Source organism: Hymenobacter sp. YIM 151500-1, from assembly GCF_025979885.1.
Taxonomy (GTDB): Bacteria; Bacteroidota; Bacteroidia; order Cytophagales; family Hymenobacteraceae; genus Hymenobacter.
The window spans coordinates 1,679,307-1,736,977 of record NZ_CP110139.1; the positions used below are offsets into that span (position 1 = coordinate 1,679,307).

Here is a 57,671-nt window from a genome sequence, read left to right on the forward strand (position 1 = left end):
CCGCGGCGGCAATCAGCTTGGTGTAGGCGCCGTTTACAAAATCTTTCAGGCGGGGCTCGGCATCGTAGAGCACCTTGCTGATGCCCTGCTCGCCCAGCTGGGCCAGGCTGGCCTCGGTGGCTTCGCCCACGGCTACGGCCGTGGCCGTGGTGCCCAGCATCTGAGCTACCTGGCTGCCGTAAGTGGCCACTTCCAGCGAGGACTTTTTCACCTCGCCACCATCACATTCAACTACAACTAGTACAGACATTTTATTAGACATGAGACTGTTAGACATGAGAAGTGAGACAGACGACTTACGCTTGGAAGACATGAAGCAGAACCGGCGTCTGTCTCACTTCTCATGTCCCCAAGTCTCATGTCTCCTTAGATTACTTTCGCTTCTTGGCGGAGCAGGCGGATTAGCTCGCCGGCGCTTTCGGCGGGAATGAGCTTGACGCCTTCTTTTTTGGGGGGCAGGGCGTACTCGGCCACGGCAGTGCGGGGCGCGTCGCCGACGGGCTCCACCACTTTCAGGGGCTTGGTGCGGGCCGTCATGATGCCGCGCATGTTGGGGATGCGAGGCTCGCACATGGGCTGCTGGCAGGAAGCCACGAAGGGCGTCTGCACCTCCACGATTTCCTTGCCGCCTTCGATTTCGCGCTCCAGCGTGGCCGTGTTGCCGTTCATGTCGAGCTTCATGGCCGGGGCCACCGTCGGGATGCCGAGCAGCTCACCCACCATGCCGTGCACCTGGAAGCCGTTGTAGTCGATGCTTTCCTTGCCCATCAGAATCACGTCGTAGCCACCTTCTTTGGCGATATGGGCAATCTGCTGGGCCACGAAGAAGGCGTCGCGCGGATGAGCGTTGACGCGGATGGCATCGTCGGCGCCGATGGCCAGGGCCTTGCGGATGTTGGGCTCGGTGTCGGCCTCGCCCACGTTCAGCACGGTGACGGTGCCGCTGCCGGCGGCTTCCTTCAGCTCGATAGCGCGGGTGAGGGCGTATTCATCCCACGGATTAATCACGAACTGCACGCCGGCCTTGTTGAACTCTTTGTTGTCGGGCGTGAAGGTGATTTTGGTGGTCGTGTCGGGCACGTTGCTGATGCAAACGAGAAACTTCATCTACGGCTGCTTATATGGAGGAGAAAATAGGGGAAAGTCCCAAATTTGGGGCGAAGATACTCAAAATCCTGCCCGATGGAAACCGCACCAAGCCGCTTGCAGCAACTGCTGGCCTTCTACGAAGAAGACCCCACGGACCCGTTCACGATTTACGCGCTGGCCACCGAGTACCGGGCCTCGGAGCCGCTACGGGCCATGGACTACTACCAGAAGCTGCTCGCCGAGCACCCCGATTACGTGGGCACTTACTACCACGCCGGCAAGCTGCTCCAGCAGCTAGGAAATCCCGAAGAAGCCGAAAAGGTTTACCGCACCGGCCTCAGCGTAGCCCGCCGCGCCGGCCAGCTCCACGCCGCCAGCGAAATTCAGCAGGCCTTAAACCAGCTGCTGGGCTTGGATTACGAGGATGACTAGGCGTAATGCTTAACTTCTGCGCGGCATTATGAGCAAAGCGGGTATTCTCTGTTTCTAGGCTAATTCAGCGTCAGAAACTCACGGAATAGCTGCGTACCTCGCCCCGGCTAAGCAGCAGCGAGTCGGTGCTGACGCTGAAGGGCACGTAGGAGGAGTTGCGAAACCGCCGCACCTTGATGCGCAACAGCTGCTCAGCGGGCACTTCCACGGTTTTGGGGCTGTAGCCACTTCCCACTGCCGGGCTCGCAAAGCCGCTACCGGTTCCGCCGTAGCCGTTGCGGCCTGGTCCTGGCTTGAACGTTATATCAATGTCGAGTCTGTCATTTCCCTGCATGGCAGCGGGATTGGTGAGAGTGCAGGTCAATGTGGCGGGCCGGGGCAGCCAGTACGTCGGCGCTGTAACGGTTGTGTCGCGCTGCTGGGGGGCGTTTATATGGGCAACACCTACTCCGTAATAGTACTGATTGTGGATATCAACGTCCAGGTACCCAGTTTGCAACTCCTCGTCGCTCAGGTTGTAACGTAGGACGTAGTTGCCATTGGCATCAGTAGTAGCACTAGCTTTGGCCCGCACATCCATGCGGCCAAAGAAGCCATACCCTTTAAACCAGACTAGCTTCAGGGGTAAGCCCTGCAATGGCTCTTGCCCATTGCCCGTCAGGAAGCGGCCTTGCACGGTGGTGCAGCCCGCCCGGCACCGGTTCAGTTCTTCCTTTTGGCAGCTACTCAGGGTGACACTACCTGCTATTCCAACACTGAAAATAATAGCAATTCTGAGGCACTTCATGTGTACAGTAGGCGGTTTTGAATAGAAAGAGTTTAAAAAGCAGTTCGAGACCGAGTAACATCTGAGGCAGGTCCTTTCCTAACTGTAGTAGGTCTACTCAAAAATAGCATTCGTGCTAGACGTTGACCAGTTTTATCCTCCCTGTTTACAGACAAAATTGCCGTTAATCTGACTTCTCAAACCATGTATATTCGATAACCAAAAACCGTATTTGCAGCTTGTCAGGCCACTTCTATTCATATCAATTCTCCGTAACGTTCGGCTATAACCTTCCTCTAAACGCTGTATATGAAGAGTAACGCATTATATGTGTTTAATCTATCTGACTTTTAAAACAGTGTTTGAGAAGAAGCCAGCACCAGCGCACGGCTCAGTGCCACCAAGTCGGCGCAGCGGTTACCTTTGGTTTATCCATTGATTTCTTTTCTTCTTTCCATGACCAAAGCTTTCCTGCTGAGCCTGGGGCTGCTGGGCGCCGCGCCGGCCCTGGCCCAAACGCCGGCCACCTCTGCCCGCCCCGACTCGGCAGCGGCCCTACCCTACCGCGAAACGGCCCGCAAAATCAACGCCTTGGTGCACACCCGGCTGGATGTGCGCTTCGACTACACCAAGCGCCAGCTGCTGGGCAAGGCCTGGCTCACGCTCCAGCCTGTAGCCTATGCCACCGACTCGCTGCGCCTCGACGCCAAGGGCATGGACATCAAGTCGGTGACGCTGGTGGACGGCAGCAACACGCAGACGCTCAAGTATCAGTACAACCAGGAGCAGCTCAACATTCGCCTGGGCCGGCTGGTGGCACCCAGCACGCCTTACACGGTATACATCGAGTACGTGGCCAAGCCCGACGAGCTGAAAGCCAAGGGCAGCGCGGCCATTACCGATGCCAAGGGCCTGTACTTCATCAATCCCGACTCGACGGAGAAAGGCAAGCCCCGCCAGATTTGGACCCAGGGCGAGACGGAAGCCTCGTCGGCGTGGTTCCCAACCATTGATAAGCCCAACCAGAAAACCACTTCGGAAATCAGCATGACCGTGCCGGCCCGCTACGTAACGCTGAGCAACGGCCGCCTCGACACCCAGCAAAACAACCCGGACGGCACCCGCACCGACACCTGGAAGATGGAGCAGCCCCACGCGCCCTACCTGTTTATGATGGCCGTGGGCGACTTCCGCATTACCAAAGATACCTGGCGGGGCAAAGAAGTAAGCTACTACCTGGAGCCGAAGTACGCGCCTTTTGCCAAGCAGATTTTCGGCCACACGCCCGAAATGCTGGAGTTTTTCTCGAAGCGCCTGGGCGTGGAGTTTCCCTGGAACAAGTACGCCCAGGTGGTGGTGCGCGACTACGTGAGCGGGGCCATGGAAAACACCACGGCCACCATCCACGGCGAGTTTGTGCAAAAAGATGCCCGGGAGCTGCTCGACGCCGAGTACGACAACGGCGAGTCAGTTATTGCCCACGAGCTGTTTCACCAGTGGTTCGGCGACCTGGTGACGGCCGAAAGCTGGAGCAACCTGACGGTGAACGAGTCGTTTGCCGACTTCTCGGAGGCGCTGTGGGCCGAGCACAAGTACGGCCAGGAAACCGGCGACGCCCACGCCTACCAGAACATGCGCAACTACCTGCGCAGCCCCAAGGACGCGCAGAAGCAGCTGGTGCGCTTCCACTACGCCGACAAGGAGGACATGTTTGACCTGGTAAGCTACCAGAAAGGCGGCCAGATTCTGACCATGCTCCGCAACTACCTCACCGATGACGTATTCTTCGCGGGCCTAACCAAATATCTGACCGACAACAAGTTCGGCACCGGCGAGGCCCACCAGCTACGCCTGGCCCTGGAGGCCGTGTCGGGTCAGGATTTGAACTGGTTTTTCAACCAGTGGTACTTCGGCGCGGGCCACCCCGTCGTGACCATCGACTACAGCTACGACGCGGCCCGCAAGGAGCAAACCGTGACCATCAGGCAAACCCAGCCGGGCCCGGCGTTTCAGCTGCCGCTGGCCGTGGATGTGTACGTGAACGGCAAGCCCCAGCGCCACCAGGCTATGCTGCGCCAAGCCACCGAAACCTTGCGTTTCCCGGCCGCCAGCCGGCCCCAGCTCGTCAACGTGGACGCCGACAAGGTGGCGCTGTGGCAGAAAACTGACAATAAGCCCTTCGAGGAGTTTGTGTACCAGTATCAGCACGCCCCGCGCTACATAGACCGGCGCGAGGCCCTGGCCGCTGCCGCCCAGCGCCCCGCCACCGACGCCAAAGCCCGCCAGCTCCTGCTTGCGGGCCTTTCGGACAAAAACTCCACCCTGCGCCAAGTGGCTCTAGCTGGGCTCAAGCTCGACGACAAAGCCGTCCAGAAGGCCGCCGCGCCGGTGCTGCGTCGCCAGCTGGCCCAGGAGAAAAACCCCAGCAACCAGGCCGCTTTGCTCGGGGCGTTGGCCCAGCTGAAGGATAAGAAGGACGAGAAAACGTTTAGCCGCCTGCTGCAAAGCAGCCAGTCGTACACGGTGCAGGGCGCGGCCTTGCAGGGCCTGGCGGCGGTGCAGCCCCAGCAGGCCGTAGCCCAGGCCCAGCGTCTTCAGCCCGAGGCTCGAGGCCAACTCACCAGCGCCGTAGCCAGCGTGTACGCCGAGCACGGCGACGCCAGCACCTGGGCCTACGTGCGCGACCAGTACGACGCGGCCGGCCCCCAGGGCAAGTTCCAGATGCTGGAGAGTATGCTGGGCTTCATGGTGCGCCTCAACGACCCCACCGTGCTGCGCGAAGGCGTGGAGCGGATGCAGCAGATAGCCGTGAAATACAAGCAGTACGGGGTGGCCGAACCCATCCTGGGTATGCTTGATAAACTGCGCCAGTCCAAACCCGCCGACCAGCAACCCGTGGTGGAGCAGGCCATGAAGACCATTATGGACACAAAGTAGAATCGCAGATTGGGCAGATTAAATTGATTTCGCGGATTCTGTTTGCGCGTTCCGCCTGATTTACTGTCTGATTTGAATGTCCTGTATTTCTGAAAAAGGGCCCGGCGCTGTCGGGTTTTTTGTTTGTAAACGCCCTGTGCTTTTCATGATTTTCACGTAAAAAGTGGGTTCTAGCAGCCTTGGATACGCATGGCTGCAGAAAACCACACTTGCAGGAAATAGCCAAGCCCCGGCGGGGCGACACTTATCGTTTGCAGATGATGGTGTCGCTCCGCTGGGGCTTTGTACACGAAATGAGCACTGGTCTCTACCGACATGCTGCCCCGCTGGGGCTACCAGTCTCATGTCTCACTTCTAACCTCTCACTTCTATACCTAAGGCTGTACCTGATCCGGCGCAATGCGTGTGGGCGTTTGCTGGCCGCTGATGATGCCGGCGGCGCTGCGGCCAATGGCCGTGATGACGGCCGTCATGTTGGGTAGGTCCAGGCTGTCTACCTCGTCGTCGACGGAGTGGTAGAGCTTGTCGGTCGGAATCTGGTCGGTGCTGATGGTGTGGGCCGGCACGCCCAGGCGGGCCAGCGTGGCGTTGTCGGAGCGGTAAAACAGGTTTTGCTCGGGGTACGGGTCGGGCTCGAAGCTGAACAGAGTGCCTTTGAGGGTGGCTTGTAGCAGCGGGCCGAAGTTTGACTTGTCGAAACCCGTAATAAAGGCCGTGTTGGGCCCGAACTTAGCCTGCTTGCCAATCATCTCGATGTTGAACATGGCCACCACCTGCTTCGGGTCGAGGTGCTGGGCAAAATAGCGGGAGCCGAAGCCCCCGATTTCTTCGGCTACGAAGGCCACGAACACCAGCGTGCGGGCGTTGTTGTTTCTCTTTTTGAAGTACTCGGCCAGGGCCACCACGCCGGTTGTGCCGCTGGCATCGTCGTCGGCGCCGTTGGCAATGGAGTCGCCCTGCACGGGCGGCAGCACCCCAATATGGTCGTAGTGAGCCGAGAAGATTACCTGCTCGGCGGCGCGGGCCGGGTTGCGGCCGGGCAACACCCCCACCACGTTGCGCAGCTCCACGGTGCGCGGAGCGGTGTTGGCGGCCACCTGAAACTTGATTTTACCGCTGGCAGTGGTGGTTTCGGGCACCTTCGACAAGGCCACGACGGTCGAATAGGGGTTACCTTCCTTGTCGTAGCGCAGGCTGCCCCGGCGCACCCGCACCACCAGGCGCCGGAAGTCGGCTTGGTGAGCGGGGTCGAGCAGCACCACCAGGTTTTCGCGGGGCAGCAGAATGTCGCGCAGGTGCTGCTGGGGCTTGTCCTGTGGCCCAATCACCAGCACGCGGGGCGCTCCTTCGTCTTCTTCCGACCAGTTCAGGTGGGCGGCGTGCGAAATCAGCACAAGCTTTTCTTTGGGCACCGGCACGTTGTTGAGCGACATAAACAACGCCACCGTCCGCGACTCGTAAGCCGGAAACGTCTGCGCAAACCCTTTGAGGCCCGGCAGCGGCTGCAACCCGATGCGCTCAAACTCAGAAACCAGTATATCGGCTGCTTTCTGCCCACCCGGCGTGCCCGAGGCCCGGCCCTGTAGCTTGTCGGAAGCCAGGGCCCGCACCACCCGCTCCACCGTTGCGCCCGAAACACCCGCGTCCGGTACCCGCAAGTGCTTGCTCTGCCCCGCTGCCGAGTAGGCAGAATAGGCTAAAAGAAATATGAAAATGATTTTTTTCATGCCCGAAAGTACACGTTTTGCCGGTTTTGTACGGGAAGCAGTGAGTGAGCCGTCTGCTACTGCGCCTAGGCGTCTTCTGCTGTGGCAGCCGGTGGCGTTACAAGGCGAAGCAAACAGCTCCTGGTCCCGATTCAGCCTGCAACCACCGCAGATAACGGCCTAACGAACAACGCCCGCCGGAGCTTTCCGGCGGGCGTTGGGGCATTTGCTTCAGGGTTTGTCTCGGCGTGCCAGCCAGCTTTCTGTACCCAGCTTGTTTTCAGGAGGCTTGCTCTGCGGGCTGTTTAGCAGGCGTTTACTTCGGGTCGGCGGCGGCCAGCACGGCGGCCCACTCGGCTTCGGTTTTGGCGGCGGAAGCGTTGGGGGCACTTTTCAGGGCCGGGGCCAGCTCGGGGGCGGCAGCTTGCAGGGCTTTCAGGCTGAGCTTCACGGGCACAGCGCTGCCATCGGGGCGGCGCAGGTAGTAGGTGGGGCGGTCCAGCACCTCGTCGAAGCGACGGTCGGCGCTGTAAGCACCCTGGTAATCAGCTTTTTGCACGGCTTTGGCGTAGCGCTTCAGCAGCGTGTACTTGCCTTCGTGCAGCACCTCCACGTAGTCGGGGCGCTGGGTGGGCACGGGGGCCTCCTCGAAGCGCCGGAACAGGCGGCGCCGGCCGCCGGGCTCCTCCAGCTCAAAGCGCACCACCGTTCGGTCGTCCAGTACCAGCGAGTCGGCGGGGCGGTTGACGGGGCGCATGAGCAGGCGGCGGTTTAGCACGTCGTACTTCAGCGGCACAGGAGCCAGGGGCACCTTGCTGGTGAGCGTGATGCGGGCCGGCAGCCAGCGCGGGTCGGCGTAGGGCGAGCCAATGGTGCCGTAGGCTTCGCCGCGGGGCACCACGGCCGGCGAGCCGGCCACCAGAGAGTTCAGGTTGGCTTGCGCCGCCGTGCCCGACTGCTCAATGCTGGGCTGCTGGGCCAGGGCGGCCAGGGGCAGCAGGCCGGCCAGCAGTAGCAAGCCAGTGCGAGGTAATAGTAAACGAGTCATACAATAAACTACTAGACGAACAGTGTATGGTAAACGCCGCCAATCTAGCAGTTTATCGGCACTCAGTAGGCTTTCTGCCAGAAAGCAACGGTGAGGCTACTTGCCGCGGGCGGAGTCGGCGAAGTCTTCGAGGTTATTTCGGCCGATAGCCTGGCCGCCGCTACTTCCCATTACGCGCAGAACTGTTAAAAACGGCAAACTCCGTTGGCGGCTCTGTCAACGGAGTAGTCTGCTCTTTGAATATTTTCGGCTAGCCCAGCGTCAGCACCAAATCGTCGGCGTTGACTAGGGTGCCTTCGGGCAGGTTCACGACCTGGATGGTGGCGTCGTCGGGGGCGGTGATGGTGGTTTCCATCTTCATGGCTTCGATGATGAACAGCGGGGCGTTTTTGCGCACCGCCTCGCCGTCTTTCACTAGCACCCGGCTCAGCAGGCCTTGCAGCGGGGCGCCCAGCTGGCGGGGGTTGGCGCGGTCGGCTTTGGGGTGTTGCACCCGCTTCACTTCCACGCTGGTGTCGCGCACTTCCAGGTTGCGGGTCTGGCCGTTGAGGGAGAAGAAGATGGTGCGGTTGCCGTCCTCATTCACCGGCCCGATGCTTTGTAGGCCCACGATGATGCTTTTGCCGCGGGCAATGTCGATAATGGTTTCCTCGCCCAGCTGCAACCCATAGTAGAACACCGGCGTCGGGATGATGCTCACCTCGCCGTACTGCTGCTGGTGCTGCCAGTACTGCTCAAACACCTTGGGGTAGAGCAGCCAGGAAAGCAAATCGGTGAACTTGCCGCGCTGCCCGAACTTCTGCTCAAACCGCTGCATCTCCGCGTCGAAGTCCACCGGGGCCAGGTGCTCGTTGGGCCGCTCAGTGTAGGCGGACTCGTCCTTCAAGATGGCCTTTTGCACATCCTGGGGCCAGCCGCCTTCGGGCTGGCCAATGTCGCCGCGAAACAGCTCCCGCACCGACTCCGGGAAGTTCAGCGCCGGGCCTTTGTCGAGCACATCCTGGGTGGTGAGGTTGTTGGAGACGAGAAACAAGGCCATGTCGCCGACCACCTTGGACGAGGGCGTGACCTTCACGATGTCCCCGAACAGCTGGTTGACGTCGGCGAAGGTCCGTTTCACCGTCTCAAACTTGTCCAGCAAGCCCAGCGAGGCGGCCTGGGGCCGTAGGTTGGAGTACTGCCCACCCGGAATTTCATGCTGAAACACCTCCGAAGTACCCGCCTTCAGCCCCGACTCAAACGGGTAATAGTACTCGCGCACGGTTTCCCAGTAGTTCGAGAATTCATTGAGCGAGAGTTGGTTGAACTCCCGCTGCCGGGGCTGCCCGCGCAGCATTTCTACCACGGAGTTGAAGTTGGGCTGGGACGTGAGGCCCGACAACGAGCCCAGGGCCACGTCGATGACATCCACACCGGCTTCCACGGCCTTGAGGTAGGTGGCGGCTTGCAGGCTGCTGGTGTCGTGGGTGTGCAAGTGAATGGGCAGGCGCACGGTGTCGCGCAGGGCCGTAATCAGCTCGGTGGCGGCGTAGGGCTTGAGCAGGCCGGCCATGTCCTTGATGCAGAGGATGTGGGCCCCGGCGTCCTCAATCTGCCGGGCCAGGCGCAGGTAGTAGTCGAGGTTGTATTTCTGGTTGCGCCGCGGGTCGAGCAGGTCGCCGGTGTAGCAGATGCAGGCCTCGGCCAGCCGGTCGGTGCGGTTACGCACGAAGCCAATGCAGGCTTCCATGCCCTTCATCCAGTTCAGGGAGTCGAAAATGCGGAACACGTCGATGCCGGTTTCGGCGGCCTGCTCCACAAACCGCTCGGTGAGGTTGTCGGGGTAGGCCTTGTAGCCCACGCCATTGGCCCCGCGAATCAGCATTTGCAGCAGGATGTTGGGTACGGCGGCCCGCAGCTTAGCCAGCCGCTCCCAGGGGTCCTCGTGCAGAAAGCGCAGGGCCACGTCGAAGGTGGCGCCGCCCCAGCACTCCAGCGAAAACGTTTGGGGGTGCATCCGGGCGTACCGCTCGGCTACTTTCAGCATGTCGAAGGTGCGCATGCGGGTAGCTAGCAGGCTCTGGTGGGCGTCGCGCAGGGTGGTGTCGGTGTAGTGAATCTGCGGGTCCTGGCGGAGCCACCGGGCAAACTCCTCGGGGCCCAGCTCGGTGAGGCGCTGCTTGGTGCCGGGCGGGAATGCTGAGGCCGGGGGCAGTACCTGGCCTTCGGGGGCGGCCGGCGGAGCCTGAAAGCTCCGGGCGGCATCCCAGCCGCGGGGCGCGTCCACTTCGGGCAGGCGGGGCTTGCGCAAGTCACGCTTGGGGTCCACGAGGCCGCGCACGTCGGGGTTGCCGTTCACGATAACGTCGCCGAGGAAGCTGAGCACCTTGGTGGCGCGGTCCTGGCGGGTTTTGAACTGGAACAGCTCCGCGTGGTCCTTGATGAAGTCCACGGTAGCCTCGCCGGCCATAAATACCGGGTGGGCAATGATGTTCTGCAAGAACTGGATGTTGGTGCTCACCCCGCGCACCCGAAACTCGTCCAGGGTGCGGGCCATCTTCTGAGCGGCTCCGGCCAGCGTAGGCGCGTGCGTCGACACTTTCACCAGCAGGGAGTCGAAGAAGGGCGACACCTTGACGCCGGTGTACACCGAGCCCTGGTCCAATCGAATACCGAAGCCGCCCGCCGAGCGGTAGGCCGTGATGGTGCCGTAGTCGGGCTTGAAGTCCTGCTCGGGGTCTTCGGTGGTGATGCGGCACTGGATGGCGTACCCGATTTTCTGGGGCTTCTGCCCCTCGCCCAGCCCGATTTCAGGGTCCTGGAGGCGGCGGCCGTCGGCAATGTGGAGCTGGGTTTTGATCAGGTCCACGCCCGTAATCATCTCCGTCACGGTGTGCTCTACCTGAATGCGCGGGTTCACCTCGATAAAGTAGATGCGGTCCTGCTCGGGGTTGACCAGAAATTCGACGGTGCCCACGTTGTTGTACTGCACGGCCCGGCCCAGGCGCAGGGCGTACTCGTACAGCAGGTGGCGCATGTGGTCGGGCAGGTTCAGGGAGGGCGCCACTTCCACCACCTTCTGGTAGCGCCGCTGCACCGAGCAGTCGCGCTCGTAGAGGTGGGTGATGGTGCCGTGGTTGTCGGCCACCAGCTGCACCTCGATGTGCTTGGGCTGCTCTACGAACTTCTCCAGAAACACCGTGTCGTCGCCGAAGGCTTTCAGGGCCTCGTTGCGGGCCTCGAAAAAGCCTTTTTCCAGCTGCTCATCGTCCCGGATGACGCGCATCCCGCGCCCCCCGCCCCCGCTGGCTGCCTTCAGCATCACGGGGTAGCCGATGCGGTGGGCTTCGTCGCGGGCCACCTCGAAGCTAGTCAGGTCCTGCTGGGAGCTTTCGATGATGGGCACCTGGCACTGCACGGCCACACGCTTGGCGGCCACCTTGTCGCCGAGGGCCTCCATTACCTCGGGCCGGGGCCCTACGAAGGTGATGCCTTCTTCCTGGCAGCGCCGGGCCAGGGTGGCGTTTTCGCTCAGGAAGCCATAGCCGGGATGGATGGCGTCCGCGCCGTTTTCCTTGGCCACCCGCAGAATGCCTTCGATGTCGAGGTAGGGCCGCAGGGGCTCATCGTCGCGCCCGATCTGGTAGGCCTCGTCGGCCTTGTAGCGGTGCAGCGAGTAACGGTCCTCGTAGGTGTAGACGGCCACCGTGGGAATGCCCAGCTCGGTGGCGGCGCGCAACACCCGAATGGCAATTTCGCCCCGGTTGGCGACCAGTAGTTTGCGGATAGTATTCACGGAAGGCAGAAAGTTTGGTTGGATTTTGGAAGGCGCTGCAAACTACGGAAAGGCTGACTACACATCAGCGAATTTTTGCTAAATCTTATTTTTTCGCTAGCTAAAAGTGCATGAGCACATGCAACTTTTGAGAAGCAGGTAGTATCTGTAGCGAAGTCATGCAAGGCCGAGGCAGGCGCATAGGCTTCAGGCGCATTTCACTTGATGAAGAAACTACTTTCTTGCTGCATATTTCTACTGTATTGAAGCTATTTCCTGGGCATCAGTCTTTCTTGCTTTGCTTCTTGCTACTCAGCGCGGTAAGCAGCTTAGCGCAGTCACCTAGCCGCCTGCCGGGCCAAAATCCTCCTACATACTACGTCGGCACGGGTATAGGCAATGGTTTGGGAGTTGAAGCCGGACGGCTGTGGCCCCGGCTGGCCCTGCTGGGCCGGGTGCGGTACAAGTGGTGGGTACCGGCTTCCATCCGGCAGCACACCGCCCTGCTCGACCAATTCAATACTCGCTCCCGGCAGACGGAATATGCCCTGCTGGCCGGCTACCCGGTGCTGGTGCGCGGGGGCGGGGTGGTTATGGCCGCCGCGGGCGTTGCCTACGTAGCCGGCCGGCAGCTCGGGGAGCACCGCTACACCGAAAAAGGCTTCTTCACCGATTCGCACGTGTTCAGCTACACCCAGTATCGGGCGGTAGGTGTGCCGGTGCAGCTGAGCTGGATAGGCGCCACGCCTAACATCGGCAGCCGCTCCTCGGTGCGGGCCGGGGTAAGCCTCCAGGCCAATTTCAACCCGGTACAGCCGGATTTTACGGTTTTGGTCAATCTGGTTTGGTGCCGCCACCGAGTGCCGCCCGCTGCTTCGCTTTAACTTCTCGTACTGATATTCTCGTACTGATGCGCTATTTCGTCGCCGGCCTCCTGACTCTGCTCACTGCCTGCACCCTCGAGTCCGAAGTGGTAGAGCCCCAGCTGCCGACTTCCCCCATTGCTGGTCGCAGTACCCTGGCGTATCGGCAGGGAGGCCGGCCCGTCATTACGTTTGCTGGCTACAAGGGCCTGTTTAACAATGGCGAGCCTTCCGTTAACGCCCGCGTCGCGCCCGACAGTCTGCTGGTGCTGTACGCCGAAGAAGATACCAGCCCCAGTGGGTTGCCCGTGCTGCGGCGGCGGCTGGAGCTACACGTGCAGCGCTTTGGCCCACCCGGCCAGTACGGCGCTGCCCTGCTCTCCGACAGCTACTACCAGGAAGCCCGCCTGGTAGATGGGTCCTGGCAGGGCGGGCCCTTGCTTCGGCCGCAGCCGAACGCGCCCCAGCAGCTCACCCTGGGCTTCACCGATAAAGGCTGGATAACCGGCCGCTTCCAGCTGACATTCTTCGACCCGGCCATAGGCCGCACCGTGCAGCTGACGGACGGGTGGCTGGAGGTGGTGCCGCAATAAGCCACTCGCGTTATACCAGCTCTAGTTTTCCTGGTTGATCAGGTTAACAACGAGCTTGACCATCGTGTCCTTATCCTCAGGCTTGCTCTCAGCTATAAGTAAGGTCAAGGCCACCAGGGCATTATCCGCCAGCCGGCGCGTGCCATCGGGCTTGTAGAGGCAGTGGTTCTTGTCCATAAACCACACGAACAGAAAGGCCGCAATCCGCTTGTTGCCATCCGAAAACGAGTGGTTTTTCACCACGAAATAGAGCAGGTTAGCCGCTTTTTCCTCTACACTAGGGTATAGATCCTCGCCGCCGAAGCTCTGGTAGATGGTGCGCACCGAGCTTTGGAAAGAATCGTCTTTTTCGCGCCCAAACAGCACGCTGCCGCCAAACTGCTCCCGCAGGCTGTCCACGGCCTGCATTGCAGCTTCGTAGGTTAGCTCAAAGGGCGTGTCGGGTGAGGTGGCCGAGATGCGCAGGCGCTGGTGGTCGTACTGGTCGAGCACGTCGAGGGCGCGGGCATAGTCGCTGAGCACGCGCAGCAAAGCCGTGGTTTGGGCGGGCGTCAGCTCCTGGTGGTCGGCAATTTCGCCCTGGAGCTGGAGCAGGCGCTTGAGGTCGGCCAGCTGGCGGGCATCTTCGCGCAGGCGCTTTTCATTCAGCGCATAGCCCTGCACCAGATACTGCCGCAGCACCTGCGTGGCCCACTGCCGAAACTGGGTGCCTTTTTTCGAGTTGACGCGGTAGCCAACAGAGATGATGACGTCAAGGTTGTAGTAGTCGGCCGGGCGGCCATCCTCCGCCTTGCGCCGTTCCTGCCGCTTTTCACCGCCAAAATCCTCCTCCTGAAGCTGGAAAAGACTTCTGTGCATTTTTTGCACAGAAGTCTTTTCGTCCAGTTCCCCAGTTTGAAAAATCGTGCGCAAGTGCTTGGTTATCACACTTCGCTCCCGTCCAAACAGTTCCGCCATCTGCGCTTGGGTCAGCCAGATAGTTTCGTTTTGCAGGTGTACGTCGAGGCGGGTTTCGCCGTCGGCGGATTGGTAGATGAAGATGTCCGGGGTAGGCTCCATACGGTAGATAGCGGGGGTAAATTTGACAATTCGGCAAGATGCGCGTTTTGCCCGTGAAGCACAACAGCAACGCTACTATTGCCTTGTTGGGAAAGCTTGCCGCAAACCTTCCCGGCACGGCTCAGTTGTGTAGAAACCTTTTTATCTGACCTTCCTGCATGGAATTCCAAGGCAAAAATATCTTACTCGTGGGGGCCTCGTCGGGCATCGGACTGGCCACGGCCCGGCTGCTGCATAAGCTCAACGCTACCCTGTACACGGCTTCGCGCCGCCACTCGCCGGAGCTGGCCGAGCTGCCCACCCAGTTTATTGAGCTGGACGTGACCCGTCCCCTGGGCACGACCCTGGACGGCCTGCCCGAGGTGCTGCACGGCGTGGTGTACTGCCCCGGCTCCATCAAGCTGCGGCCCTTCGAGCGGATTCCGGTAGAGGATTTCCGGGCCGACCTGGAGCTGAACGTGCTGGGCGCCGTGCAGGTGCTGCAAGCCAGCCTGAAGCGGCTGAAAAAGGCCGGGGGCGCCTCGGTGGTGCTGTTCAGCACGGTGGCCGCCGACACGGGCATGAGCTTCCACGCTAGCATTGCCACGGCCAAAGCTGCCGTAGAAGGCCTCACCCGCTCTCTGGCCGCCGAGTATGCCGCCAGCGCCATCCGCGTCAACTGCGTGGCGCCCTCGCTCACCAACACGCCCCTGGCCGCGCCCCTGCTCAGCACCCCCGAGAAGATGGAAGCCGGCGCCAAGCGCCACCCCTTGCAGCGCATCGGACAGCCCGAGGACCTGGCCTACATGGCTACCTTCCTGCTCTCCGACCACAGCTCCTTCATCACCGGCCAAGTGCTGCCCGTAGACGGCGGGATGGGAAGGCTAAAATGAGACCTTAGACTGTGAGAGGTGAGAAGTGAGACTTCCGTTTTAGCGGATCTGATATCAGTACGATAGTCTCACTTCTCATGTCTCACTCTCTCACTTCTACCCACATGAAACTCACCCTCTTCTGGCACCGGCGCGATTTGCGCCAGCACGACAACGCCGGCCTGGCGGCGGCCCTGCAAAGCGGCTACCCGGTGGTGCCGCTGTTTATCTACGACCGGGAAATTCTGGACCTGCTGCCCAGCCGCCGCGACGCCCGCGTAACCTTTATTTATGACGAAGTGGAGCGCCTGGCCCGGCAGACGGAGCAGGCCGGCGGCACGTTCCTGGCTTTCTATGGCCGGCCCCTGGAGGTCTTTGAGGAGCTGCTGACCCAGCACGAAGTGGCCGCCATCTACACCAACGAGGACTACGAGCCCTACGCCTCGGAGCGCGACACGGCCGTGGCAGCTCTGGCCCAGCGTCATGGCGCCGCGTTTCAGGCCCTCAAAGACCAGGTTATCTTCGCCAAAAACGAACTGCTGGGCAAAAACGGCAAGCCGCAGCGCATCTTCGGAGCCTACCGCAAAGCCTGGACGGAGGCCCTGCGCGACGAGCACCTGGCCCCCTACCCTTCCCGCGACCTGTACACGGCTGAGCGCCTGGCCCGCCTGCCCGGCGCCGCGCCGCGGCCCACGCTGGCCGGCATGGGCTTCGAGGAGTTTCGGCAGGAAGTGCCGGCCAGTGAGCTGCCGCCCGAGAGCCTGGTGCGCAACTACCACAAAACCCGCAACACCCCTGGCCGCGTGGATAGCAGCACCCGCCGCTCAGTGCACCTGCGCTTCGGGACGCTGAGCGTGCGGGAGCTGATGCGGCAGGCCCGTGAGCTGAACCCTAAGCTGCTGGCCGAGCTGATCTGGCGCGACTACTTCATGATGCTGCTCTGGCACTACCCCTTCACGGCCACCGAAAGCTTTGAGCCGCGCCTGCGCCACGTGCCCTACCGCAACAACGAGGAGGAGTTTCGGGCCTGGTGCGAGGGCCGCACGGGCTACCCGCTGGTGGATGCCGGCATGCGGGAGCTACACCAAACCGGCTACCTGCCCAACCGGGCCCGGATTGCCGCCGCGGGCTTCTTGGTCAAGCACCTGCTCACCGACTGGCGCCTGGGCGACCGGTACTTCGCCGACAAGCTGCTGGACTACGACATGAGCCAGAACGTGGGCAACTGGCAGTGGATGGCCGGCACCGGCGTGGTGGCCGCGCCGTGGTTCCGCGTGTACAGCCCCCAAAGCCAGCTGGAGCAGTACGACCCCGACCTGGCCTACGTGAAGCGCTGGGTGCCCGAGTACGGCACTAGCGCATACCCGGCGCCCATCGTGGACCACAAGTTTGCGCGGGACCGGGCCATTGAAACCCTGCGGGCGGCGTACCGAGCGGCGCAGTAGATTTTTCGCGCAGTGTTTCGCAGTGTGCTGACGCCAGAACGACACTGCGCTTTTCCACTGCGAAACACTGCGCGAAACCCACCTGTTCTACTGTTATGGAAACCCAACCCGACCCGAAGGCGCGCATTAAGCAGGCCTACCTCGACTACGTACTGCGCAAGGGCACGCCGCCGGCCACTGTCTTCAAGCTTACCCAAAAGCTCGACCTGCCGGAGCAGGAGTTTTACCGCTACTACGCCAGCTTCGAGGTGCTGGAGCGGGACCTGTGGGCTGATTTTGGCCGCCAGGCCTACGACACGGCTTCTAAAGAGCCCGTGTGGGCCGGGTACGGTGCCCGTGAAAAGCTGCTGGGCTTCTACTACACCCTGCTGGAAGTACTGAAGCGCAACCGCAGCTTCGCCCTGAACTCCTTGCGCCGCTCCCTGCACCGCATGCCCGGCCTCACGCCCCGCGTGCTCGACGGGCTGCGCCAGGAATTCGAGGAGTTTGTAACGGAAATTCTGCGGGCCGGCCGCCAAAGCGGGGAGGTAGCTACCCGGCCCCTGCTCCAGAACAGCTACCCGCGCTTTTTCTGGCAGCAGCTGCTGTTTGTGCTCGGCTTCTTTGCCCGCGACGAATCCGTGAACTTTGAGCGTACCGATGCTGCCGTGGAAAAAGCCGTGACCCTCAGCTTCGACCTGGTGGGCCGCAACACGCTGGATTCGGCCACTGACTTTGTGCGCTTCCTGGTGCAGAGCCGCCGCATGTAGCACACGCTTTAGCTTGTGCCGTCTTGACCTTCGCCCTGGGTGGGAGGTTGCTCTGAAAAGTTGCTGATAGATGTATAAAGACGCGCCCCTCGGCGTTTCCTCATCCGCACCGCCTGCACGAGGCTTGTTCACAGCCGGTTGTTCAACGACGAGACGCAACTGTGCGTCTCCACAGTCTTTCCATGTCCGATTCCCCTTCTAGTACCCCGCTCGACTCTTTGCCAACCACCAAAGTGGCGCGGGCGGCTCGTTTCGCCAAAACGGGCCTGAGCGTGGGCGCCAACTACGTGAAGCACTACGCCAAGCGGGCCGTGGGCGCCGACAGCCCCACCGCCGACCTGCACGCTCAAAACGCCGCCGAGTTGTACGGGGCGCTGAGCGAGATGAAAGGCTCGGTGCTGAAAGTGGCCCAGATGCTGGCCATGGAAAAGAACATCCTGCCCGCGGCCTACGCCGAGCAGTTTGCCCAGGCCCAGTACCAGACTCCGCCGCTGTCGGGCCCGCTGGTAAGTAAGGCGTTTCGGGATGCCTTCGGAAAGTCGCCGTTTGAGGTGTTCGATGAGTTTGACCCCGCGGCCCGGCAGGCGGCCAGCATCGGACAGGTGCATTTCGCCCGCAAGGACGGTCGGGCTCTGGCCGTGAAAGTGCAGTACCCCGGCGTGGCCGCCAGCATCCGTTCCGACATCCGGCTGGTGAAGCCCGTGGCCCTGCGCGTGCTGGGCCTCGACGAGGCCACCGTGCGCCCCTACCTGGCAGAGGTAGAAACTCGCCTGCTCGAAGAAACCGACTACGCCTTGGAGCTGCGCCGCGGCCAGCAGCTAGCCACGGCCTGCGCCCATCTGCCCCACCTGGAGTTCCCACAGTATTACCCTGCACTTTCGGCAAACCGCATCCTGACCATGGACTGGCTGCCGGGCCAGCACCTGCGCGAGTTCCTGGCCACCAGCCCCAGCCAGCCGGTGCGCAACCAGCTCGGCCAGACACTGTGGGACTTCTACCAGTTTCAGCTGCACACCCTGCGCCAGGTGCACGCCGACCCCCACCCCGGCAATTTCCTGCTGCGCGCCGAGCACGGCGGCACGGTGGGCGTGCTGGATTTTGGCTGCGTGAAGGAAATACCCGCCGATGTGCACCGCCTCTTCACGGCCCTACTCGCCCCGGAAACTCTCCGGGACGAAGCCCGCCTCACGGCCCTGCTCACCGAAGCCGGCGTGCTGCGCCCCGACGATGCACCCGCCCGCCGCGCCTTTTACCTGAGCACCATGCAGGCCTCGCTGGAGCTGGTGGGCCGCCCCTTCCGCCAGCCGGTGTTCAACTTCGGTGACCCTGCTTTTCTGCAAGCCCTCTACGCCCTCGGCGACGACCTGATGCAGCAGCCCGAGCTGCGCCAGCAGCGGGAGCCGCGCGGCTCCGAGCACTTCATCTACCTCAACCGTACCTACGTGGGCCTGTTCGCGCTGCTGACTGAGCTGGGCGCCGAGGTGCGCACGGCTGCGGCCTAGAGGCAAGTACTAGCCAAACTTTCGGCCATTGGCCGCGTTACACCTGCCACCGGCAACGCTGGCAGCTACACACGTAGGTCGGCTTAGCCCTGCTTTCTTCCCTTCTTAACACGCTATGAAAAAACTCCTGACCCTGTGTGCCGCTCTGCTGAGCAGCATCACTTTAGCCACCGCGCAAACCACCCTGAGCTGCTGCACCAAGCCAGCAGCGGGCCACACTGCTACCGAGGCGTTTGCCATGCTGGCCTCCAGCGAAGACTTCAGCGGCGGCCACGATGCGCCCCTGCCCTTTACCTACCAGGGCCCCGGCCAGCTGGTCGAGTTCAACACCACCGACGGGCAAACCGGCAAAGCCTTTGAAATTAAGAGCAACATCCGCTCCGACAAGTACCTGCTGGTCATTCATGAATGGTGGGGCCTGAACGACTACATCAGGCAGGAAGCCGCCCGCCTGGCCAAAGCGCTGCCCGGCGTCAACGTGCTGGCCCTGGACCTCTACGACGGCCAGGTAGCCACTACTCCTGACGAAGCTGGCAAGCTCATGCAGGCGGTGAAAACCGAACGGGCCCAGGCCATCATCAAAGGCGCCCAGCTCTACGCCGGCCCCGATGCCCAGTTTGCCAGCATCGGGTGGTGCTTCGGGGGCGGCTGGAGCCTACAAGCAGCCCTGCTGGCCGGCCCCAAAGCCAAGGCCTGCGTGATGTATTACGGGATGCCTGAGAAGGACGTGGCCAAACTCAAAACCCTGAACACCGACGTGCTGTTCATCTTCGCCCAACAGGATAAGTGGATCAACCAGCAGGTAGTCGACCAGTTCAAAAAGGACATGGCCGCCGCCAAAAAAGACCTCACCGTCAAAACCTACGACGCCGACCACGCCTTCGCCAACCCGTCCAACCCCAAGTACAACAAGCCTTTCGCCGAAGACGCCCACGCCGCGTCGGTAGCCTATATCAAGAAGAATCTAAAGCTGAAGTAGGCAGCACGAATTGGCGCTGTGTTTTTGATTACGCTGATTCTGACGCCATAAAAAAGCGGCTCGTAATGTACGGGCCGCTTTTTTTACCGGTCAGGGTGTGCTTTCTTCTAGCTGATTTCTTAGCTTATGCAGGGGCGCTGCCGTACCTGGCCGCGGCCCGCGGCCAGAAACCATGGCCGTGAATCTGTGAAATCAACTTACTAAGCACAAGCTGTGATGCAACCTGCCGCCACCTCTCCAGTTCAGCACCTGCTCGATGAGTACGGTGAAAGCCACCAGAACCCGACCAACAAGCTGGTACACTGGGTGTGCGTGCCGCTGATTATGTTTTCGCTGCTGGGCCTGCTGTGGTCGGTGCCGATGCCGGCCACCCTGCGCAGCATCAGTCCCTGGCTGAATCTGGCCACGGCGGTAATGGTGCTGGCCGTGGTGTACTACCTGCGCCTATCGGTGCGGCTTTCGGTGGGAATGGTGCTGGTGTGGCTGCTGATGGCGGCGGCCCTGCGCGTAGTGGAGGCCGGCGCCGCCCTGCCGCTGTGGGCCGTGTGCCTGCTGGTGTTCGTGCTGGCCTGGGTGGGGCAGTTCTGGGGCCACAAAGTTGAAGGCAAAAAGCCTTCTTTTCTGAAAGACCTCCAGTTTCTGCTCATCGGCCCGCTCTGGCTTCTGCACTTCATCTACCGCCGCCTGGGGTGGAAATATTAAAAGCCCGCCACCACAGAAGAAGGCCTGGGTTCTAATGGCGTATGCCCTAGAACCCAGGCCTCTTTTGGTTGGCGAGCCGACCTGCCTCGGTCAGCGCAGCCCGCCAATTCAAACAAGCCAGTGGCGCAGAAACCGCCTCGCAGGCCGCCGCGGCACCGGGGTGCGCCCGTGAAAGCGGCAGTTGGTATCCCACCCCCACCTACTGCCTCACGGCCGCCACCCCGCTCACGAAGCTGGTTTCCACGCCCTGGTTTGTTGTGCTGGTGTTACTCCACTGGCTTCAGCTGCCAATCAGCAGCCAGCAGGGCCGACAATTCGGCTATGCTCTCGGTGAGCTGGTCCCAGGAGGGCAGCACGAAATACTGCTCCTGAAACCGCAGCTCCGTAAACTCCTGGTGCAGCACGGTAGCCAGGTCGAACGAGTGGCGGGTGGTTTCGTCGTGGACGCAGTGGTGCACCTCGCCCGCCGACGACAGCAGGCCGGCACCGTAGATGCGGGGCTGGTCGTCTTCGAGCACCAGTCCAAACTCCACCGTAAACCAGTACAGGGCCCGCAGGCGCTGCAAGGCCACGGCATCGTGCTGGTGGCGGCGCGCCACGTGCCCCAAAAACTGCAGGAAGTTGGCGTAGGCGGCATCGGTGAGCAGGGGCACGTGCCCGAACACGTCGTGGAACAGGTCGGGCTCGTCGATGAAGTCGAACTGCTGCATACTGCGCAGCCACACGGTAGCCGGAAACTTCCGCTCGGCCAGCAGGGCAAAAAACGTTGCATCATTCACCATGCCGGCCACGGGAACCACCGTCCAGCCCGTGCTCTGGCCCAGCCGCTCACTTACCTCCTCAAAGCTGGGAATGGCATTGCGGTGAAAGCCCATACGCTGCAGGCCGCGCGTGAAGGCCGTGCAGGCGCGCTTATGCAGCAGGGCCGTTTGGCGGTCAAACAATACTTTCCAGACCAGCTGGTCCTGGGCCGTGTACCGGTCGTAGTGTTGCTGTACCATAGTAGTAGGGCAGAAAAAAAGCCCGGCTCCTTGCGGAGTCGGGCTTCTGTGTGGTTTCTCGAAGATGAAGATGCATGTTGCGCTTCTAGCTTCCGTACCGGCAAAGCAGCCCGACCCCGTCCCACACAGGACGATTAATGGTTAGGGCGAAGCATTTGGCGGTCAGGTTCAACATACTGAAGGCAAATATAGAAGAATCAGGGAATAAGTTGTACGCCTCTGCGGTAAGTTTTTTTTCTCACCTGCTACGGAACGTGCTGTGTACAGCACAACCGGCCTATGGCACAAGCTAAAGCTTGTGCTACACTTCCAGTTCCTGCCGCAGCTCGTACACCCGCCGCAGGTTGCGAATCAGCCGCGCCGATTCCTGGAAGTTCAGGGTCTGCTGGCCGTCGGAAGCGGCTTCTTCGGGCTTCTCGTGGGCCTCGTAGATGATGCCGTCGGCCCCGGCCACGACGGCGGCCAGGGCCATGCTGGGCACGTAGTCGCGGATGCCGATGCCGTGCGAGGGGTCCACGATGACGGGCAGGTGGGTTTTCTCCTTCAGGATGGGCACGGCGTTCAGGTCCAGGGTGTTGCGCGAGGCGGTTTCAAACGTGCGGATGCCCCGCTCGCAGAGAATCAGCTTCTCATTGCCACCCGAAAACACGTACTCCGCCGACGACAGCAGCTCCTCAATCGTGCCCGAGATGCCGCGCTTAATAAGCACGGGCTTGTCTACGCCGCCCAGAGCATCGAGCAGGTTGAAGTTCTGGGTGTTGCGGGCGCCTACCTGAAACACGTCCACGTAGTCGTGCATCTCCTCTACCTGCGACACCTGCATGACCTCGGTCACGATTTTGATGCCGCGCTGCCGGGCCATCTGATGGAACAGCTTCAGCCCCTCCATGCCCAGCCCCCGAAACGAGTACGGCGACGACCGGGGCTTGAACACGCCCCCGCGCATGATGCGCACGTCGTTGTCCAGCAGGTGCTGCATGACGCTTTCCATCTGCTGCTCGCTCTCGATGCTGCACGGGCCGGCGGCCAGCGTGAGTGAGCCTTCCCCGATGCGCACCCCATCGCCGAGGTCGAGCACGGTGGGCCGCACCCGCCACTTGCGGCTGACGAGCTGGTAGTCGTCCGACACCTGATGGATGTCCAGAATGCCGGGCAGCTGGCCGATGGTGCGCAAATCTACGTCGGCCTTGCCGATGGCCACGAGGTAGTGGGCACGCTGGGTTTTAACTTCGGTGGTCTTGTATTTCAGGGCCTTAATGCGGGCTTCGATGTCCTGCTTGGCGTTTTTCTGAATGCCGGGGTCGAGGTGGATGATCATGTGCTGGCGTAGGTTCCCACAGAGGGCGCAGAGGTTGACGCAGAAGTCGCAGAACGTTCAGCACCCTCTGCGCAACCCTCTGCGTCCTCTGCGGGAAATTTTATTGAACGATAGAAGAAACAAAGCGCGCTGCGGCGGCCGGCGCGTCATCGGCGCCATCCAAGGCCCGAATCAAGGCGGAGCCGATGATGGCGCCCTCGGCGTGCTGGCAGGCCCGCTGGAAAGAGGCTTTGTCGGAGATGCCGAAGCCGATGAGGCGGGGGTTGCGCAGGTTCATGGCCTCGATGCGCTGGAAGTAGGCCTCTTGCACGCCCTCGGCTTGGGTATTAGCCCCGCCCGTGGTGCCGGGTCCCGACACGAGATAGAGAAACGAATCGGTCAGCTCGTCGATGCGGCGAATACGCTCCGGGGCAGTTTGGGGCGTGATGAGAAACACCGGCTTCAAGCCGTGGCGCTGAAAGACCTCCTGGTACTCGGCCACGTAGTCATCCAGTGGCAAATCGGGCAGAATGACGCCATCCACACCGGCGGCGGCAGCCTGGCAGCAGAAGTTTTCCATGCCGAACTGCAGCACCGGGTTGAGGTAGCCCATGAGCAGGATGGGCGTGTCGGGCACGAGCTGGCGCACGTCCTGGAGCTGCCCGAACAGCACCCGCAGGTTCATGCCGTTGCGCAGGGCCGCGGTGCTGCTCTGCTGAATCACGGGGCCGTCGGCCAGCGGGTCCGAAAACGGCATTCCGATTTCGATGAGGTCGGCGCCGGCTTGGGTCAAGGCCTGGATGAGCGGTACCGTGTCGTGCAGGCGCGGGTAGCCGGCCGTGAAGTAGATGTTGAGCAGACCGTTGGGCTTGCGCAGGAAGGCTTCTTGAATTCGGTTCATTTCTGATTTCTCGCAGTGTTTCGCAGAGGATGGCGCAGTGTTTCGCAGTGTTCAGACGTCAGCACACTGCGAAACACTGCGCTAACCCTGCGAAACACTGCGAGAAATGTTACTGAAGCTTTTCGGCGTACTTGAGGTAGGTTTCCAGGTCTTTGTCTCCGCGGCCGGAGAGGTTCACCACCACTACATCGTCGGGGCCGGCGCCGAGCTGGTCCAGGGCGGCCAGGGCGTGGGCGGTTTCCAGGGCCGGAATAATGCCCTCCAACCGGCTGCACTCGGCCACGGCGCGCAGGGCCTGTTCATCCTCAATGCTGATAAACCGCGCCCGGCCGGAGTCGGCCAAAAACGCGTGCAGGGGCCCGATGCCGGGGTAGTCGAGGCCGGCTGAAATGGAGTAGGGCTCGGTAATCTGCCCGTCTTCGTCCTGCATGAGCAAGGTGCGGGAGCCGTGGATGATGCCCGGCTTGCCCAGCACCGACGTCGCCGCCGAGTGCCCCGACGAAACGCCGTGCCCGGCCGCCTCCACAGCTACCAGCTGCACGCTGGGCTCTTCCAGGAAATGATAGAAGGCCCCGGCCGCGTTGGAGCCCCCGCCCACGCAGGCCACCACGTACTGCGGCAGCTCGGAGCCGGTTTTCTCCAGCAGCTGCCGGCGCATTTCCTCGCTAATCACGGCTTGCAGGCGGGCTACCAGATCGGGGTACGGGTGCGGGCCCACCACCGAGCCGATAATGTAGTGCGTATCAACGGGGTTGCTGATCCAGTCCCGGATGGCTTCGTTGGTGGCGTCTTTGAGGGTGCGGCTGCCGCTGGTAGCGGCGCGCACCTCGGCCCCGAGCAGGCGCATGCGGTACACGTTAGGCTTCTGGCGGTCCATGTCCACCTCGCCCATGTACACAATGCACTGCATGCCCATGAGGGCGCACACGGTGGCCGTGGCTACGCCGTGCTGTCCGGCGCCGGTTTCAGCAATGATGCGCGTCTTGCCCAGGCGGCGGGCCAGTAGAATCTGCCCCACCGTGTTGTTGACCTTGTGGGCGCCGGTGTGGCACAGGTCCTCGCGCTTCAGGAAGATGCGGGTGTTGTACTTCTCCGACAGGCGCTTAGCCTCGAATAGCGGCGTGGGCCGCCCTACGTAGTCGCGCAGGAGCTGCTGGTATTCCTGCTGGAAGTCGGGGCTATGCAGAATGGTGAGGTAGTTTTGGCGCAGCTCCTCCACGTTGGGATAGAGCATTTCGGGGATGAACGCGCCGCCGAAAGGGCCGTAGTAGCCGCGCTCCGTGGGTTGTTGGTAAGTCATAGTTGGTTTCTCGCAGAGGTTCGCAGTGGTGGCGCTGAGGTTCGCAGTAGCCGACCTCCGCGCACCTCTGCGGAAGCCTCTGCGAACCTCAGCGAGAAAGGCATCAGGTTCTCAATTCAGTAAAAAACTGCCGCAGCCGCTCCGTGTCTTTCACGCCGGGCGCGGTTTCAAAGCGGCTGTTCAGGTCCAGGGCAAACAAACCCGGCAGCCGCAGGTTCCGCAGCGCCGCGGCGTGGGTCAGGTCGAGGCCGCCGGCCAGGAAGTAGGGCACCGGTAGGTTATAGCCGGCCAGCAGGCCCCAGTCGAAGGCCGTGCCGTTGCCGCCCGGCTGCCTGCCCTGGGTGTCGAAGAGAAAATAATCGACGTTACCCAGGTAGGGCGTCAGCCGGGCCAGGTCGAACGTCTCCCCCACCGAAAACGCCTTAACCACCGCCACCCCCACTGCCCGAAGCGCCGCGCAGGTGGCGGGCGATTCGGCGCCGTGCAGCTGCACCAGGTTCAGCCCAAACTCCGCCACCCGTGCCAGTACCTCGTCCACCGGCGCATCCACAAACACGCCTACTTTCCGAATGGCGGGGGGCACCTGCGCCAGCGCCGCCGGGCTCAGCGTGCGGCCCATATAGCGGCCGGATTTCGGGTAGAAGATAAACCCCAGAAAATCGGGCCGCAGCGCCACAACGGCCGCCAGGTTGTCGGCCCGCGCCATACCGCAGACTTTGAGCAGGGGTTGAGGTGGCATTGGGTTAAGGTTTAGCTCTAGTCGCCTCACCCCCTAGCCCCCTCTCCGAAAAAGAAGAGGGGAATTAGAGTTAGAAGCTGCTAGAGCTAGTAGAACTAGATTTTAACTTTTTAGGCTAGTCCCCCCTCTCCACTTTCGGAGAGGGGGCTAGGGGGTGAGGCGACTAGAGCTAGCGAGTCTTGGCTACAGCAACGTCACGGCCTCGGTAGCGCGGAGCTGCTGCACCAGAGCGGCGCAGGCTTTTTCGGGGCGGGAGTGGCGCATGAAGGTTTCGCCGATGAGGAAGCCCCGGTAGCCCACGGCGCGCAGCTGCTCGATGTCGGCGGCGGTGCTCAGGCCGCTTTCCGTCACTTTCACAAACTCGCCAGGGATGCGCTGGGCCAGCTCGCCCGACGTGTCGAGGCTAACGGTGAAGTCGTGCAGGTTGCGGTTGTTGACGCCCACCAGGCTCGCGGCGTCGGGGTGCAGGGTGCGGTCTAGCTCCTCGGCGTTATGGATTTCGAGCAACACCTCCAGGCCCAGGCTCCGGGCCAGGCGGCCCAGGCCCAGCACCTCCTCGGCCGTCAGCACCGCCGCAATCAGCAGCACGGCATCGGCCCCGATGCTCTTGGCTTCGATAATCTGGTACTCATCCACCACAAAATCCTTGCGCAGAATAGGGCAGAAGTTGAAGCGCCTGGCCACGGTCAGGTCCTCGTTGCGGCCCCCGAAAAACTCCGCGTCCGTCAGCACCGACAGGGCCGAGGCCCCGGCCTGCATGTAGCCCAGGGTGGTGCGCTCCACCGGGGCGTGCTGGTTGATGATGCCCTTGCTGGGTGAGCGGCGCTTGAACTCGGCAATGATGCCGCTGAGGTCGTCGCGCAGCAGGTAGCGGCGCAGGCTGAGCGGCTGGGCCGGCATGTAGAGGCTTTGCTCCAGCAGCTTCACCGGCACCAGCTCACGCCGCGTGGCCACTTCCTGGCGCTTATGTTGAATGATTTTATCGAGAATGGTCATTTTTTTATTGAGCTGTAAGCCACAAGCTGCAAGCCTGGGTTCAGCTACTTAGTTGAAAGGTTTGGAGGATTAGACAAGGAATGTTGCGCAGGGCAGCAGGTGTCGGCAGAGTTGTAAACCAAAAGCTTGCAGCTTGAAGCTTACAGCTTACAGCTCAAAGAAACCAGCTCCCGCAGCGCCTGCCGGGCCCGGCCCGAGTCCAGGGACTCCCGGGCGGCGGCCAGGCTGTCGGTGAAGCTGAACTCGGGCTCCAGGCAGCCGATGGCCAGGGCGGCGTTGGCCGTCACCACGTCGCGCTGGGCGCGAGTGCCGCGGCCCTCCAGCACGTCCACAAACAGCCGCGCCGACTCCTGCGGGGTGCGGCCCCCGGCTAGCTCCTCGGGCCGGGTGGAAGCCAAGCCAAAGTCGGCCGCCGACACCACCCGCTCGCCCTGGGGCGTGGCCAGCTTGGCAGTGGCCGTGAGGGAAAGTTCGTCGTAGCCGTCGAGGGCGTGTACCACGGCGTAGCAGGTGTTGGTTTGCTGCAACAGGTAGTGGTAAATGCGCAGCAGCTCCAGGCTGAACGTGCCGGCCACCTGGAAGCGGGGCCGGGCCGGATTCACCAGCGGCCCCAGAATGTTGAAGAACGTGCGCACGCCCAGCTCCCGGCGCACCGGCCCGGCGTGGCGCATGGCCGGGTGAAAGGCCGGCGCGTGCAGAAAGCAGATGCCCGCCCGCTCCAGCTGCCGCTTCAGCACGTCGTTGCCGACCCCAAACTCTACGCCCAGCTGGGCCAGCACATCCGACGACCCGCACACCGACGACACCCCGATATTGCCGTGCTTGGTCACCTTGTAGCCCGCCCCCGCCACCACGAAGCAGGCCAGAGTACTGATGTTGAGCGTGTCTTTGCCGTCGCCGCCCGTACCCACAATGTCCACGGTGTCGTGGGTGCCCAGCTCCGGGTCGCGGCTCAGGCTCAGCAGAGCCTCGCGGAAGCCCGCCAGTTCCGGCACCGAAATGGGCCGCAGGCGGTACACGGCCATAAACGCCGCCATTTCCGCCGCGTTGGCCTCGCCCTGGCCGATGCGCAGCATGGCTTCGCGCGCCTCAGCATGGGTGAGCAGCTGCTGTTCAAATAGCTGGTTCAGAATCTGTTTCAAAATAGAATCGCAGATTAAACTGATTTTTAACTGATTTCGCTGATGATGTTGGAAGAGGAAAGGGCCGTCATGCTGAATCCCGCGAAGCATCTCTCTAGCTCTGGCTAACTCAATTGCGAGGACGGAGCAGGAGAGATGCTTGGCTTCGCCTTCCTGCGGTTCGGCAAGCGGCCACCAGATAGAGCATGACCGTTCTTTCCGTTCGGCATGAGGGTCTTCATACCTGCTCCAACCAATTGCGCAGCATCTGGTGGCCGTGCTCGGTGAGGATGGACTCGGGGTGGAACTGCACGCCGCGCACGTCGTAGTGGCGGTGACGCAGGGCCATCACCTGCCCGTCGGCGTCCACGGCGGTTACTTCCAGCTCCGCCGGCACCGACTCGGGCTGCACGCTCCAGGAGTGGTAGCGCCCGACGCGGAAGGTCTTAGGCAGGCCCGCAAACAGCCGGTCGTCGGCTACCACTTCGGCCTGCGTGGCCACGCCGTGCACCACGGCCGGCAGGTTATACAGCTCCCCGCCGAAGTTTTCGGCCAAGCCCTGGTGGCCCAGGCACACGCCCAAGATGCGCTTGGTGGGCGCATAGTGCCGGATAATTTCCGGCATCAGGCCAGCTTCCGAGGGCACGCCGGGGCCCGGCGACAGGAGCACAGCGTCATAGGCAGCCACGTTGGCCACGGCCAGCTTATCGTTGCGAATCACCGTGACGTTGTCCGTGTGGCCCAGCTCCCGCAGCACCTGCACCAGGTTGTAGGTGAACGAGTCGTAGTTATCGAGGACGAGGATGGACATTTCTTTAGGGGCTTGGGGACTTAGGGTCTTAGGTTTTTGCGAGGCGGTGCGGAGGCGCGGAGTTCCCAGGGCTGAAGGCCTGGGAACTCCGCGCCGCTATACCCCCTCCGCCTCCTTCAACGCCTTGCGCAGGGCGGCTAGTTTGTGGTGCACTTCGTTGAGTTCGGAGTGGATGTCGGAGGCGGCCACGACGCCGGCGCCGGCCTGGAAGTAGAGCTGGCTGGCCGTGCTCAGGAAGGAGCGAATCATGATGGCGTGGTTGAAGTCGCCCTGGAAGCCCAGGTGGCCAATGGCGCCGCCGTAGTAGCCGCGGGCCGTGGGCTCCAGCTCGTCGATGAGCTGCATGGCGCGGTGCTTGGGCGCCCCGGAGAGCGTACCGGCCGGGAAGGTGTCGGCCACCACTTGCAGCGGGCTGGCTGTGGGGGCCAGGGTGGCATTCACCTCGCTCACCAGGTGAATGACGTGGGAGTAGTACTGAATTTCGCGGAAGGTTTTCACCCGCACCTGGTCGCCGTGGCGGGCCAAGTCGTTGCGGGCCAAATCCACCAGCATTACGTGCTCGGCATTTTCCTTGGGGTCGTCGGCCAGCTGTTGGGCCAGAGCGGCGTCTTCGGCGTCGTGGCCGGTGCGGCGGAAGGTACCGGCTATGGGAAACAGGCTGGCCTCACGGCCCTTGATGAGCAGCTGCGTTTCGGGCGAAGACCCGAAGATTTTAAACGAGCCGTAATCGAAGTAAAACAGGTAGGGCGAAGGATTGATGGAGCGCAGAGCCCGGTACACGTTGAACTCGTCGCCCGAGAATCCTTGCTGAAACCGCCGGGACAGCACAATCTGGAATACGTCGCCGCGGCGGCAGTGCTGCTGGCCCTGGGCCAGTACCTTCAAGAATTCTTCGTCGGTTTGGTTGGTCTGCTCCTCCCCTACGGTCCGGAACTTAAAGTCGGGCAGGCTGGGGTTGCGAATCAGGTTTACCAGCCGCGTCAGCCCATCTTCGTCCACTTCGTCGCCAGCCACGGTGTGCTCAAACACGTGCAGCTCGTTGCGGAAGTGGTTGACGGCAATGACGTAGCGGTAGGTGCTGTACACGATATCCGGAATCTGCCCCGCTGGCTGCTTCTCGGCGCTCAGCGTCAGGTCCTCGAAGTACTGCACGGCCTCGTACCCTAGGTAGCCAAACAGTCCGCCCGTGATGAAGTCGTGGCCGGTGTCTTCGGTCTGGAAGCAGGCAGCAAACTCCTGGAGCCGGGCGAGGGCCTGCCGCGGGTCGGTTAGCGTTTCGGTTTGGGTAGTGTCGTCGGGAAAAGTAAGGGTCAGCTCCCGGCCGCGCAGCTCGAAGCGGGCCAGCGGGTCGAAGGCCAGGTAGCTGAAGGCATTTTGCTGGCCGTGGTAGTCGGAGCTTTCCAGCAGCAGGCAGTTGGGGTACCGGTCGCGCAGGCGCAGGTACAGGCCCACGGGCGTTACCGTGTCGGCCAACACGCGAAGGTGGCGGGTAGAGAGCTGAACGTGTTTCATGGCGGGCAAGTGAGGCAAGCTGGGGCCGGGCCACGAAAAAAGCCCGGCGGGGCGGCCGGGCTTTCTGTAGAGCGGTTGCGAAGGAGGTTGTTCAACTAGCCTTACTGCACGCACAGGTTGTCCCGTCCGGATTCTCCGTAGGGCCACCACCATGCTTGCTGAGCTGTTGAAAAGGTCATTGCCGGAAATAACAATTGGGCGTTGAACGCTGCAAATGTAACCCAGCTTTGGTAGCACGCAAGCAGACCAACCAGTTTTGCCAAAATTTTTCCATTTCCGTCCGCTGGCGCCTGGGTCGCTAGTAATAGCCGCCTCACTCCCACTCCTCTTCTCAACAGGAGAGGCTTTAGCTTCTACTTTCCTGTTCCTAGCTGACGTTCTACCGCTCCGGTCCACCACCCCCAACCCCTATTGCTTGCTACGCAATGCTTAATGCGCGGAATTTGCCAAGGAGGGGAGCTAGCTTTTAATTTTCTGGTTGTCAGGCTAAACAGCTTCTATTCCTTCATCAGGGTTTGGAACCCGGCTTGGCGGCCAGCCGTGAGGCGCAGCAGGTAGGTGCCCTTGGCCAACTGGCTCACGTCCACCGCTGCGCCAGAGCGGATCTTCTGGCGCAGCACCACGCGGCCGGCGGCATCAGTGAGTTCCAGGCGGGCCTCGCGCGAGGCGGCAGGCAGCTGCACCAGCAGCTTATCCTTGGCCGGGTTGGGGTAGGCGCTGAATGCCAGGCGGGCCGCGCCTTTGCGGGCACCGGCCACCGTGCCGGGTGCGTACAGCCATTGGTAGGCCGCCGCAAACTCCCGCTTCCAGAACCACTCGGCGTGCTGGCCGTCGGGCCGGGCCTGGTACGAGAGGTTAGCGGCTGGCACGCCGCCCTTCTGCAAAGCGTCGCGCATGGCCTGCATCAGCGGCACCATGGTCTGGCTTTCGGTGGTGCCGCTCACAAAGTAAAACCGCGTCTCGGGGTGGGCCGGGTGCTGAGCTACGTAGTCGAACAAGGGCCGCTCGGCAAACCAGAACGCCGGCGAAAACACGCCCACTTTGCCGTACACCTGCGGATACTTCAGGGCGGCGTAGACCGAAATCAGCCCGCCCATGCTGCTGCCGGCAATGCCCGTGTACTCGCGCCCCGTCAGGGTGCGGTAGCTCTGGTCGATGTAGGGCTTGAGGGTTTGCACCAGAAAGTCCACGTACTGGTCGCCTTGCCCGCCGCCGTACTGCGGGTTGTTCCAGGGTGAGTACTCGTTGAGCCGGTCAGGGCCGCCGTTGTCCACGGCCACCACAATGGCGCCGGTAGCATCCAGGCCCTGCTGCTGGAGCTGGCTCAGGGTTTCGTCCACGCCCCATTCGCCCGCAAAGCCGGTGCAAACGTCAAACACGTTCTGCCCGTCGTGCAGGTAGAGCACGGGGTAGCGTTTGGCTGGGGCCGTGGCGTAGTCGTTGGGCAGGTACACCCACACGCGGCGCGTACGATTGAGCTGGGGCAGCTGAAAGCTGGTGCTGACCACGCGCACATTGGGCTGCAAGGCCGTGCTCTGGCACGGCGTAGTGCCGCTGCCGCCCAGGTCTTTCCAGTTGGCCACTTGCAGCTCCACCGTAGCTGGCCCGCTGCCCACCGTGTAGCGCCGGTTCGGCAAGTCGGCGTGCTGGGCGTCCGTTTCCACCGATGCCCATGCCCCGCGGGTAAACTTGAACTCGAGCGTGCCCGTGACGCTGGCGGGCAGCGTAACCTGGTACGTGCCATCCGGACTGCGGCTGAGGGCGTGGGCTGAGCTAGCGGGGTTCCAATTGTTGAAGGAGCCGGCCAGGTGCAGGGTAGCCGACGCTGGCGTAGCGGCTGGCACGCGGGTAAGCCGAAAAGTGGTTTGCGCCTGACCCGCTGAAGCCAGCAGCAGCGCTCCGCTAAATAGAAGATGTCTCATGCAGAAAGTAAGGAAACTCATTTACGGTGTTTCGTAACCTGGTGACCTATAACGGGGCATAAGACAGAACTGTACGGTCTCGGCTGCACTCTTCGCTCGGGCTACTATACGTAGCGGAAATATTAAATAATTCTTGAGTGGACTTTTCCGGGAAACTGCCAGGTTAGCTTCGCACGCCCGCTGTCGTCCGTCCTACACTCCTCTTAAAAAGGAGACCAAGCCTCTACTGTAGCCAGCCTCCTACAGCCATCAGATGAGCCATTGTATACCCAAGCCAGATACACCTTCATTTTGTACAATAAATCTGGTAAAATCGACCAATACTCCATTGCAAAAAGCGCATCCTGAGTTGACCGTTCTGTATAAAAATGTGTGTCGATATTGAATACCTAGCTCACTCTAAATCACAATTTTTATCATCATTTTACAACTCCATTAACTGATAACTTGTGGGTGAAGTTATTAAATGAGCAATGTAGTAAGTATGCTGAAATCATTGCAGTAGTACTTAGCTGCTGGCAGTTAAGTCAACATAGCATCATGTTTCATCAATACTGACGTTGAACCGCTCACCACAATTCTTATTTCTTCTTGCATGCATGCGGGGCAGAAATGGTCTCTCCTTAACATTTCAGGAGCGGATGAGATTGGGGCAGTTTTTGCTGTTGAGCCAACCCTGGGTTTGTCCGTGTTGAACTGAAGCATTACCCGACGCGCAAAATACAATTATCACTATACCCAAGTTGTGGGGTAAAGCCATTGTTTTTGTGCGGGCCGACACTTTATCTTGCGCTACTTCTTAACGATTTGGTGATGTTGAACGAAGGCTGAAGCTAGGGCTATCAGACTTTGTCGGTCTCATTGACTTCCGCAAAGCCTTGTTTGGACCACCTGAATTCCCACTCCGGCTAGTCCGGAAAAATCCATTTCAACCCCTAACTCCTTTTCAATGAAACACCCTTATCTAGCGAAACTCGCGTTTCCGCTACTGTGCGCTGGCGTAAGCGTTAGCAGCGCCTACGCCCAGGGAGCCGGTACGGTGAGCGGCCGGGTCCTGGACGAGAAGAACCAGGGACTGCCCGGCGTAACCGTCCTAATTGAAGGCACCAACCTCGGCGGCTCCACGAACTCCGACGGTACCTTCTCTATTCAAAACGTTCCCTCGGGTTCCCAGACGCTTGTTTTGTCGTTTGTAGGCTACACCACCCGCCGTCAGCCCATTACTGTAACGGGAGGGCAGAACACCGAAGTAAGCACCGTAACACTGTCCGAAAACACTACCCTGCTGAACGAAGCCGTGGTTATCGGCTACGGCACCCAGCGCAAGCAGGACCTGACCGGCGCCGTAGAGCAGATTTCGGAGAAGCAGTTCGTGAAGGGCCAGGTGACCAACCCAGAGCAGCTAGTGCAAGGCAAAGTAGCCGGCTTGCAAGTAACTACCGGCGGCGGCGCCCCTGGCACGGCAACTGCCATCCGCATCCGGGGTGGTTCTTCGCTTAATGCCTCCAACGACCCGCTTATTATAATTGATGGGGTGCCCGTTGACAACCGGTCATTGGGCGGCGCTTCTAACCCACTGTCGTTGATTAACCCTAACGACATCGAGAGTATTTCGGTCCTGAAAGACGCCTCGGCTACGGCCATTTACGGTTCACGGGCGTCGAACGGTGTAATTATCGTAACTACGAAGCGTGGAGTGCAGGGTGATAAGCTTCGTATAAACGTTAGCTCTCAGAATTCCATTTCTGAGCCCCGCAATTATGTGGATGTGCTGAACGGATCAGAGTTTCGGGCCTTGGTGCAGGCTCGTGGCAACGCCAATCAACGTACGCTTACGGGCTTGGCCAGCACTGACTGGCAGCGCGAGATTCTTCGCACGGCCCAGACGACCGACAACAACGTGAGCCTGACGGGCGCCGTGGGCAAAGTGCCATTCCGCGTTTCGGGTGGCTATTTGGACCAAGAAGGCTTGCTGCTGCGCAACGACCTGAAGCGCTACACCGGCGCGCTGAGCCTCACGCCCGTGCTGCTCGATGGTAGCTTACGTGTGGACGCTAACGTGAAAGGCTCCTGGATTGACAACAACTTCTCGAACCAGGATGCAGTTCGTGACGCGGTACTGTTTGATCCGACCCAGCCAATTCGTTCCAGCAACCCTGCCCTGGCCCGCTACGGCGGTTATTTTGAGTTCCTGAACCCCGTTGACGCCAACAACCCCACTGCTCCACGCTTCGTCAATCCGCTGGCTCCGCGCAACCCTGTGAGCCGCATTGAGCAAACCCGCGACCGGAGTACCGTTAAGCGGAGCATTGGTAACATTCAGCTTGAGTATAAGCTGCCATTCCTGTCGGCCCTGAGCGGCGTAGTAAATGCTGGCTACGACATCCAGCAGGGTCGTGGTAGCCGCTTCCGGGCCGCTACGTCGGGCATTCTGGCTGGTGGCCGCCTCGGGCAGTTGGAGCAGTACCGCAACGACAACTACAACAAGCTGCTGGAAACGTACGCTAAGTACAATGCCGACCTGGGTCCCGGCCGCCTGGATCTGGTAGGCGGCTACTCCTATCAGGATTTCCGCTACCGCGACTACGTATTTGATGACCGTTTGCTGGACGGTAGCATCTTCAATAACCAGCCCGCCGACCGCCCCATCAATGGCAGAGAGTACTTTGACCCAGGTTACAACCTGCAGTCATTCTTTGGCCGGGCTAACTTCAACATCGGCGACAAATACCTGTTCACGGCTTCGTTCCGCGCCGATGGTTCCTCACGCTTCGCTGAGAATAAGCGGTGGGGATACTTCCCGGCTGGTGCGTTTGCTTGGCGCGTGAAGGGCGAAGAATTCCTGCAGAACTCAACGGCCATCTCGGAGCTGAAGGTACGCCTGGGCTACGGCATTACCGGTCAGCAGGACATTGGCTCTAACTATTACGGCTATCAAGCATTGTATATACCGAGCCGCAACACTGCTCAATATCAGTTGGGCACGGAATATATCAATACGCTGCGCCCAAGCTTCTATAACCCTGATCTGACGTGGGAAACTACCACTACCTATAACGTCGGTCTAGACTACGGCTTCTTCGATGGCCGGGTATCAGGTTTAGTAGATTTCTATCAGCGCGACACCAAAGATCTGCTGGCTCAGGTAAACGTGCCGGCTCTGGTAAACCTGTCCAACGCTGGTTTCTTTAACATCGGTAGCCTAACCAATAAAGGGGTTGAGGCAGTGGTAAATGTTGATATCGTACGCGGCGACAAGTTTAACTGGACGTTTAACGCCAACGGTAACTACAACGAGAATGAGATTACCGAGCTGAACGTAGGCAGCAACCCCAACTTCCAGGGCTATGAGCTAGGCGGTATTGCCGGCGGCGTTGGCAACAACATCCAAATCAACACGGTAGGCTTCCCAGCCAACTCCTTCTACGTGTACCAGCAGGTATACGGCGCCGACGGTAAACCGCTAGACGGCGTGGTAGTGGATCGTAACGGCGACGGTCAGATCAATAATCTGGACCGCTACCGCTATAAGTCGGCCCGGCCGGATGTTATTCTGGGTTTCGGTTCCAACGTGTCGTATGGCAAGGCCAACCTAGCCTTCACGATGCGTAGCAACCTGAATCAATACGTGTATAACAACGTTCGTTCGCAGTCCATCTTTGTACAAGGCCCCGGTGGATTCGTGAACAACGTTACCCGTGAGGTGTTCGATAACAATTTTACCAGCGGCAACCCGCAGGTAATTCAGTCGGACTACTTCGTGGAAAATGGCTCGTTTTTGCGTATGGAAAACGTAACGCTGGGGTACAATTTTGGCGACGTGTTCAAAGGCACGAACCTCAACCTATCCTTCGCTGTTCAGAACTTGTTCGTCATTACCGACTACAAAGGCCTTGACCCGGAAGTAGTTACCTTCCAAAACAGCTTCGGCTCGGTAACCCAGACGTTTGGTATCGATAACACGATTTACCCGCGTCCGCGCACGTACACCCTCGGTCTGAACATCGGCTTCTAATTCCCACTCAACAATGAAGAATACATTTATCCGCAGCGTTGCCACGTTTATGATGGCAGCTTCTATGCTGCCTTTGTCCTCCTGCTTGAACGACCTGGACCAGACTCCTTCGTTCCAAGACAGTTCGGAGTCGGTATACGGCGACCCGGTAAAAATTAAGGGGGCGCTGGCGCGTCTCTACGCCACGCTAGCCGTAAGCGGCCAGCAGGGTCCTGCCGGCTTGCCTGATATTCAGGGTATTGACGAGGGCTTCTCGAACTACCTGCGCCAGTACTGGAAAGCACAGGAGCTGACCACTGATGAGGCCATTATTGCCTGGAACGATGGTAGCCTACCCGACTACAACCGCCTGACCTGGAACGCCAACAACGAGTTTGTGCGCGCCATCTATGACCGGATTTTTTACCAGGTTTCGCTCTGCAACGAGTTTCTCCGGCAAACCACCGATGCTAAGCTGAGCGACCGGGGTATCTCGGGTGGAGAATTGGCCAATGTGAAAGCTTACCGCGCTGAGGCACGTTTCCTGCGTGCCCTAAGCTACTGGCACGCCATTGACATGTTCGGCAACGTGCCATTTGCCACCGAAGAGTCGTCGGTAGGTAGCACAGCTCCGCTGCAGCGTGACCGGGCTTTCATGTTCAAATACGTGGAGGATGAGCTGAAGGCCATTGAAGGTGAACTTCCTGAGGCCAGCACCAACGCGGCCATGTACGGGCGCGCCAATAAAGCTGCCGCCTGGACGCTGCTCGCCAAGCTGTATCTGAATGCTGAGGTGTATCTCGGTTCGGGCCAGCAACGCAACACTGACGCCGTAACCTACGCCAAGAAGATTATTGATTCGCGCGCTTATTCGCTGGCTCCGGACTACCGGCTGCTGTTCTTGGCCGACAACGACAAGAATGCGGGTCGCACGGAAGTTATCTTTCCCGTTGCGTTTGACGGCTTGCGCACTAAAACCTTCGGAGGCATGACCTTCCTGGTGCACGCAGCCGTCGGTGGCAGCATGCAGCCTAAGGATTTTGGCATCAACGGCGGCTGGTTTGGCCTGCGCACCAAGAAAAACCTGGTGGATGCCTACGACCAGGATGGCGGCACCGGCGCCACCGATAAACGCGCGCTGTTTTACACCCAAGGTCAGAACAAGGAAATCAGCGACATCTTCACGTTCACGGATGGCTACGCCGTCACCAAATACCGCAACGTGACCAGCACCGGCGCTGCCGGCTCCGATGCTTCCGGTGACTTCCCTGACACCGATTTCCCCATGTTCCGCCTGGCCGACGTGCACCTGATGTACGCCGAAGCGGCTCTGCGCGGTGGCACGGGCGCTACGAGCCCGAGCCCGCTGGAAGCCGTGAATGCTCTGCGTACCCGCGCGGGTGTTCCCGTCCTGGCTACCCTCAGCTTGGATGTTATTCAGCGGGAGCGGGCTCGGGAGCTGTACTGGGAAGGTCACCGCCGCACCGACCTGATTCGTTTCGGGCTGTACACCAGCGGCACGTACCTCTGGCCCTTCAAGGGTGGTGCCCGTGATGGCCGGGGGGTTGACGATAAGTACAAGCTGTTTCCCATCCCCACTACCGACCTGGTAGCTAACCCCAATCTGAAGCAAAACCCCGGCTACTAAGCTGAACGGTAAGACCGGGAACCAGTTGAGCTGGTTCCCGGTTTGTTTCGGAAATTTTACTCCCACACCATTTTAGTTTCACCATATGAACAACATGCTTACCCGCTTCCTTAGCATGGGCTTGATGGCCACCCTTTTTCTCTCGTCGTGTGACAAGGATGAGGACCGCGTGACCATGAACATGAAGGCTGCCCCAAAGCTCACGGCCTCGGCAACGACGGCTGGCCTTGTCAGAGCAAATGCGGCCAACAATGCCGTTACGTACTCTTGGTCTGCCGCTGACTTCGGCTACCAGGCCGCCGTAGCATACACGCTCCAGTTTGCCAAGGCTGGCTCAAACTTCGCTTCCAACGTGTACGAAGTGAACGTTGGGCAAGCACTGAGCAAAACCTTCACGGTTGAAGAGCTGAACAACGTGTACACGGGCGTGGACTGTAACTCAGCCAACAAGCTCACCAAGTTGGATGTCCGGGTCAGGGCGTCCATTAGCCCCGCTATTGGTAGCACGTCGGCCTTGTCTTCTATTGAGGCAACTCCGTATCCGGCCCAGGCCCTTCCTGCCGACGCCTGGGGCATCATCGGTTCGGCTACTGCTGGTGGCTGGGACCGTGACACGGATATGACGTACGACTTCTGCACGCGGACGTGGAAGATTACTATTGCGTTGACTGGTGATGAGTTTAAATTCCGCGCTAATGATAAGTGGGATTTGAACTTGGGTGACGATGGAAATGATAAAGAACTGGAGCCCAACGGCGCCAACATCAAATCACCCGGTCCTGGTACTTACGAGGTAGTGTTAGACTACAACGCTAAACCGAAGGCGAAGTACACTATCACAAAGAAGTAGCACATCCTCTTTACTTAAAAAAAAAAGCCCCGCAAGCGTCAGCTGCGGGGCTTTTTTTGTACCTGAACGATGATAGCACAACAGCTCTCCTTACCATCGTGAGCTACTATCTGTGCCGCTGCCTCTAATTATATTATAGGCAGACTGCTTTCACTAAAGCAGTTGCATCAATCATACTCCCGCTGGTGCTGCACTACTGCCGGTGGCCTGCCTATTTGCTGACGGGCTTCCGCTTCAGCCATACTACTGATTTCTGGAGCATTGGCTTGTATAGTTGCTTAAAAAAAAAAAACGGGCCTACCCCGCATGAGGTAGGCCCGTTTAGATGAGCTGTAGTAGCTACAAACGAATTCTTCTCGCCAGATTAGAAGATTACCACCTTCCGGGCAGAAGCGGATTCGCCGACTTGCACCCGCACCATGTAAGTGCCGGCTGTGAGGCCAGTGCGTTCAATCTGGGCGGTGTGCTGCCCTACGGCGGCTTTGTCGCGGCTGATGGTGCGCACGGCGCGGCCTACCATGTCGGAAACGGTGATGGTAACCGGCTGGGCGCGGTCAGCCACGGTGTAGTCCAGTTTCAGGTTGCTGTCAACCAGCGGGTTCGGGTACGCCCGGAAAGCAATGCGGGCGTCGTCGGTTTTACGGTTGCCGAGCACCGTGAGGGTGGTGGCCGTTACGACTAACGTGCCAGCTTGTGTGCCGGGAATATTAGCGAAGTTTACCGAGGAAGCAGCGCCTAGGTTAGTGGCAGCAGTTGCAGGAGGATTGGATTGCGGAATGAAGTCCGTCGACAGGAAGTCGCCGTCTTGGTTGTTCTGCACGGCAAAGATGCGCACCGTACCACCAACAGCCGGAATGCCCATAGCAGTACGGCTTACCGAAATTTCCAAGCCATTGCTGGGAGCATTGCCGTTAGTAGAGAAGCCCGGATTCGACGACAGGTTAGCACTGGTGGTATACGCTACCTGTGCGCCAGCAAAGCCAGCTAGTGCGCCCGAAACCGAAGAAGCGGGTACTGTGGCCGCTGTGCCATTGAGAGCCAGGGGCGTAGTGCCCGTCAGGACCTGGGCCGTGGCAGCAGTGGCCGAAGTGTAGGCTACTCCTTCAATTCGTGCCTCGTTGGCGGCGTTGGTGCCTTTGATGGCTACGGCCAAGTCAGCCGCCAAATCCAAACGAGCAGTCATGCCGTTGAAAGAGGTGCCGGTTGGGGTGGTTACAGCAGGTAAAGCAGTGCCTACTGGTACACCATCTACCCCGGGACGGTCAATGAACAGCTGAATGGAGTTCTTCAGGTCAGGACCGGTTTGGAGCGTGCCGGCAACGAAGAAATACAGGTTGTTAGCATCAGAAGCAGCGTAGAGTGCCAACAGACCGGCATCACCGAAACCGCGGGGACCCGTGAAGCGGCCTACCAGCTGATAGCCGGTAACTCCAACTTCAGACGCAGCCAGTTGGCCATTAACTGTAATGGGGGCTTGCGTTTGCGCCTTCACGCCCAGGGAAGCAGCCGTGAGAGCACCTGCTGCAGCTAGAGTAAACAGTTTTTTCATAGGAGAAAAGTGAAGTGAAAAAGGTAGAAAGTAGAAAAAAGTGAGAAAAGAAAAAAGGTAATCAGCACGTACGAAACCAATTCTATCAAGTTGTAGCAATGGTTTCTATACGTGTAGCAATGAACAATATTCTCGCAATATATGCCATAGCTGCAGCCGGAATTCTGAAAAACACAAAATTTTACAAGCCGCAAGCGTATGCCACGCCTGTTATCTGCGCTTTGGTCAGCCAACAGCTCAAGAGCTGCGGTACACGCCACACTAGCAGGAGCTCGTTCTTCTCTTCTATCCCATCGGTGTGAAGCAATTTTCAATCTGCTTTTCTGCCTGCTACGCTACCTATTCTGGTCAGCCTTCGTAGTTTGCACCTGCTAGCGTATTTCTCACCTTTCTGGCTTATGGGCCGGATTCTCTCACTACGACTTCGATGATACTCATTGCCGACGGCGGCTCGACCAAGTGTAACTGGTGCCAGCTGGATGAAAGCACCGGCCAGCGGGTGTACTTCAACACCGAGGGCTACAACCCCGACTTTGTAAGCACGGCCGACATTGTAGCTTCGCTCACCCAGCACCTGCCCGAGGCACTAAACCGGGCGGCCGTGCGGGAGGTGCATTTCTACGGGGCCGGCGTATCCAGCCAGGCCAAGGCCGACGTTATCCGGCTGGCGCTCCGGCAGTTGTTCCCGGCTGTGCAGGAAATTGCCGTTACCGAAGACCTGCTGGCCTCGGCCCGCGCCCTGCTGGGCCATAAGCCGGGTTTCGCGGCCATTCTGGGTACGGGTACCAACTCCTGCATCTACGACGGGCAGCGCATCACGCACAACGTGGATTCGCTGGGCTACTTCCTCGGCGACGAAGGCTCCGGCTCCCACATCGGCAAGCGGCTGCTGCGCGACTACCTGCGCGGCCTCATGCCCGAAGGACTGCCCGCCGCCCTGCAAGAAACCTACGGCCTGGGCTCCCGCAACGACATTCTGGACCGGCTCTACAACCAACCTTTGCCGAACCGCTTCCTGGCTTCGTTTGCCAAGTTTGCCTACGACCACAACAACGTCAGCTACTGCCGCGACATCGTGCTGGAAAGCTTCGAGGCGTTTTTCCATAACCTGGTGCGCCACTACCCCAACTACCAGCAGTATACGTTCAACTGCGTGGGCTCAGTGGGCTACAACTTCCGCGACGTGCTGGCGCAGGTGGCCCAGCAGTACCAGATGGAAGTCGGCAAAATCATCCGCTCCCCCATCGACGACCTCGTGAGCTACCACCTGGAGCTGGTGAAATGAGTGAATGAGTGATTAAGTGAAGTACTGTCGTCCTTCACTTTCCCCTCCTCATCAAGCAAAAACCCCGGCCTCCTTACTGGAAGCCGGGGTTTATTTCTTCTTAAGGCGGCTGAAACCTTTTACAAGCTCAGCCGTCCCGTTGCATCTGTGCAATCAGCTAAAATCTGCACAATCTGTGATTACACAATCTGTGATTATTGGTTTTGAACTACGAGGCGGGCCGTCTGGATTTGCTCGCCGGCTTGCAGGCGCACGAGGTACACGCCGTTGGCGAGGTCCTGCACGGGTAGCTTCAACTCCTGGGCGCCCTTAGCCTGGCGGCCGACGCTGAGGGTGCGCACGGTAGCACCCAGCACGTTTTGCACCGTGAGGCTAACCGGGCCGCTGATGGGCAGCTCGTAGCGCAGGGTGGTAACGGCGGCAGCGGGGTTGGGCTCCGAGGTCAGGCGCAGGGCGGCCGTTTCGCGGGGGCGGCCCGACGACAGCACCGTGCCGGCCGGCTTGGCAATGCGGCGCGAGGTGTACACCGTGTACTGGCCGGGAGCCAGCGTGATGGGCGCCGTGCGGCCGGCTTCGGTGATGGTGACGGCCTCGCCGGTCAGGTAGTTGTACCAGGTGCCGGCCGCCTGGAATGTGGGGTTGACGGTGGCTTCCCGCACGTCGAAGTTGCCGACAATGGTGACGTTCAGGCGCGGGTCGGTGATTTGCAGCTTCTTCACGGCGCCGGCTACGTCCTGCGTAAACGTGGCGGGGTCTTCAAAGGCGGGCTCCTGCACCTTCAGCGCAATCAGGCTGCGGTACACGTCGTAGAGGCGGCGGCGGTTGGGGTTCTGGTAGTAGTTCCACACGGGCGCCTTGTTGCTCAGCTTGCACCGGTCGTTCGGGTAGGGCGTGGGCACGGTGCCGTCGGGGCACTCGAAGATGGACTTGTCGAAGCCCAACTCACCGAACTGCCAGATCATCTTGGGGCCGGGCACCGTGAAGAAGAACGCGCTGGCCAGCTCCATGCGGGCCAGGGCCGTGTTCAGGTCCTTGGTCGAGTACGAGCCCTGCACGTTGCCGAAGGCCAAGTTCTTGTACATCAGGCGCTCCTCGTCGTGGCTTTCCATGTAGGCCACCAGGTCAGGCTTAGCGAAGCCGCGCGTGGCGTGGTAGGCCCGGCTGGTGTTCGACTTGCCATTCTCGTTGTAGCCCATGGTGCCTTCGTTGTAGGCGTCGGTCATCTTGCCCCAGAGCATCAGCCCCAGGTCCGACAGGGCCTTTTCCTCGGAGTCTACGCCCAGGTGCTCCAGAATCGGAATAACATTGGCGTCCACGCTCTTCATGAAGTCGGCGTAGTCTTTCCAGATGTCCACGCGCGACTGGTCGTACTGGCTCCAGTCACCTACACCAGTTGTAACCTTCTGGGTGAAGCCTTTGCTGAGGTCGAAGCGGTAGCCGTCTACGTTGTATTCTTTCAGCCAGAACTCCATCACGCGCTTGCTGAAGTAGCGGGTGTAGGCGCTTTCGTGGTTGAAGTCGTAGCCTACGTTGAAGGGGTGGGTGGCATCGGCGTTAAACCAGGGGTTGTCCTTGGGCTTGCCGTTCTCGAAGTACAGCTGCACCATGGGGCTCTGGCCGAACGACTGGTTGAGCACCATGTCCAGGATAACGGCAATACCGCGCTTGTGGGCCTCGTCGATGAAGCGCTTCAGCTCGTTTTTGGGGCCGTAGTACTTGTCGGGGGCGAAGTAGAAAGACGTATTGTAGCCCCAGCTTTCGTTGCCCTCAAACTCGTTCACGGGCATCAGCTCAATCACGTTCACGCCCAGGCGCTGGATGTACTTAAGCGTGTCGGTCAGGGTCTGGTAGTCGTGGCGGGCCAGGAAGTCGCGCACTAGCAGCTCATACACCACCATATCAGTGCGCTTGGGGCGCTGGAAGTTGGTGGTCTGGAAGGTGTAGCCGGGCGCATTGCTTTGCAGCACCGACACCAAGCCGGTGGTTTTGCCCGTGGGGTAGGCTTTCAGGTTCGGGAAGGTAACGGCCGGGATAAACCGGTCGTTGTTGGGGTCCAGCACCTTTTCGGTGTAGGGGTCGGGGATGCTGAGGCCATCCACCAGGAATTGGTAGGCGTACTCCTGGCCGGGCGTGAGGCCGTCAATCTGCACCCACCAGCGGCCGTTTTCGGCGTCGGTGGCGGCAGTTTTCTTCAGCTGATACGCCACGCCCGGCTGCCAGTCGTTGAAGTCGCCGATGGCGTATACATTGGTTTTGCCCGGAGCCGTCAGGGTCAGAATAGCCGAGGCCCCGTTGTTGATGTAGGTTACGCCGTCCTTCTTGGCGCCGGCCGGCAGGGCCGCCGTTTGCGTGGCCGGGCTCACGAACAGCCGGATTTCATCCGACACCGTGGTTGTACCGTTGGTGGCCGTCAGCCGCACCACGTTCAGGCCTTGCTGGGTGATGGTAACGTCCTTGGTCAGGGAGGTAGCGTTGGTTTGCTGGTCTACCTGCGTGCCGTTGAGCGTGAGGGTGAGCGTGGCCGCCGCCGAGGCTTCGCCCCGCACACTGACCACGGCGTTCTGGCTGACGAACTGCGTAGCACCGCCCGTAGCCGGGGCCGTGATGCGCACCGACAGGGCCGTGTTCTGGGCCACGTCTACCAGGATGTCCCGGCCGCCGGTGTCCTTGCCTTCGGGTGAGCCGTTGGCCCCGCGAAACACCATGGCCAGCTTCAGAATCTTGTCGGTGACCGGCAGCTTGTCGTAGTAGGTGCGGGGCGTGAGCGTGATGGTGTACAGGTTGGGGTTGGTGGCGCTGCGCGTCATCTTCTCCTTCGGAATGGGCTGTGAGAAGCTGGTGCCCACCACGGCTTTCCAGTCGGAGTCGCTGGTGCTCTTGTCGGAGATGACGCCGGTCCAGATGTAGACGTCGCCGGTGTAGTCTTTCAGTCCGGCCGTGCCCTTGGTGGCATCGAAGGTGAGCGTCACCTGGTCGTTTTCGGTGAAGAACACCGGGTTGGCCGTTACTACCTGGGCCTGCGCCGCCGGCAAGCCCGCCAGCGTCACCACCCAGAGCAACAGGAGTCGAAGTGCTTTCATGCAGATGAAAAAGAGAGTAAAAAGTAGAAAAGAGAAATTGACAACAAAGAGGGCCCGGTCGCCGTCCGAGCCCAGAGAAAAGTCGGGAAAGATACGCACGGGCTGCGTGGGCAACCAAGCTACCGCCGGGTTTTGTTTGTAGTTTTGCCTTTTGTGGGAGCCGCCGTTTCTTTCTGCGTTGGTGCATGCCGCAGCTGGCTGGCTGCCGCGCTGCTGCTGAGCCTGGCCGGCTCGGCCGCGGCCCAGGCTCCGGCCCGGCCCGGTCCGCTTTCCGGCCGTGCGGCCACGCCTCCTCCCCTCGCCCAGCTGGCCCCCGACACCCTGCTGAAGTCCCCACTGAGCCGCCGCCTGCCGGTGCTGGCCGGGGGGCTGGCCGTGACCTATCCGGCCACGCTGTACGGACTTAGCCGGGGCTGGTACACCGGCGAGCGGGCACCTCTGCACTGGTTCAACGACTGGCCCGAGTGGAAGCAGCTGGACAAGGCCGGGCACTTCTGGGGCGCGTTTCACATGAGCCGCGGGGCCGTGGACATGCTGGGCTGGGCGGGAGTGCCCGACCGGCGCGCCCTCTGGTACGGGGGCTTCGTGGGGTTTCTGCTGCTGAGCCCCATCGAGCTGCTCGACGGCCGCGACCCGCAGTACGGCGCCTCGGCCTCTGACTTGGCGGCCAACTTCCTGGGCTCGGCGGGCGTGGTGGGGCAGCACCTGGCCTGGGGCGAGGTGCGCCTCATGCCCAAGTACTCGTTTCGGACCACGCGCTACGCCCGCCAGCGCCCCAACGTGCTGGGCCGCAGCCTGGCCGAGCAGTTTCTCAAAGACTACAACGGCCACACCTACTGGCTGTGCGCCGACGTGGGCGCCTGGCTGCCGGCCTCCTCGCGCTGGCCCCGCTGGCTCCAGCCGGCCCTGGGCTACGGCGCCCAACAGATGGTGTTCAACGACCCCGACGCCAACGCCGCGCTGGGTCTGCGCTCCTACCGGCAGTTCTACCTCAGCCTCGACGTGGACCTGCGCCGCATCCCGACGCGCTCCAAGCTGCTCAAGCGGGTGTTCTACGTGGCCAGCATCTTCCACCTGCCCGCCCCGGCCCTGGAGTGGAACCCGCGCCACGGCCTGCGGGCGCACGGGTTGTATTACTAGAGGTGAGAAGTGAAAGGTAAACCTGCTGAAGTTTTTTGGGTGGCTGTTGGGAAACGAAGGCTGCGCTGCTGAAGGCAGCATTTCTACCGCTTCGTTTGCGTGATTTGGAAGCTGTCCGTCGAGACGTTAAGAACGGGGTAGCGACACGTCCTTTTGCGTCGCTACAGCTCCACGCTGCCCTGATACCCGGCTACTAACTTTAAGAGCTTCAACGATGTGCTGTGGGGCTGCGAATCCTCTGGGAAGGCGCGCAGCTTGCACGTGGTTTTTTCGCACTGCTCTTAGCTGAGGAAGCTGCCACAGCCGTACTCGTTAGCCGAGAAGCGAGAAGCAGGAAGAAGCAGGCGGAAATTTATTTCCGGACCAGGACCAGCGCCGGGCTACCTTTGTTGCTTGCTTGACACGAATTTGCTTACCCCTGACGATATGCAAGTAGGAGACAGAGTGCGCCTGCTCACCGGGCGCGAAGAAGGCATCATCACCCGCCTGCTCAGCGACGAGCTGGTAGAAGTAGCCATTGACAACGACTTCACCATTCCGGTGTTGCGCCGCGAGGTAGTGGTGGTAGCCGCCGAAGAAACCAAGGCGTTCGGCGAACGGGCCGGGGTTATGGAAGCTCAGAAAAAAGCTGCCAGCACTGGCGCTGCTCGCGCCGCCAAAGCGGCCGGCGTGCCCGAGGCCCCGGCAGCCGCCCCATCTGCCGCTCCCAAAACCGAAGGCCCCGCCCCGATACCAGCCGCCAAAAACGCCCCCACTACCGTGCAGAAAGGCCTGTATCTGGCCCTGACGCACCAGTCGCCGGAGCTGCTGGCCGTGCAGCTCGTCAACCACACCGACCGGGACGTGCTGTTTACCTTCGGCGAGGAGCGCCAGGGGCAGTATCGGGGCCTGATAGCCGAGAAGCTGGCGGCCAAGTCGGCCAGCCGCCCGCTGGGGCACTGGCACCTCAAGGACTTCGACCAGTGGCCCGCCGCCGTGGTGCAGCTGCTGCCCTTCCAGCTGAACGGCACCACGGCGTATGAGCTGCTCACCAAGCGCCTGCAATTCAAGGCCGCCAGCTTCTACACCAGCCGCCAGCCCAACGTGCCCGTGCTTCAGCGCGAGGCCTACCTGTTCCAGCTCGACGAAAAGCCCGCCGCCCCGGCTGCCGTAGCTCCCGAAAAGCTGGCCGAAACCCTGCAAGCCCAGCTTTCGGGCAACGCCCCCGCCAAGCCCGCCGCCCTAGCTCCGCCGCCCCAGCCGGCCAAAGCCATTGTGCCCCCGCCCCACGAAGTAGACCTGCACCTGGAAGCCCTGGTGCCAGAAGGCGCCGAAGGCCTGAGCAATACGGCCATCCTCAAGCTCCAGCTTGACGCCTTCGAGGATGCCTTGAGCCGGGCCCTGGCCACCAACATGCACGAAATCGTCTTCATCCACGGCTCCGGCAACGGCACCCTGCGCAAAGAGCTGCACAAGCTCCTGAGCCGCAACCGTGACATCAAGTTTTTCGAAGACTCGCGCAAAGAAAAGTTCGGCTACGGCGCTACCCTGGTGCGGCTGAAGTAGGGCCTCCAGTCGCCCCTTGCGGCTCAAGCTCTAGGTGCCTCACCCCCCACCCCCTCTCCGAAAAAGGAGAGGGGGCTCTAGTTTTAGTTTTAAGCGCAAGAGCTAGTTTTTCTGCTTGCCACCAGTCGTATGCATCAAGCGAGGGTGGCCTGGGGGTGATTAATGCTAGTAGAACGTCAGCTAGAAAACTAGAGCTAGAGGCCCTCCCCCTCGAAGAGGGGTTGGAGTGAGACAAACTAGAGCTAGTCCCCCCTCTCTTTTGGAGAGGGGGCTAGGGGGTGAGGTCCCCGGCCAGGGTCCGTACCTTGCGCCTCGTATGAAACTACTGTTACTTCTCGTTGCTTCCCTCCTACCCCTGGCCACGCTGGCTCAGCCGCTGCCGGTGTCGCGCACCATTCAGGCCACCTACCAGAAAGGCACCCGCTCCGAAACCGGGCAGCCTGGCCCCAACTACTGGCAAAACTCCGCCGACTACGACCTGAATATTAAGTTCGACCCGGCCACTCGCTTTCTATCGGGCACCGTCACTATCACCTACCACAACAACAGCCCCGACACGCTGCGGCAGCTGTGGTTTAAGCTCTACCCCAACCTCTACCAAAGGGGTGCCGCGCGGGCCAGCGGCATAAAGCCTGAGGATGTGGGGGAAGGCATGAAGCTGGAAAAAGTAACGGTGAATGGTCAGACTGTTACGTTCAGCAAGGCCCAACCCCAAGGCACTGATTTTACCGTTGGTGCCCCGGTGATAAAGCCCATTGCCCCGCGTCAAACGGCCCAGGTTTCCATCATCTACTCCTACATGCTCAACAAAGGCTCCCACACCCGCACTGGCGAGGTGGAGCCGGGGCACGCGGCTTTCGTGGCCTACTTCTTCCCGCGCATCACCGTCTACGACGACATCGACGGCTGGAACCGGCACCCTTACTTAGGCTCCCAGGAGTTCTACAACGACTTCGGCACGTTCCGGGCCGCCATTACCGTGCCCCGCAACTTCGTGGTGTGGGCCACCGGCGACTTGCTCAACGCCGACCAGGTGCTGAGCCGCCCCTACGCCCAGCGCCTCCGAGAAGCCGAGCAGAAGGATGCCGTGGCCACCATCATCGGCCCCGAGGACCTGAAGCGCGGCAATATCACGGCGCCCAATGCCCAGAACACCTGGCGCTTCGAGGCCCGCAACGTGCCGGATTTCGCGTTTGCCACCGCCGACAGGTACGTGTGGCAGGCCAGCAGCCTTGTGGTAGACCCCGCCACCAAGCGCCGCACCCGCGTGGATGCCGTCTACAACCCCGCGCACAAGGACTACGAGGAAGTGGTGCACTTCACGCGCCAAACCGTGGAGGCCATGAGCTACACCTTCCCCAAGTGGCCTTTTCCCTACCCCCACGAAACCGTGTTCGACGGCCTCGACCAGATGGAATACCCCATGATGGCCAACGACAACCCCACCGCCACGCGGCAGGACGCCATTACGCTTACCACCCACGAGGTCTTCCACACCATGTTTCCGTTCTACCTGGGCACCAACGAAACCAAGTACGGCTGGATGGACGAGGGCTGGGCCACCATGGGCGAATGGCTGATTTCCCGGCAAATTGACCCCAAGCTCGATGACGACTATGGCGTGCTGCCCTACGCCGCCGGCGCCGGCACTGAAGCCGACGTGCCCATCATGACCCTGAGCACCCAGCAAACCGGTACGGCCTTCTTCCTCAACTCCTACCCCAAGCCCGCCCTGGGCTACTACTACGTCCGCGACCTGCTGGGTGAGGAGCTGTTCACCAAAGCCTTGCACCACTACATCCGCACCTGGCAAGGCAAGCACCCCATGCCCCACGACTTCTTTAATTGCATGAACGCCGGGGCGGGCCGCAACCTCAACTGGTTCTGGCGTCGCTGGTTTTTCGAGGGCGGCTACCCCGACCTGGCCATCGGGCGCGTCACGCGCACCGCTACCGGTTACGAAGTAGTAGTAGAAGCCAAAGGCAGCAAGCCCGTACCCATCGACCTCACCGCCACCTTCACCGACGGCACCACTCAGCAGCTGCACCGCACCGTTGCCGTCTGGGAATCCGGCGCCACCTCCGTCATCATTCCTGTTCCCACCAACAAGGTTGTCAAGCAGTTCAAGCTAGGCAGCACCTACGTCCCCGACAGCCACCCGCGGGATAATGTGTGGGTGGGAAAATTGTAATATCGCACTATGCTACAATCATACAGCCTTCTCCTGACTATAGCCTTCGCGTTTTATCAACCTGGAGCCGTTTATCAGCCCAAATACGCCTCTTTCTCTAACCTAAGGTTTAAACACCAAGCTATACAGCGTTTCAGACCGGTGCATAATATAAAAAATGGTCCTGATAAATTTACAACTTGTATAAGACTTCCCGCCCATTTCATAAAAGACTATGTTAAGTCTGCATCAATGATTTTTTCTGGCAAATTGGTGTCTGTCTCCAACACAACCGAAATGGATTCTTCCTCCGGTAATGTCTCGGTTAACATCTATAAATTTATTCCTGACAGAGTTTGGCGAGGTATGCGAACTGACACAATCCAACTAAGAAGTCCTACGTACAGTGACCTCTCGGTGCTGGTTCCAGGAAAAAGGTATCTGTTTCTAATCCAAAGTACCTATATAAACCAATGCGACCCAATTGATGGAGATTTTACTGATGAGTTGAAAGAACTGGACAGACTTTTTAAAAAGAAGTCATACAGAAAAAATCAAACTGCAAAACGGTAACCTTATCTAACCTTGCGTGGTGAGATTCAGGCATGCCCTCTCGTAAGTAATTTTAAGCTCACATTGCTCTGAATTACTATCAGGCTGATAGCCTTTAGACGTAGCGAGAAAACCAGCTAATAGCTTCCTAACAGCACCTCTTAGCTAGGTAGAACATTGTTAGGAAGCCAGCCGCTGCTCTGGAGCAAGCGTGGCCAGCACGATTTTCTCGGCGGCAATGCCGGCTTCCGTGAGTTCTTCCGATAGGTCATGCTCCGTGTTATTTCGGTGAATCCACACGTAGCCGTCACGCAGTTCGACATCCTGAATGACAGCGTAAAAGTTTTGGCCGTTAAACCAGCCCGTACGCACCACCAAAAACCGGTTATGCGTCACGTCCTCCAGCAGCACTTCCCGAAGTTCCGGTACAGCGTAGGCGGCTGTTGGCGGCAACGTCAGGACGCTGCGGATGGCTTGTTGCCAGGTGGCTAAGGGTTCCATTGCGTAATGGTTTCGGTGAGGGGGTCAAACACCAGCAGCTTCATGTTACTGTCGCGGACGATGGTACGAATTACGTCATCGTGGAAGATTGTCTGGTAGGCATATTCCGAAATAGCCAGGTAGAGCGGGCGGGCGGGCTCGAAGCGGTTGAGCAGCTCCCGGTATAGCTGGTACTGGCCGTAGCTTTTCTGATACTCACTTACCACCGGCCGACCGGCCAAAAAGTTTTTTACCTCCACGGCTATAATGATGGCGCTGTGGCCCTGCTCTGCCCGCTGGGCTCCTAAATCCACCTCTACGCGCGTATCCGCAAATGGCAAAATCAAAGGCTCATGCGTGATAGTCCAGCCGTCTTTTACTAAAGCCCGCCGCACGCAGTCGTGGTAAAAGTCTTTTCTGGCCATCAGCCAAATATAGACACCGCTCATGCTCCACCGAAAATAATCAGTGTCATCAGCGTTAATCACAAAAATCAGCGCTTTACCTTTGCCCCCAGTGATGGGTCGCCCCACCGCGGCGGCGCTTCGGCGGCGACGAGGAAAGTCCGGGCAACGCAGAGCACCCTGCTTCCTAACGGGAAGGACGGCGGCTGGGAACGGCCGCCGGACAGCCAGTGCCACAGAAAACTACCGCCCGGATAGGGTTTTGGGGACTTAGGGTCTTAGGGGCTTGGCTTGTTGAACGACAACCAAGCTCCCAAGCCCCCAAGCCCCTAAGACCCTAACCAGGTAAGGGTGAAAAGGTGCGGTAAGAGCGCACCAGCGGCTGGGTGACCAGTCCGGCTGGGTAAACCTCAGGGGTTGAAAGACCAAATAAGCTGGCACGTGCGCTCTTCGGGGCGTGCACCGGGCGGCTCGTCCGGCGCCAGCGGGTAGGTTGATAGAGCCTTTCCGCGAGGACTGGCCTAGATAAATGGTGGGGCCACCTTCGCAAGAGGGCGGACAGAACCCGGCTTACAGACCCATCACCCGGCTACAGGAACGGCCGCCGCAGCTTCGGGTGCGGCGGCCGTTTTGGTGTAGTCGACGGCGGGCCTCGGGCCGGCTCAGCCACTGTGGTTTCTACCTATTTTCTTCCATCCCGCTGCTTACAACCAATTGTTTTGGAGCGGCCGGACGTCCAGGAGACTCTCTACAAACGGTTTTGGACAGCCGGACGTCCCAGGAGCTTTTCTACAACTGGTGTAAAGCAACCGGAAGTCCCAGCAGCCCAGCCACACTCGTTTTCGAGCTTCTTTTCTGTCCGGTTGCTTTACGCCAGTTGGTTTTGGACAGCCGGACGGTAAGCGGGGTTCGGGCTACATTTCGTTACTTTCGGCTTCCAACTCACTTGCCTATGCCCCGCATTCTTATTATCGACGACGAAAAAGCCATTCGGCACACGCTGAAGGAGATTCTCGAGTACGAAAACTATCAGGTCGACCAGGCCGAGGACGGCCCCACCGGCCTCGACATGCTCATCAAGGACAAGTACGACGTGGTGCTCTGCGACATCAAAATGCCGAAAATGGACGGCATTGAGGTGCTGGAGCGGGCCCGCATCATCGCCCCCGATGTGGCCTTTATTATGGTGTCGGCGCACGGCAACGTGGAAATGGCCGTGGACGCCACCAAGAAGGGCGCCTACGACTTCCTGCAAAAGCCGCCCGACCTGAACCGCCTGCTCGTGACCGTGCGCAACGCCCTGGACCGCACCAAGCTCGTCACCGAGACCAAGACGCTCAAGAAGAAGATTGCCAAAAGCTCCGAGATGGTGGGTAACTCGGCCGCTTTGGGCGCCGTGCGCAAGGCCATTGAGAAGGTAGCTCCCACCGACGCCCGCGTGCTCATCACCGGCCCCAACGGTGCCGGCAAGGAGATGGTAGCCCGCCAGCTGCACGAGTTGAGCACACGCAGCAGCGGCCCCATGATTGAGGTCAACTGCGCCGCCATTCCGTCGGAGCTGATTGAGAGTGAGCTGTTCGGGCACGAGAAAGGCTCGTTCACGTCGGCCGTGAAGCAGCGCATCGGCAAGTTTGAGCAGGCCGACGGCGGCACCTTGTTCCTGGACGAAATCGGCGACATGAGCCTCTCGGCCCAGGCCAAAGTGCTGCGCGCCCTCCAGGAAAACAAGATTACCCGCGTAGGCGGCGAGAAAGAAATTAGCGTGAACGTGCGCGTGCTGGCCGCCACCAACAAAAACCTGCTCCAGGAAATTGCCGACCGTAACTTCCGCGAAGACCTCTACCACCGCCTCTCCGTCATCCTCATCCAAGTGCCCGCCCTCAACGACCGGCGCGAGGACATTCCGGAGCTGGTGGAGAAGTTTCTCAAGGACATTGCCGCCGATTACGGCTCCAAGCCCAAAAAAATCGAGCCCGCTGCCCTTACCTACCTCCAGGGCCTGGACTGGCGCGGCAACATCCGCGAGCTGCGCAACGTGGTGGAGCGCTTGGTCATCCTCAGCGACGACACCATCTCGGAAGCGGATGCTAGGGCGTTTGCGGGGAAATAAGGACCTCATCCCCACTCCTTTCCAAAAGAGAGGGGCTCTAGTTGCCTCACCCCCAACCCCCTCTCCGAAAAAGGAGAGGGGGCTCTAGTTTTAGAGCTAGTTGCTAAAAAGCAAGAACTAGAGCCCCCTCTCCTTTTTCGGAGAGGGATGGGGGTGAGGTCACACCATCTGATTACACCCGCGCACGTCCGAGTTATCCAGCCGGCCCAAGACTTCAAACGTGCCATCCGGGTGCATACGGGCCAGGTCTTTGGTTTCGAGGAAAGCGCAGGAATCTACGTTGGCCAGGTCGATGACGTTGATGGCGCCGCTGGGGCGGGTGCTGGACACGGAGAACGGGTCGGAAGGGTCGCGCAGGAGCACGCGCAGCTGAGGCGGGGCGTGGAAGCGGCCGTCGCCGAAGCTGTAGGCCTGGCTCAGCAGCTCGGTCATGCCGTACTCGGAGTGGATGCCGGCGGGGCCGAAGGCCTGTTGCAGCTCGGCGTGCAGCTCCTCCCGAATCATCTCGCGGCGGCGGCCTTTCATGCCGCCGGTTTCCAGCACCGTGAGACCTTGCAGTTCGGGGCGGCCGGCGTGGGCGGCGGCAAAGTCCAGCAGGGCGTAGCTCACCCCCAGCAGCAGCACCCGGCGCGCAGGGCCCTGCCGGGCCTCGGCCAGGGCACGGAGCAGGGCGGCGTGGTCGTGCAGGAAAAACGCCTCCTGCCGCTGCCCCGACTCGCGGGCGAAGTGCTCCACCATGGCTACTAGCGACGAATTGCCCTGCTCCAGGTACGATGGTAGCAGGGCCAGCACCGTCCATTGCCGCAGCGGCCCGTAGTAATGCTCGAAGATGCGGGCCGCGTGCTGGCGGTAGAGCTGTGGGTCGCGGATGAAGTGGTGGCTGCGCTGCTGGCGGGTGGTGCCGCTGCTCAAGAACGTTTCCTGCGGCTCCCATTCCGCGGGGTTGGTGCGCACGTCATGGGTTTTGAACAGCTCGATGGGCAGAAAGGGAATGTCTTCCACCCGCGCCACGCCGCGCAGGTCGCGGCCCAGGGCCGTGAGGTAGTCGCGGTAGGGCGGGCAGTGGGCGGCCTGGTAGCGGAACAGCGCCAAAGCCGCCGCCTCGGCGGTGGCTGCTGTAAGGCGGGGCAGCTGCGCTAGAAAGTCGGCGCGGAAACTCATTCGGAAGCGGATAGGTTAGCGAGAAAGAAACAATGGGGAGGCCACTTCGTTGAGAAGCTGTATCTTCCCCGCCAAGCCGAAACCTGGGTCGAGGGTCGCCCTCCTGCTTTTTATGCTACTTGTCATGATGCAACTTCGTACGCTACGCTTGCCGGTGCTGGGGGCCTTGCTGGCCCTGGGCGCCACCTCCTGCCTCAACGCCCCCGACTACTCCGACACGCCCGAGATTAGCATGAACCGAGTGGAGTACACCGTCGAGTTTGACCAAGACCGGCAAGTGGATTTTGACAGTTTTAACATCATCGTTGACTTCAAGGACGGTGACGGCGACCTGGGCCTGACCAGCGACGAAACCAACCCACCCTACAGCCGATTTCAGGCCGATGGCGTGACGCCAAACCGCTTCTACAACAACTACTTTGTGCAGATTTTCCGCCGCAATGGCCGCGGCGAGTGGGAGCCCTTCATTGCTGACCCCGCCAACCCCAGCAACAACTACGACGGCCGCTACCCCTTGCTCAACCCCGATGGACGAAAGCAGCCCCTGCGCGGTGATTTATCTTACAAGGCCATTCGGTTTGCCCGCGGCTTCCTACCATCGGGCTCCACCTACCGCTTCGAAATCACCATTGCCGACCGCAACCTCAACGAAAGCAACACAGTTACGTCGGAGCCTGTGACCATTAAGTAGATCTTAAAACTGCCAGAACTGTCATTCCGAGCAGAGCGAGGAATCTGAGTTACTCACAAGAGAGTAATTCAGATTCCTCGCTCTACTCGGAATGACAGTTTTAGCCGTTAGTAAATAGCCGGAAAGCGCTTGGGGTCGGCTTCCTGCATCAGCTCGTACACGGCGTCGAACACGTCTTCGGGATTGGGCTTGGAGAAGTAGTCTCCGTCGGAGCCGTAGGGCGGGCGGTGGGCCTGGGCTGAGAGGCAGCGCGGCTGGGAGTCGAGGAAGCGGTAGGCACCCTGCTCGTCGAGCACCTGCTGGAGCATGTAGGCCGTGGCCCCGCCGGGCACGTCCTCGTCGGCGAACAGCACGCGGCTGGTACGCCGGATGGAGTCGGTGATGACGTGGTGGATGTCGAAGGGGAGCAACGTTTGCACGTCAATCACCTCAGCCGAAATGCCGACTTCGGCCAGCTGCTTGGCAGCATCCAGCACGATGCGGCACATGGAGCCGTACGTGACGATGGTTACGTCCTGGCCGGGGCGCAGAGTTTCGGGCACGCCCAGGGACACCGTAAACTCGCCCACGTTCCGCGGAATCCGCTCTTTGAGGCGGTAACCATTCAGGCACTCAATTACAATGGCCGGGTCGTCAGAGCGCAGCAGAGTGTTGTAGAAACCGGCAGCTTGGGTCATGTCGCGCGGCACGCACAGGTGCATGCCCCGGATGGCGCCCAGAATCATTTGAATCGGGGAGCCGGAGTGCCAGATGCCCTCCAGGCGGTGCCCGCGGGTGCGCACGATGAGCGGGGCCTTCTGCCCGCCCTTGGTGCGGTATTGCAGGCAGGCCACGTCATCAGAAAGAATCTGGATGGCGTAGAGCAGGTAGTCGAGGTACTGGATTTCGGTGATGGGCCGCAAGCCGCGCATGGCCGCCCCAATGCCCTGCCCCACGATGGTGCATTCCCGGATGCCGGTGTCGGTGACGCGCAGCTCGCCAAACTTCTCCTGCAAGCCCGCAAACGCCTGGTTTACGTCGCCGATGCGGCCCACGTCCTCGCCGATGGCGAAAATGCGCGGGTCGCGCTGAAAGTTGGCGTCGAAGCAGGCTTGCAGTACCTCGCGGGCGTCCACCTGGGGCGCGTTGGGGGCGAATTCAGCTTTTACTTCTTCGATGTTCAGGGCCGCTTCTTCGCTCTGGCTAAACAGAAAAGAGTTGTAGCGGTCGGCGTTGTCGGCCAGGGCTTGTTCGAGCCAGTGTTGCAGGTCGCGGCGGGCTGCGCTGCGCTGAGTGCGCACCTGGCGCAGAGCGCGGCGCACGGTGCGCACCAGGTCGGCGCGAATGGGCGCGGGGTTGTGCTCCAGGGGCTCTACCAGCTCGTGCAGCTTGTTTTCGGTGCCGGTTTCGGCCACCAGCCGGTTGAGCAGCTGCACTACTTCGTCGCGCTCCTGCTTGATGGGGTTGGAGAAGGCGTTCCAGGCGGCGGCGCGGGCCACTTTTACGGTTTCCTTGGCCTCGGCTTCGATGTGGTTTAGCTCGTCTTCGGTGGCGTGGCCTTCCTGGAGCAGCCATTGGCGCATTTTCAGCAGGCAGTCGTGGGCTTCTTCCCAGCTCAGGCGGTCCTTACTCTTGTACCGCTCGTGGGAGCCGGAGGTGCTGTGGCCTTGCGGCTGGGTTACTTCCTGCACGTGAATGAGCACGGGCACGTGCTGGGTGCGGCACACCTCGGCCGCGCGCTGGTAGGTGTCAATCAGGGCCGGGTAGTCCCAGCCTTTCACCCGGAAAATCTCGAAGCCCTGCTCCCCTTCGCCCTCACGCTGGAAGCCCTTCAGTATCTCGCTGATATTCTGCTTGGTGGTCTGGTACTCGGCGGGCACCGAAATGCCGTAGTGGTCGTCCCACACGCTCACCAGCATCGGAATCTGGAGCACGCCGGCCGCGTTCAGGGCCTCGAAAAACATGCCCTCGGAGGTGCTGGCGTTGCCGATGGTGCCAAACGCCACCTCGTTGCCGTTGACGCTGAACTGCGAAAACTGGTGCAGCTCGGGGTTGTGGCGGTAGAGCTTGGAGGCGTAGGCTAGGCCCACGAGGCGGGGCATCTGCCCGCCGGTGGGCGAAATGTCGGCCGAAGAATTTTTGCTTTCCGTCAGGTTCTTAAAGCGGCCATCTTCGTCGAGCAAGCGGGTGGCGAAGTGGCCGTTCATGGCCCGGCCGGCGGTGGCGGGCTCGGCCTCTGCGTCGGGGTGGGCGTAGAGCTGGGCGAAATACTGCTGCAAAGTCAGCTCGCCGATGGCCAGCATGAAGGTCTGGTCGCGGTAGTAGCCGGCGCGGAAGTCGCCGGGGCGGAAAGCGCGGGCCATGGCCAGCTGGGGCAGCTCTTTGCCGTCGCCGAAGATGCCGAACTTGGCCTTGCCCATGAATACTTCTTTGCGGCCTGCCAACGAGGCCTGCCGGCTTTCCCAGCCCAGGCGGTAATCGTGCAGCAGGTCTTGTTTGCTGAGGGTGGCGGCAGACGCCAGTACGTCGGCAGTGTCGGCGGTGGGCATAGCGAGGCAGCGGGTGGGGTTGAAGCCGGGAAACTACGGGTGGGGGCTGCCTCCCGGAAAAGCAGGCCCCCAAAAGTACGGATTTCGGGCCGATGCGGACAGGGGCGGTTTTGTGGTTATCTTTGGGAGTGGTTTCCTAGTGTAGTGCCAAGGACCTTACCACGCTTGAACGACTGTTGTTGAGCTGACTTTAGCCCGCAGAGGACGCAGAAGCTTGCGCGGAAGACGCTGAGCTGTTCTGCTGTAGGTATGGTTTCGCTGCACGCAGAATGACAAAGAGAAAACTACGTCCCCAAGACCCTAAGCCCTTAACACCCTACCAACTATGAAACATCTACTTTCCTTCCTGCTGGCCCTGCTGGTGGCGGGCGCCGCCCACGCTCAAGGCGTGCTGACCTTCGAGAAAGAG

43 protein-coding genes and 1 other RNA gene (2 of these 44 cut by a window edge) are annotated in these 57,671 nt (G+C 60.6%); 21 read left to right on the plus strand and 23 right to left on the minus strand.

The window, feature by feature from the left end:
- Together OIS53_RS06970 and OIS53_RS06975 are read right to left on the minus strand one after the other, a co-directional pair.
- Nucleotides 1-250 carry the start of an electron transfer flavoprotein subunit alpha/FixB family protein gene (locus tag OIS53_RS06970; RefSeq protein ID WP_264681678.1) on the minus strand. 728 nt of this gene lie to the left of the window's left edge, so only the first 250 of its 978 coding nucleotides appear in the window; it begins with the start codon at nt 248-250; its stop codon lies beyond the left edge, outside the window.
- Nucleotides 251-366: 116 nt separating this feature from the next.
- Nucleotides 367-1,107: an electron transfer flavoprotein subunit beta/FixA family protein gene (locus tag OIS53_RS06975; RefSeq protein WP_264681679.1), complete on the minus strand. Its 741-nt coding sequence runs from the start codon at nt 1,105-1,107 to the stop codon at nt 367-369.
- Between the two features lie 75 nt (nt 1,108-1,182).
- Here OIS53_RS06975 and OIS53_RS06980 point away from each other — a divergent pair, with 75 nt between their 5' ends.
- A complete protein-coding gene (locus OIS53_RS06980) occupies nt 1,183-1,521 on the plus strand; it encodes a tetratricopeptide repeat protein (protein WP_264681680.1) in 339 nt (112 codons plus the stop codon).
- 70 nt (nt 1,522-1,591) lie between these two features.
- On the opposite strand, the gene OIS53_RS06985 is transcribed toward OIS53_RS06980, so the two are convergent.
- Nucleotides 1,592-2,308 carry a hypothetical protein gene (locus OIS53_RS06985; RefSeq protein WP_264681681.1) on the minus strand — a complete coding sequence of 239 codons (717 nt, stop codon included), beginning with the start codon at nt 2,306-2,308 and terminating at the stop codon, nt 1,592-1,594.
- Between the two features lie 435 nt (nt 2,309-2,743).
- Between OIS53_RS06985 and OIS53_RS06990 the strand changes: the two genes are divergently transcribed.
- Nucleotides 2,744-5,224, plus strand: a complete 2,481-nt coding sequence (locus tag OIS53_RS06990; RefSeq protein ID WP_264681682.1) for a M1 family metallopeptidase — start codon at nt 2,744-2,746, stop codon at nt 5,222-5,224.
- Nucleotides 5,225-5,598: 374 nt separating this feature from the next.
- On the opposite strand, the gene OIS53_RS06995 is transcribed toward OIS53_RS06990, so the two are convergent.
- From OIS53_RS06995 to OIS53_RS07005, 3 genes are all read right to left on the minus strand, one after another.
- Nucleotides 5,599-6,951, minus strand: a complete 1,353-nt coding sequence (locus OIS53_RS06995; protein ID WP_264681683.1) for a M20/M25/M40 family metallo-hydrolase — start codon at nt 6,949-6,951, stop codon at nt 5,599-5,601.
- Between the two features lie 295 nt (nt 6,952-7,246).
- Entirely contained in the window at nt 7,247-7,978 is a 732-nt protein-coding gene (locus OIS53_RS07000) for a hypothetical protein (protein WP_264681684.1), read from the minus strand.
- A 250-nt stretch (nt 7,979-8,228) separates the two neighbouring features.
- Entirely contained in the window at nt 8,229-11,753 is a 3,525-nt protein-coding gene (locus OIS53_RS07005; protein ID WP_264681685.1) for a pyruvate carboxylase, read from the minus strand.
- Nucleotides 11,754-12,136: 383 nt separating this feature from the next.
- Between OIS53_RS07005 and OIS53_RS07010 the strand changes: the two genes are divergently transcribed.
- Together OIS53_RS07010 and OIS53_RS07015 are read left to right on the plus strand one after the other, a co-directional pair.
- On the plus strand, nt 12,137-12,616 hold the full coding sequence (locus OIS53_RS07010) for a hypothetical protein (protein WP_264681686.1): 480 nt from the start codon (nt 12,137-12,139) through the stop codon (nt 12,614-12,616).
- A 26-nt stretch (nt 12,617-12,642) separates the two neighbouring features.
- On the plus strand, nt 12,643-13,188 hold the full coding sequence (locus tag OIS53_RS07015) for a hypothetical protein (RefSeq protein WP_264681687.1): 546 nt from the start codon (nt 12,643-12,645) through the stop codon (nt 13,186-13,188).
- Nucleotides 13,189-13,209: 21 nt separating this feature from the next.
- Here OIS53_RS07015 and rhuM read toward each other — a convergent pair whose 3' ends face one another.
- Complete coding sequence (gene rhuM / locus OIS53_RS07020; protein WP_264681688.1) at nt 13,210-14,247, minus strand: virulence protein RhuM/Fic/DOC family protein; 1,038 nt, start codon at nt 14,245-14,247, stop codon at nt 13,210-13,212.
- A gap of 158 nt (nt 14,248-14,405) precedes the next feature.
- Here rhuM and OIS53_RS07025 point away from each other — a divergent pair, with 158 nt between their 5' ends.
- The 6 genes from OIS53_RS07025 (at nt 14,406) to OIS53_RS07050 (ending at nt 20,475) form a co-directional block, all read left to right on the plus strand.
- Entirely contained in the window at nt 14,406-15,119 is a 714-nt protein-coding gene (locus tag OIS53_RS07025) for an SDR family NAD(P)-dependent oxidoreductase (RefSeq protein WP_264681689.1), read from the plus strand.
- 104 nt (nt 15,120-15,223) lie between these two features.
- Nucleotides 15,224-16,543, plus strand: coding sequence for a cryptochrome/photolyase family protein (locus OIS53_RS07030; protein ID WP_264681690.1), 1,320 nt, complete (start codon nt 15,224-15,226; stop codon nt 16,541-16,543).
- A 95-nt stretch (nt 16,544-16,638) separates the two neighbouring features.
- Complete coding sequence (locus tag OIS53_RS07035) at nt 16,639-17,292, plus strand: TetR/AcrR family transcriptional regulator (RefSeq protein ID WP_264681691.1); 654 nt, start codon at nt 16,639-16,641, stop codon at nt 17,290-17,292.
- Nucleotides 17,293-17,474: 182 nt separating this feature from the next.
- Nucleotides 17,475-18,794 (plus strand): ABC1 kinase family protein, encoded by a 1,320-nt coding sequence (locus OIS53_RS07040; protein WP_264681692.1) that lies wholly within the window; start codon nt 17,475-17,477, stop codon nt 18,792-18,794.
- Nucleotides 18,795-18,909: 115 nt separating this feature from the next.
- On the plus strand, nt 18,910-19,773 hold the full coding sequence (locus OIS53_RS07045) for a dienelactone hydrolase family protein (RefSeq protein ID WP_264681693.1): 864 nt from the start codon (nt 18,910-18,912) through the stop codon (nt 19,771-19,773).
- 216 nt (nt 19,774-19,989) lie between these two features.
- The gene (locus OIS53_RS07050; protein ID WP_264682314.1) at nt 19,990-20,475 is read left to right on the plus strand and encodes an Mpo1 family 2-hydroxy fatty acid dioxygenase; all 486 of its coding nucleotides are present in this window, start codon (nt 19,990-19,992) and stop codon (nt 20,473-20,475) included.
- A 266-nt stretch (nt 20,476-20,741) separates the two neighbouring features.
- On the opposite strand, the gene OIS53_RS07055 is transcribed toward OIS53_RS07050, so the two are convergent.
- From OIS53_RS07055 to OIS53_RS07100, 10 genes are all read right to left on the minus strand, one after another.
- Nucleotides 20,742-21,476: a phenylalanine 4-monooxygenase gene (locus OIS53_RS07055; protein ID WP_264681694.1), complete on the minus strand. Its 735-nt coding sequence runs from the start codon at nt 21,474-21,476 to the stop codon at nt 20,742-20,744.
- Nucleotides 21,477-21,777: 301 nt separating this feature from the next.
- Nucleotides 21,778-22,794 carry a 3-deoxy-7-phosphoheptulonate synthase gene (gene aroF, locus OIS53_RS07060; protein ID WP_264681695.1) on the minus strand — a complete coding sequence of 339 codons (1,017 nt, stop codon included), beginning with the start codon at nt 22,792-22,794 and terminating at the stop codon, nt 21,778-21,780.
- A 100-nt stretch (nt 22,795-22,894) separates the two neighbouring features.
- Complete coding sequence (trpA, locus tag OIS53_RS07065; protein ID WP_264681696.1) at nt 22,895-23,674, minus strand: tryptophan synthase subunit alpha; 780 nt, start codon at nt 23,672-23,674, stop codon at nt 22,895-22,897.
- A gap of 109 nt (nt 23,675-23,783) precedes the next feature.
- Entirely contained in the window at nt 23,784-24,974 is a 1,191-nt protein-coding gene (gene trpB / locus OIS53_RS07070) for a tryptophan synthase subunit beta (RefSeq protein ID WP_264681697.1), read from the minus strand.
- Nucleotides 24,975-25,077: 103 nt separating this feature from the next.
- Nucleotides 25,078-25,713: a phosphoribosylanthranilate isomerase gene (locus OIS53_RS07075; RefSeq protein WP_264681698.1), complete on the minus strand. Its 636-nt coding sequence runs from the start codon at nt 25,711-25,713 to the stop codon at nt 25,078-25,080.
- A 183-nt stretch (nt 25,714-25,896) separates the two neighbouring features.
- A complete protein-coding gene (trpC, locus tag OIS53_RS07080; RefSeq protein ID WP_264681699.1) occupies nt 25,897-26,709 on the minus strand; it encodes an indole-3-glycerol phosphate synthase TrpC in 813 nt (270 codons plus the stop codon).
- A gap of 140 nt (nt 26,710-26,849) precedes the next feature.
- Nucleotides 26,850-27,851, minus strand: a complete 1,002-nt coding sequence (trpD, locus tag OIS53_RS07085) for an anthranilate phosphoribosyltransferase (protein ID WP_264681700.1) — start codon at nt 27,849-27,851, stop codon at nt 26,850-26,852.
- A 217-nt stretch (nt 27,852-28,068) separates the two neighbouring features.
- On the minus strand, nt 28,069-28,641 hold the full coding sequence (locus OIS53_RS07090) for an anthranilate synthase component II (protein ID WP_264681701.1): 573 nt from the start codon (nt 28,639-28,641) through the stop codon (nt 28,069-28,071).
- Nucleotides 28,642-28,737: 96 nt separating this feature from the next.
- Nucleotides 28,738-30,153, minus strand: coding sequence for an anthranilate synthase component I family protein (locus OIS53_RS07095; protein ID WP_264681702.1), 1,416 nt, complete (start codon nt 30,151-30,153; stop codon nt 28,738-28,740).
- A 497-nt stretch (nt 30,154-30,650) separates the two neighbouring features.
- A complete protein-coding gene (locus OIS53_RS07100) occupies nt 30,651-32,075 on the minus strand; it encodes an alpha/beta hydrolase-fold protein (protein ID WP_264681703.1) in 1,425 nt (474 codons plus the stop codon).
- 949 nt (nt 32,076-33,024) lie between these two features.
- On the opposite strand from OIS53_RS07100, the gene OIS53_RS07105 reads away from it, so the two are divergent.
- From OIS53_RS07105 to OIS53_RS07115, 3 genes are all read left to right on the plus strand, one after another.
- Entirely contained in the window at nt 33,025-36,090 is a 3,066-nt protein-coding gene (locus tag OIS53_RS07105; RefSeq protein ID WP_264681704.1) for a SusC/RagA family TonB-linked outer membrane protein, read from the plus strand.
- A gap of 64 nt (nt 36,091-36,154) precedes the next feature.
- Nucleotides 36,155-37,717 carry a RagB/SusD family nutrient uptake outer membrane protein gene (locus OIS53_RS07110; protein ID WP_264682316.1) on the plus strand — a complete coding sequence of 521 codons (1,563 nt, stop codon included), beginning with the start codon at nt 36,155-36,157 and terminating at the stop codon, nt 37,715-37,717.
- An 85-nt stretch (nt 37,718-37,802) separates the two neighbouring features.
- The gene (locus OIS53_RS07115) at nt 37,803-38,567 is read left to right on the plus strand and encodes a SusE domain-containing protein (protein ID WP_264681705.1); all 765 of its coding nucleotides are present in this window, start codon (nt 37,803-37,805) and stop codon (nt 38,565-38,567) included.
- A 364-nt stretch (nt 38,568-38,931) separates the two neighbouring features.
- On the opposite strand, the gene OIS53_RS07120 is transcribed toward OIS53_RS07115, so the two are convergent.
- Nucleotides 38,932-40,116, minus strand: coding sequence for a T9SS type A sorting domain-containing protein (locus OIS53_RS07120; protein ID WP_264681706.1), 1,185 nt, complete (start codon nt 40,114-40,116; stop codon nt 38,932-38,934).
- A gap of 427 nt (nt 40,117-40,543) precedes the next feature.
- On the opposite strand from OIS53_RS07120, the gene OIS53_RS07125 reads away from it, so the two are divergent.
- A complete protein-coding gene (locus tag OIS53_RS07125) occupies nt 40,544-41,401 on the plus strand; it encodes an N-acetylglucosamine kinase (protein WP_264681707.1) in 858 nt (285 codons plus the stop codon).
- Between the two features lie 194 nt (nt 41,402-41,595).
- Here the strand turns inward: OIS53_RS07125 and OIS53_RS07130 are convergent, their stop codons facing one another.
- Nucleotides 41,596-44,481: an alpha-amylase family glycosyl hydrolase gene (locus OIS53_RS07130; protein ID WP_264681708.1), complete on the minus strand. Its 2,886-nt coding sequence runs from the start codon at nt 44,479-44,481 to the stop codon at nt 41,596-41,598.
- Nucleotides 44,482-44,634: 153 nt separating this feature from the next.
- Between OIS53_RS07130 and OIS53_RS07135 the strand changes: the two genes are divergently transcribed.
- The 3 genes from OIS53_RS07135 to OIS53_RS07145 all read left to right on the plus strand — a co-directional run bounded on the left by OIS53_RS07135 (nt 44,635) and on the right by OIS53_RS07145 (nt 49,357).
- Nucleotides 44,635-45,621, plus strand: a complete 987-nt coding sequence (locus OIS53_RS07135) for a YfiM family protein (RefSeq protein WP_264681709.1) — start codon at nt 44,635-44,637, stop codon at nt 45,619-45,621.
- Nucleotides 45,622-46,047: 426 nt separating this feature from the next.
- Complete coding sequence (locus OIS53_RS07140; RefSeq protein ID WP_264681710.1) at nt 46,048-47,166, plus strand: Smr/MutS family protein; 1,119 nt, start codon at nt 46,048-46,050, stop codon at nt 47,164-47,166.
- 316 nt (nt 47,167-47,482) lie between these two features.
- On the plus strand, nt 47,483-49,357 hold the full coding sequence (locus OIS53_RS07145) for a M1 family metallopeptidase (RefSeq protein ID WP_264681711.1): 1,875 nt from the start codon (nt 47,483-47,485) through the stop codon (nt 49,355-49,357).
- A 711-nt stretch (nt 49,358-50,068) separates the two neighbouring features.
- Here the strand turns inward: OIS53_RS07145 and OIS53_RS07150 are convergent.
- Together OIS53_RS07150 and OIS53_RS07155 are read right to left on the minus strand one after the other, a co-directional pair.
- Nucleotides 50,069-50,389: an element excision factor XisI family protein gene (locus tag OIS53_RS07150; RefSeq protein ID WP_264681712.1), complete on the minus strand. Its 321-nt coding sequence runs from the start codon at nt 50,387-50,389 to the stop codon at nt 50,069-50,071.
- Nucleotides 50,377-50,793: a XisH family protein gene (locus OIS53_RS07155; protein ID WP_264681713.1), complete on the minus strand. Its 417-nt coding sequence runs from the start codon at nt 50,791-50,793 to the stop codon at nt 50,377-50,379. Before OIS53_RS07155 ends, OIS53_RS07150 begins: the two co-directional genes overlap by 13 nt.
- A gap of 91 nt (nt 50,794-50,884) precedes the next feature.
- Here OIS53_RS07155 and rnpB point away from each other — a divergent pair.
- Together rnpB and OIS53_RS07165 are read left to right on the plus strand one after the other, a co-directional pair.
- Nucleotides 50,885-51,361: RNase P RNA component class A (rnpB, locus tag OIS53_RS07160), an RNA gene on the plus strand.
- Between the two features lie 363 nt (nt 51,362-51,724).
- A complete protein-coding gene (locus OIS53_RS07165) occupies nt 51,725-52,882 on the plus strand; it encodes a sigma-54-dependent transcriptional regulator (protein ID WP_264681714.1) in 1,158 nt (385 codons plus the stop codon).
- Nucleotides 52,883-53,041: 159 nt separating this feature from the next.
- Here the strand turns inward: OIS53_RS07165 and OIS53_RS07170 are convergent, their stop codons facing one another.
- Nucleotides 53,042-54,043, minus strand: coding sequence for a long-chain-fatty-acid--protein ligase (locus OIS53_RS07170; protein ID WP_264681715.1), 1,002 nt, complete (start codon nt 54,041-54,043; stop codon nt 53,042-53,044).
- A 124-nt stretch (nt 54,044-54,167) separates the two neighbouring features.
- Between OIS53_RS07170 and OIS53_RS07175 the strand changes: the two genes are divergently transcribed.
- Nucleotides 54,168-54,734 carry a hypothetical protein gene (locus tag OIS53_RS07175; RefSeq protein WP_264681716.1) on the plus strand — a complete coding sequence of 189 codons (567 nt, stop codon included), beginning with the start codon at nt 54,168-54,170 and terminating at the stop codon, nt 54,732-54,734.
- Nucleotides 54,735-54,841: 107 nt separating this feature from the next.
- Here the strand turns inward: OIS53_RS07175 and OIS53_RS07180 are convergent, their stop codons facing one another.
- A complete protein-coding gene (locus OIS53_RS07180; protein WP_264681717.1) occupies nt 54,842-57,262 on the minus strand; it encodes an alpha-ketoacid dehydrogenase subunit alpha/beta in 2,421 nt (806 codons plus the stop codon).
- A gap of 325 nt (nt 57,263-57,587) precedes the next feature.
- On the opposite strand from OIS53_RS07180, the gene OIS53_RS07185 reads away from it, so the two are divergent.
- Nucleotides 57,588-57,671: the start of a DUF1573 domain-containing protein gene (locus tag OIS53_RS07185; RefSeq protein WP_264681718.1), read on the plus strand. It continues 690 nt past the right edge of the window; the window shows 84 of its 774 coding nt (coding positions 1-84); the start codon lies at nt 57,588-57,590; its stop codon lies beyond the right edge, outside the window.

Bases quoted from the DNA above. Each gene is read 5' to 3' on its own strand.
- OIS53_RS06975 (WP_264681679.1), bottom strand. From the start codon at position 1,107: ATGAAGTTTCTCGTTTGCATCAGCAACGTGCCCGACACGACCACCAAA.
- OIS53_RS06980 (WP_264681680.1), top strand. From the start codon at position 1,183: ATGGAAACCGCACCAAGCCGCTTGCAGCAACTGCTGGCCTTCTACGAA.
- OIS53_RS06985 (WP_264681681.1), bottom strand. From the start codon at position 2,308: ATGAAGTGCCTCAGAATTGCTATTATTTTCAGTGTTGGAATAGCAGGT.
- OIS53_RS06990 (WP_264681682.1), top strand. From the start codon at position 2,744: ATGACCAAAGCTTTCCTGCTGAGCCTGGGGCTGCTGGGCGCCGCGCCG.
- OIS53_RS06995 (WP_264681683.1), bottom strand. From the start codon at position 6,951: ATGAAAAAAATCATTTTCATATTTCTTTTAGCCTATTCTGCCTACTCG.
- OIS53_RS07000 (WP_264681684.1), bottom strand. From the start codon at position 7,978: ATGACTCGTTTACTATTACCTCGCACTGGCTTGCTACTGCTGGCCGGC.
- OIS53_RS07015 (WP_264681687.1), top strand. From the start codon at position 12,643: ATGCGCTATTTCGTCGCCGGCCTCCTGACTCTGCTCACTGCCTGCACC.
- rhuM (WP_264681688.1), bottom strand. From the start codon at position 14,247: ATGGAGCCTACCCCGGACATCTTCATCTACCAATCCGCCGACGGCGAA.
- OIS53_RS07025 (WP_264681689.1), top strand. From the start codon at position 14,406: ATGGAATTCCAAGGCAAAAATATCTTACTCGTGGGGGCCTCGTCGGGC.
- OIS53_RS07030 (WP_264681690.1), top strand. From the start codon at position 15,224: ATGAAACTCACCCTCTTCTGGCACCGGCGCGATTTGCGCCAGCACGAC.
- OIS53_RS07035 (WP_264681691.1), top strand. From the start codon at position 16,639: ATGGAAACCCAACCCGACCCGAAGGCGCGCATTAAGCAGGCCTACCTC.
- OIS53_RS07040 (WP_264681692.1), top strand. From the start codon at position 17,475: ATGTCCGATTCCCCTTCTAGTACCCCGCTCGACTCTTTGCCAACCACC.
- OIS53_RS07045 (WP_264681693.1), top strand. From the start codon at position 18,910: ATGAAAAAACTCCTGACCCTGTGTGCCGCTCTGCTGAGCAGCATCACT.
- OIS53_RS07050 (WP_264682314.1), top strand. From the start codon at position 19,990: ATGCAACCTGCCGCCACCTCTCCAGTTCAGCACCTGCTCGATGAGTAC.
- OIS53_RS07055 (WP_264681694.1), bottom strand. From the start codon at position 21,476: ATGGTACAGCAACACTACGACCGGTACACGGCCCAGGACCAGCTGGTC.
- aroF (WP_264681695.1), bottom strand. From the start codon at position 22,794: ATGATCATCCACCTCGACCCCGGCATTCAGAAAAACGCCAAGCAGGAC.
- trpA (WP_264681696.1), bottom strand. From the start codon at position 23,674: ATGAACCGAATTCAAGAAGCCTTCCTGCGCAAGCCCAACGGTCTGCTC.
- trpB (WP_264681697.1), bottom strand. From the start codon at position 24,974: ATGACTTACCAACAACCCACGGAGCGCGGCTACTACGGCCCTTTCGGC.
- OIS53_RS07075 (WP_264681698.1), bottom strand. From the start codon at position 25,713: ATGCCACCTCAACCCCTGCTCAAAGTCTGCGGTATGGCGCGGGCCGAC.
- trpC (WP_264681699.1), bottom strand. From the start codon at position 26,709: ATGACCATTCTCGATAAAATCATTCAACATAAGCGCCAGGAAGTGGCC.
- OIS53_RS07090 (WP_264681701.1), bottom strand. From the start codon at position 28,641: ATGTCCATCCTCGTCCTCGATAACTACGACTCGTTCACCTACAACCTG.
- OIS53_RS07095 (WP_264681702.1), bottom strand. From the start codon at position 30,153: ATGAAACACGTTCAGCTCTCTACCCGCCACCTTCGCGTGTTGGCCGAC.
- OIS53_RS07100 (WP_264681703.1), bottom strand. From the start codon at position 32,075: ATGAGACATCTTCTATTTAGCGGAGCGCTGCTGCTGGCTTCAGCGGGT.
- OIS53_RS07105 (WP_264681704.1), top strand. From the start codon at position 33,025: ATGAAACACCCTTATCTAGCGAAACTCGCGTTTCCGCTACTGTGCGCT.
- OIS53_RS07110 (WP_264682316.1), top strand. From the start codon at position 36,155: ATGCTGCCTTTGTCCTCCTGCTTGAACGACCTGGACCAGACTCCTTCG.
- OIS53_RS07115 (WP_264681705.1), top strand. From the start codon at position 37,803: ATGAACAACATGCTTACCCGCTTCCTTAGCATGGGCTTGATGGCCACC.
- OIS53_RS07120 (WP_264681706.1), bottom strand. From the start codon at position 40,116: ATGAAAAAACTGTTTACTCTAGCTGCAGCAGGTGCTCTCACGGCTGCT.
- OIS53_RS07125 (WP_264681707.1), top strand. From the start codon at position 40,544: ATGATACTCATTGCCGACGGCGGCTCGACCAAGTGTAACTGGTGCCAG.
- OIS53_RS07130 (WP_264681708.1), bottom strand. From the start codon at position 44,481: ATGAAAGCACTTCGACTCCTGTTGCTCTGGGTGGTGACGCTGGCGGGC.
- OIS53_RS07140 (WP_264681710.1), top strand. From the start codon at position 46,048: ATGCAAGTAGGAGACAGAGTGCGCCTGCTCACCGGGCGCGAAGAAGGC.
- OIS53_RS07145 (WP_264681711.1), top strand. From the start codon at position 47,483: ATGAAACTACTGTTACTTCTCGTTGCTTCCCTCCTACCCCTGGCCACG.
- OIS53_RS07150 (WP_264681712.1), bottom strand. From the start codon at position 50,389: ATGGAACCCTTAGCCACCTGGCAACAAGCCATCCGCAGCGTCCTGACG.
- OIS53_RS07155 (WP_264681713.1), bottom strand. From the start codon at position 50,793: ATGGCCAGAAAAGACTTTTACCACGACTGCGTGCGGCGGGCTTTAGTA.
- OIS53_RS07165 (WP_264681714.1), top strand. From the start codon at position 51,725: ATGCCCCGCATTCTTATTATCGACGACGAAAAAGCCATTCGGCACACG.
- OIS53_RS07170 (WP_264681715.1), bottom strand. From the start codon at position 54,043: ATGAGTTTCCGCGCCGACTTTCTAGCGCAGCTGCCCCGCCTTACAGCA.
- OIS53_RS07175 (WP_264681716.1), top strand. From the start codon at position 54,168: ATGATGCAACTTCGTACGCTACGCTTGCCGGTGCTGGGGGCCTTGCTG.
- OIS53_RS07180 (WP_264681717.1), bottom strand. From the start codon at position 57,262: ATGCCCACCGCCGACACTGCCGACGTACTGGCGTCTGCCGCCACCCTC.